The sequence below is a fragment of the Sphingomonas sp. ASV193 genome, assembly GCF_040203355.1.
GTDB lineage: Bacteria > Pseudomonadota > Alphaproteobacteria > Sphingomonadales > Sphingomonadaceae > Sphingomicrobium.
The window spans coordinates 55,278-110,585 of sequence record NZ_JBEHBW010000008.1; the positions used below are offsets into that span (position 1 = coordinate 55,278).

Here is a 55,308-nt window from a genome sequence, read left to right on the forward strand (position 1 = left end):
GTAGTCGCGCTCGAACCGCTCGCTCGGGGTCAGCTGGAAATCCTCGAAGCCCTGCGCGGCGGCGATCGCGCCCTTGAGCCACGCGATCTGCGCGGCGATCGACGCGGGCGAGACGTCGTCGACCTGCCCGTCATATTCGTGGCGGCCCTGCGCCACCGCGAAGGTCGGGCTGAACTTGAATGCCTGCTCGATATAGGCGGCGGTGAACGCCTTGAACTCGTCGTGACGCGGCGGCGGGGGCGGCGGGACGGTCGGCGGCGGCATCGCCTCGGCCATCGGCGGGGGCGGCGCGGGGGGCGGGACGGTGGCGCAGCCCGCGACGAGCGCGAGCAGGCTGGCGGCGGCGACGAATTTGGGCAGGACACGCATGGCCGAACTCCCTGACATTCCGGAGGCGTGACGATGGCCGCAGCGCGGGCGATGCGCAAGCGGTTGCGGATCGCAACCGGTGCCCCTACGCGAGGCGGCGATGGCGATCCTTCCCGAACCGCTGCGCATCCCCGCCTTCCGCCATTATTTCGTCGCCCGGCTGGCGGGCACGATCGGGCAGCTGGCGATGGTCATCGTCATCGGCTGGCAGGTCTATGACATCGCGCGGGCGAGCATGGGGATCGAGGCGGCGGCGCTCCGGCTCGGGCTGGTCGGGCTGGTCCAGTTCCTGCCGCTGTTCCTGCTCAGCCTCGTCGCCGGGTGGACCGCCGACCGGGTCGACCGGCGGTGGATCGCGCGCGCGGCGATCGCGCTCGACCTCGCCTGCGCGGCGGCGCTCGCGGTCCATGCCGGCGCGGGGGGCAAGAGCCTCGAGTTCCTCTACGTCATCGCCGCGCTGCTCGGCGTCGCGCGCGCCTTCGCCGGGCCGGCGCTGTCGGCGCTCGCCCCCAACCTCGTCCCGCGCGAGATATTGCCGCGCGCGATCGCGCTGTCGTCGATCGCGTGGCAGGTGGGCACGATCGTCGGGCCCGCGCTCGGCGGCTATGCCTATGCGGTTGGCGCCGCCCTGCCCTACTGGATCTCGACCGGGCTGTTCGGCCTGAGCCTCGCGATGCTGTTCGCGCTGCCGCGGATCGCCATGCCCGACGAGGGCGAGCGGTCGCACCCGTGGACGATGATGGTCGAGGGGCTGAAATATGTCCGCGCCAACCGGCTGGTGCTCGGTGCGATCAGCCTCGACCTGTTCGCGGTGCTGCTCGGTGGGGCGACGGCGATGCTGCCGGTCTATGCGCGCGACATCCTCCATGCCGGGCCCGAGGGGCTGGGCCACCTGCGCGCCGCGCCCGCGGCGGGGGCGACGCTGACCGCAATGTGGTTCGCGTTCCGGCCATTAAAGACCAATGTCGGGGTCAAGATGCTGGTCGCGGTCGCGGTATTCGGGGTGGCGACGGTGGTGTTCGGCCTGTCGCGCTCGATGCCGCTAAGCCTCGCCATGCTCGCGCTGCTCGGCGCGGCCGACATGCTGAGCGTCTACGTCCGCCAGTCGCTGATCCAGCTCTACACCCCCGACGCGATGCGCGGACGGGTGTCGGCGGTGTCGATGGTGTTCATTTCGGCCTCGAACGAGCTGGGCGAGGCCGAGAGCGGCTTCCTCGCCGCGGCGGTCGGCCCGGTGGTGGCGGTGGTCGGCGGCGGGATCGGGGCGGTGCTGGTGGTGCTGCTGTGGGCTCGGATTTTCCCCGAGCTGCGCCGCGCGCGGAGCTTCGAGCTGCCCGTAAACGCGAATTCAACGAGCGGTTAACGGGGGTTCTGCGACCGGTCGGAATCGGCGCGGAAGCGCTTCCATAAATCGCCGTTTTCTCCTGCTGGCACCGTCTTCGACGCGCGCGTGGTTAACATCGCGGTGAGCGTCGGGCGGAAGGCTTTCTTAATCCCGTTCATATAATCCGAAGTCGACCAGAAAATTGAGTGGACCAGGATGCGTAGAGGACGTTTCGCCGATTCCGTGACCCGCAGCGCGCCCTCGGACGAGAAGGGCGGGCTCGCGGAGGGCCTGTTCTTCGACATTCGCTCGCCCGACACCGAGGAGCATGAGGCGATCGCCGCGCAGCGCGTCGCGCAGCTCAACCATGTCCCGCTGCTGCTCGGCATCGCCCACCTGCTGTGCCTTGCCGCGGTGGTGGTGCTCAGCCGAGGCGAGTTCGGGTCGATCCACGCGATGTACGTGTTCGGCACGGTCGCGCTCGCGCTCGGCTGCGACGCGGCGGGCTTCGCGCTGCTCAGCCTCGCCCGGCGGCACCAGCTCAACCCGCGCACGGTGACTCTGGCGATCGGGTTGTTGGTCGGCCTGTCGGGGCTGATGATGAGCTTCTTCGCGCACCTGTCGTCGTGGATCCCGGCGATGAACGGCGGGCCGATGTTGCCGCTGCTGATCGGCACCAGCATCACCGCCGCGGCGATCGTGTCGATCGAATCGCCGCCGCTGGCGGTGGTCAGCGCGGTGGTCGGGACGATCGGCACCGCATTGTTCAGCGACAATCCGCTGTTCGCCGGATCGATCGCGGCGCTGTCGCTGCTGGTGGTCGGCTATTCGGTGGTCGGGGCGCGCACGATGATCGCCAATGCGCGCCAGCGGCTCGCGCTCGCCCACGAGGCGCGAAAAGCGCTCCATTTCGTGACCGAGTTCGAGAATTCGGGGCGCGGCTGGTTCTGGGAGACCAACAGCCGGGGGACGCTGAGCTACGTCTCGCAGCAGCTGGCCGACGATTTCCACACCCATCCCGACGCGCTGTTGGGGCGCCAGTTCACCGACCTGCTGTCGGTCGACCAGAACGGCGACGTGATGCGCGAGGAACGGACGCTCGGCTTCCACCTGTCGGCGCGATTCCCGTTCAGCGACGTGGTGGTGCGCGCGGCGACCAACGACGACGTCCACTGGTCGCTGTCGGGCAACCCGATCTTCGACCAGCGCGGGCGCTTCCTCGGCTTTCGCGGGATTGGCACCGACCTCACCGAACAGCGCCGCAACGAGCAGGAGATCAGCCGCCTCGCCCGGTTCGATTCGCTGACCGGGCTGCCCAACCGGGCGATGATGCGCCAGACGCTCGAGGAAGCGCTCCGCAACGCCGGCTTCCGCCGCAAGGGCTGCACCCTGTTCCTGATCGATCTCGACCGGTTCAAGAACGTCAACGACACGCTCGGCCACCCGATCGGCGACGCGCTGTTGCGCCAGGTCGCCGAGCGGCTGAAGCTGGCGATCGGCGATCACGGCCAGGTCGGGCGTCTGGGGGGCGACGAGTTCAAGGCGGTGCTCCCGGGCACGGTCGAGACCGGGCTGCTCGAATCGCTGGCGCGCACGCTGATCGACCAGGTCAGCCGCCCCTACCAGATCGAGGGTCACCGCGTGCAGATCGGCGCGTCGGTCGGGATCGCGATCGGCGACCCCGAGCGCAGCTGCGCCGACAGCCTGATCCGCAACGCCGACCTCGCGCTCTACGCGGCCAAGGCGGCGGGGCGCGGCAAGCACAAGTTCTACGAAGCCTCGATGCACTCCGAGGCGTCGGACCGGCAGGTGCTCGAGAACGATTTGCGCCAGGCGATCGACCGCGGCGAGCTGTGGGTCGCCTACCAGCCGATCGTCCGTTCGGCGAGCGAGGAAGTCGCCGGGTTCGAGGCGCTGGTCCGCTGGAACCACCCGACCCGCGGGCCGGTCAGCCCCGAGCGGTTCATCCCGCTGGCCGAGGAGTCGGGGCTGATCCCGCGGATTGGCGAGTTCGTGCTTCGCACCGCGCTGAGCGACGCGGCGAAATGGCCCGACGCGGTGCGGATCGCGGTCAACCTGTCGCCGATCCAGTTCAACGATCCGGGCATCGTCGACCTCGTGTCGAGCGCGCTCGACGCCTCGAAGGTCCGCGCCGAGCGGCTCGAACTCGAGATCACCGAGGGCGTGTTCCTGACCGACAGCGACGCCACCGACGACACCTTCGCGCGCCTGAAGGCGCTCGGAGTGCGGCTCGCGCTCGACGATTTCGGGACCGGCTATTCCTCGCTCGGCTACCTGCGCAAGGCGCCGTTCGACAAGATCAAGATCGACCAGAGCTTCGTTCGCGGGGCGGCGAGCTCGACCAACCGCAACTCGGCGATCATCCGCGCGATCGTGACGCTGGCCGAGACGCTGGGCATGGACACCACCGCCGAGGGGGTCGAGACCCACGACGACCTCGCGCTGATCCGCGAGCTGGGGGTCAGCCAGGTCCAGGGCTACATCTTCGGCAAGCCGATGCGCGCGGTCGATGCGTCCGAGGTCGCGACCAAGGCGCATGCCGAGGCCGACGGCTTCTCTTGCATCCGCGAGCCGCGCCAACGGCTGATGCGCCGGGCGATGGCGGCGATCGACGGCAAGCCGACCGAGATCCGCCTGCGCAACATCTCGGCGATGGGCGCGCTGGTCGAAAGCGACCGCCCGGTCAGCCCGGGCGGGATGCTGACGATCGATATCGTCGGGGTCGGCCCGGTGGTCGGCACGGTGCGCTGGGCGCAAGCGGGACGCTTCGGGGTCCAGTTCACCGAGGCGTTCGACCTGACGCGGCTTGCGCCCAAGGTCGAGAAGAGGGCGCCCTCGGCGATGCTGACCCCGTGGTACGTCAACCAGCAGCGCGACCTGGCGGCGGGCTGACCCGCCGCCTCACGCCCTGAGCGACTTCGCCAGCGCCGTCAGGCGACCTCAAACGCCTCGACCGGGAGCGCCATGACGGTTTCGGCCCCCGCCTCGACCCGGCGGCGATGCGCGCCCGCCAGCGGCAGTTCGCGCGTGGCGAAGAAGCGCGCGGTGGCGAGCTTGGTCGCGTGGAACGAATCGCCCTCGGCGAGCGGGGCCGAAGCGGTCGCCATCCGCGTCCACATCCAGCCGAGCGCGACCAGCCCCATCAGCTGCATGTAGGCGTAGGCGCCGGCCCCGGCATTGTCGGGATCGGCCATGCCGTTCTGCGCCAGCCACATCGTCGCGCCCTGGAGGTGCTGGAGCGCCTTTTCGAGCGGCTCGGCGATCCCCGCCGGATCGCCCGCCGCGCGCGCCTTGGCGATGTCGTCGGCCACCGCCTTGAACAGCGCCTGCACCCCGCGCCCGCCGTTCTGGCCGAGCTTGCGCCCGACGAGGTCCATCGCCTGGATGCCGTTGGTGCCTTCGTAGATCTGGGCGATGCGGGCGTCGCGGACGAACTGTTCCATCCCCCATTCGGCGATATAGCCGTGGCCGCCATAGACCTGCTGCATGTTGACCGCGGTCTCGAACCCGCGGTCGGTGAGGTAGCCCTTGATCACCGGGGTGAGCAGGCTGACGAGGTCGTCGGCCGCCTGGCGCGCCTCCTCGTCGGGGGCCTTGCGGGTGAGGTCGACCTGGAGCGCGCCCCACAGGATCAGCGCGCGCGCGCCCTCGTTGAACGCCTTGGCCTCCATCAGCATCCGCCGCACGTCGGGGTGGACGAACAGCGGGTCGGCCTTGGCGCTGGTGTCGCGCGCCTCGGGATGGAGTGCGCGGCCCTGCCGCCGGTCCTTCGCGTAGGTGACCGCGTTCTGGTAGGCGACCTCGCCCTGCGCGAGGCCCTGCAGGCCGACGCCGAGCCGCGCCGCGTTCATCATGATGAACATCGCCGCCAGCCCCTTTTCGGGCTCGCCGACCAGCCAGCCGGTCGCGCCGTCATAGTTCATCACGCAGGTCGCGTTGCCGTGGATGCCCATCTTGTGTTCGAGCGAGCCGCAGCTGACCGCGTTGCGCGCGCCGAGCGAGCCGTCCTCCTCGACGATGAACTTGGGCACCACGAACAGCGAGATGCCCTTCACCGTGTCGGGCGCGCCCTCGATCTTGGCGAGGACGAGGTGGATGATGTTCTCGGCCAGGTCATGGTCGCCCGACGAGATGAAGATCTTGGTCCCGGTGATGGCGTAGCTGCCGTCGTCGTTCGGCACCGCCTTGGTTTTCAAGAGGCCGAGGTCGGTACCGCAGTGCGGCTCGGTCAGGTTCATCGTCCCGGTCCATTTTCCCGCGACCATGTTGGGAACGTATTTCGCCTTCTGCTCGTCGCTGCCCTTGACCAGCAGCGAACTGATCGCCCCCTGGGTCAGGCCGTTGTACATTTCGAAGCTATGGTTGGCGCTGCCGAGATATTCGGCGACCGCGGTGGCGAGCGCCGACGGGAGCCCCTGCCCGCCATATTCGGTCGGGGCGTGGAGCGTGGTCCAGCCGCCAGCGGTGAACTGTTCCCACGCTTCCTTGAAGCCCGGCGGGGTGGTGACCGAGCCGTCGTCGGCGCGCTTGCAGCCGTGGCGGTCGCCGACCTGGTTCAGCGGCTGGAGCACTTCGGAGCAGAAGCGCCCCGCCTCGGTCAGGATCGCCTCGACCATGTCGGGGGTCGCGTCGGCGAAGCCGGGGAGGTTCGAATAATTCTGGAGCCCGACGACATGGTCGAGGACATATTGGGTATCGCGCACCGGGGCGGTGTAGGTCGGCATCTTATTCCTCTCCCTTGTCGCCCGCGATGAGGGCGATGAATTCGTTGAGTTCGGCGATGGTCGCGTCGATGTCGACGCGCTGGCGTTCGAGCCGCTCGACCTGCGAGCGGCAGCGCTCGATCGTCTTGAGGCGCTGGGTCTCGCGCCCGTCGCCGAGGTCGTAGAGGTCGAGCAGTTCCTTGATGTCGGTGAGGCTCAGCCCGACCCGTTTGCCGCGCAGGATCCACGCCAGCCGGGCGCGGTCGCGGTCGGTATAGAGTCGCTGGGTCCCCCGCCGTTCGGGATGGATCAGCGATTCGTCCTCGTAGAAGCGCAGCGCGCGGGCAGTGACCGAGAATTCGTCGCCCATCTCGCCGATTGAATAATGAGTCTTGTGCTGAAGCATGGGTCGGCCATGCCTTACGTTCACGTAAAGGTCAATTGCCCTGGTTCAGCGAGGCCGCGCCTTCAGCATCGCGATCGTCGCCTTCGGGTTGATCGTGTGGCGGCGGCCGTCGTCGCTCGGGCTCGCGCCGGCGCGGATCAGCGCGATCGCCTCGACCGGGGTCAGCGACGGGTCGAGCGCGAACAGCTTGGCGGCGAGGTTGGCGACGTTGGGCGCGGCCATCGACGTTCCCGACAGGGCGACGGTCTTGCCGCCGGGCAGGTACGACGGAACCTGGTAGCCGTTCGCGCTGACGACGACGTTGCGGCCGTTGCTGGTGAAGCTGGTCTCGTCCCCCGCCTGGTCGACCGCGTTGGCGATGATCAGGTTGGGCGCGACGATCGACGAGGGATAACCTTCCTCGAATGCGTTGTCCGAATTGCTGTTGCCCGCGGCGGATACGAACAGCGTGTCGGGATTGGCGGCGAGCACCGCCTCGAACGCGTTGCGCGCGCGCGTGAACATGCGCCGGGCGATCGCCTTCCGCTCGGCCGCATCCTTGCCGATATTGTGCGATTCGAGACCCGATTCGTAGCCGGCGGGCGTGCTGATCCAGCTCATGTTGACGACGCGGACATGGTTCGCCTTCAGCCAGCGCGCGATGGTCGCATATTTGGCAACGCGGCGCGCGACTTCGGCATCGGTCGGCGCGGGCTCGTTGATGCCGTAGTAAAAGGTCTCGCGAATGACGCCGAGCCGCACCGCCGGATTGCCCCGCGCGAGGATGCCGGCGACGTGGGTGCCGTGGACGTAGTCGCCGAAGAAGCCGAGGTCGTCCATCGTCCGGCTCGCGTCGGCGGGCTTGAGCGCGGCGAGGCGGGCGCGGGTCGCCTCGGCCGCCGGGCTGTCGATCGCCGCTTCCATGTCGGCCATCCCGGCGATGTCGCCGACCGCGTCGGGATAGGCCGCGCGGTGGCGCGCATCGAGCGGGCGAAGCGCGCCGGCGCCGGGCGACTGGTCCCAGTTGAAGGCGAGGCCGTAGGGATTGGGCCCGGTCGGCCCGATCGGGCGATACATCTGTCCCCGGTAAAGCGCGGGGTCGACGCCGGTGTCCCACACCGCCGCGACCACGGGGGTCAGGCTATCGGCGGACGAGAGGGTGACGTCGCGCGCCGCCCAGATGTCGGGCTTGGTCACGGTGTTCGCGGCGATGAGGTCGCGAAGCACGCCGATCGCCGCCGGGCGGACCGGCCAGTAGATTTTGCGGTACAGCCTTGCGCGGATCAGGAAGGTCGCGGCGTCGAACCCGATCGCGTGGCGTGCCTTGACCTCGGGCTCATAGTCGTTCTCGACGATGCCGAGGATGACGTTGGGCGCGTTGACCTCGAAATTGCGCTTCGATTCCCGAAGCGCGGTGCCGACCACGCCGAACGGCAGCGGCGCGAGCGACGCGCGATAGGCGGCGGCATAGGCGCGGTCGAACGCCGGGCCGGAAAATTGGCCGGTGGCGAGGTGCGCCCGGGCCAGCGCCTCTTCGCGCAGCCCAGAGACGAGCTTGCGATCGGGCTTCTGTTCGAGCGCGCGGACCGCCGCCGCGGTGTCGAGCGCGGCGCGGTCCTGCCCGGTCAGCAGTTGGCTATTGAGCCGGACCGACAGCAGCTGGCGCCGGGTTTCGGGGTCGTCGATCTGGTAGTCGGCGAGCATCGCGTCGGCGTCGGCGGCGACCTTGGCGGCAAAGGCGTTGAAGGTGGCGTCGTCGCCGGTAAGCAGGGCGCTGGCGGTGGTCGGGACCGGGTAGCTGTGGCGCGGCAGGTCGTTCTGGCTGCGGACCACAGGGCGGGCGGCAACCGGCGGCGACGGCGGCGGCGAGGCCTGCGCCAGCAGCGGGCTTGCACCCGCAAGCCACAGCCCGACCCACGCCAGATGGTTACGCCTACGCATCGACTCACCCCCGTTACTGCCCCAGTTGGCAGCCAAGGTGCCAAGACCGCGCCCGACTGGCAATCGGCCGGCAGATTTGCCGGGCCGATCGACCCTTGCGGGGACGCCGAACGAGACATTTCGATAACTCGCGCCTATATGCGCGGCCAGACAGGGCCGAACATGGAGTCGCCTCCCCCATGCTGACCACCAATCCATTCGATGACGACAAGCTGCACGAAGAGTGCGGGATCTTCGGGATCTGGGGTGCCGACCACGGCTCGGCGCACGTCGCGCTCGGGCTTCACGCGCTCCAGCACCGCGGGCAGGAAGCCTCGGGGATCGTCAGCTACGACGGGCAGCAGTTCCACGCGCACCGCGCGATGGGCCATGTCGCGGGCAATTTCGACAAGGACGAGGTGATCCGCCGCCTCGCCGGGCGGGTGGCGATCGGGCACAACCGCTATTCGACCACCGGCGAGACCGCGATGCGCAACGTCCAGCCGCTGTTCGCCGAGCTGGCGAGCGGCGGCTTCGCGGTGGCGCACAACGGCAATCTGTCGAACGCGATGCAGCTTCGCGCCGAGCTCAACCGGCGCGGCTCGATCTTCCAGTCGACCTCGGACACCGAGGTCATCATCCACCTCGTCGCGACCTCGCATTGCGACAGCCTGCTCGACCGGCTGACCGATGCGCTCAAGCGCGTCGAGGGGGCCTATTCGCTGCTCGTGCTGACCCCCGAGGGGCTGGTCGCCTGCCGCGACCCGCTCGGCATTCGCCCGCTGGTGATGGGCAAGCTCGGCGAAGCGACGATCTTCGCCTCGGAAACGGTCGCGCTCGACGTGATCGGCGCCAAATATCTGCGCGATCTCGAGCCGGGCGAGCTGGTGATGGTCAGCGACGCCGGGGTGCGCAGCTTCCGCCCGTTCGAGCCGCGCGCGCCGCGCCCGTGCATCTTCGAACATGTCTATTTCAGCCGCCCCGACAGCATCGTCGACGGCACCTCGGTCTACGAGGTGCGCAAGAACATCGGCGCCGAGCTGGCGCGCGAATCGCCGGTCGAGGCCGATTATGTCGTCCCCGTCCCCGACAGCGGCGTTCCCGCGGCGATCGGCTACAGCCAGGCGAGCGCGATCCCTTTCGAGCTCGGCATCATCCGCAGCCACTATGTCGGCCGCACTTTCATCCAGCCCAACCAGGACGTGCGCCGCGCCGGGGTGAAGATGAAGCACAACGCCAATTCGAAGCTGATCGAGGGCAAGCGGATCGTGCTGATCGACGATTCGATCGTGCGCGGCACGACCAGCGTGAAGATCGTCCAGATGATGCGCGATGCCGGCGCGAAGGAGGTCCACATGCGGATCGCCTCACCTCCTACCCGCCACAGCTGTTTCTACGGGGTCGACACGCCGGTCCGCTCGAAGCTGCTCGCGGCGCAGATGGGGACCGAAGAGATGGCGAAGTACATCAACGCCGACAGCCTCGCCTTCATCTCGCTCGACGGGCTGTATCGCGCGCTCGGCGACACGCGCGACGCCGCCAACCCGCAGCGCTGCGACGCCTGCTTCAGCGGGGCCTACCCGACCCGGCTGACCGATTATGACGAGGAGGGCCATGCCCGCCCGCTGCGGGTAGTGGCCAGCCGCTGATCGCTGCGCTAGGCGGCGGCGATGACTGATATGAAGCCCTTCGCCGACAAGCTCGCGCTCGTCACCGGTGCCAGCCGCGGGATCGGCGCGGCGATTGCCGAGGCGCTCGCCGCGAACGGCGCGCATGTCGTCCTCGTCGCCCGCACCGCGCAGGCGATGGAGGAGGTCGAGGAGCGGATCCACCAGGCCGGCGGAAGCGCGACCATCGCGCCCGTCGACCTGTCGGACATGGAGCAGATCGACAAGCTCGCCGCGGCGATCGGCGGGCGGTGGGAAGCGCTCGACCTCATCGTCCTCAACGCGGCGATGCTCGGCTCGCTCTCGCCGGTCGAGCATCTCGATCCCAAGGAGCTCGAGCGGGTGTTCCGGCTGAACCTGCTCGCCAACCAGAAGCTGCTGAGCGCGTTCGACCCGCTGCTGCGCCGCGCGGCCCGCGCCGAGGTGGTCGCGCTGACGAGCTCGGTCGGGCACCAGCCGCGCGCCTTCTGGGGCGGCTACGGCGCGTCGAAGGCGGCGCTCGAGGCGCTTATCGCCAGCTATGCCGCCGAGACCGCGCACACCGGCCGCATCCGGGTTCACACGATCGATCCGGGCGCGACCCGGACGCGGATGCGCGCGCTCGCCTTTCCCGGCGAGGCGGCCGAGGACGTCAAGCCGCCCGAACAGGTCGCCGACTGGCTGGTCGCGCGGCTGCGGGGCGATGCGCCGACTGGCGAGCGGGTGCGGGTCGAGGAATGACCGTGCCGGGGGGCGCGAAAAACTTCCTGTCGCGCCCCGCCCTGCCGGTGGTCGGGATAATGCTTGCGATCGCGCTGGCGATGCGGCTGCTGTGGCTCGACCGGCTGGTCGGGATCGACGGCGACGAGGCGTGGTATGGCGCGCTCGGCCAGCAGTGGATGAGCGGCCACTTCGTCTATTGGGCGACCCCGACCGGCAATTACCCGGGGCCGATCCACGCCGCGCTGGTCGGGATCGAACAGCTGGTGATGCCGCGCGAATTTGTCGCGCTGCGGCTGCCGAGCGTCGTCGCGTCGATCGGCGCGATCGCGCTGGCGGGCCTGATCGCGTGGCGCCACGCCGGCCCGGCGGCGGCGTGCTGGGCGGTGGTGCTGATGGCCGCGCTGCCGGGCAATATCATCTACGCGCGCTACGGCTGGGACCCGAGCTACAGCGGGCTGCTGCTGCTCGGCGGGGTCGCGGTCGCGCTCGAGGGCTGGGCGGTGGCGACGGTGGCGCTGTTCGCGCTGGCGGTGCTGACCCACCCGACCAACATCTTCGGCGCGCCGCTGCTGCTGCTCGCGCTGCTGGCGGGCGAGCGGCGGCGCGGGCGCGCCCTGGTGTCGGCGCGAAGCGGCGCGGCCGGGGTCGCGCTGCTGCTTGCCGGGGTCGCGGTGCTGTCGACCGCGGTCCAGGCGACGCGGGCGGTCACGCTTGGCGGGGCGCTCGAGCGGCTCGCCTCGCCCTCGCAATGGTTCGCCTACCTGTTCCAATATGTCCGGCTGCTCGCGGGCGACCCCTTTTTCGAACAGTTCGCCGGCAAGGGGTATGGCGCGCTGTTGTCGCTGGTCGATGTCGTCGGCGCGGCGGCGGTCGTCGGCGCGGCGGTAGCGGGGGTGATCGCCGTCCGGCGCGAGGGGCTGAGCCCGCGCGCGGCGATCCTGCTCGGCACCGCGGCGATGGTGGCGGCCTATGGGCTGGTCGCGGGCCCGGCGCCGCTGACCGCGCCGACCGAGCGCTACGGGTTCGTGCTGATCGCGCCCTCGGCGCTGGCGCTCGCGTTTGCGGTGCCGAGAATGTCGCGCTGGCCCGAGGCGACGGCGCTGGGAACGGCGGGGACGGCGCTGCTGGCGGCGACCGCGCTGCTGTACCTCGTCCCGCTCCACGACGGCGCGCGGCCGATGAGCTGGTTCCTGCGCACCGGGACGAGCGAGCCGCACGCGCGGGTCGCCGACCGGCTGCTCGCCGAGCGCGCCAAGGGGCCGGTGCGGGTGGTCGCCGAGGATTGGTTCTTGATGTGGCCGCTGCGCTATCGGCTGAACGGGATCGACGGGGTGCGGATCGACCTGGCCGATGCGTCGGCGACGGGCGCGAACTTCGCCTTCGCCTATGCGGACAGTCCGCTCGATCGCGCCCTCGCGGCGCAGAGCGGCGGACGGCCGCCGCTGCTCACCACCCATGACATGGCGGGGCGCCCGATCAGCCGGCTGTGGCGGCGACCGTAACGAGCGGTCACACTCTCGCGAGTGTGACCTGTGCGACGTCGATGCCGCGGCCGCGAAAGCCGCCTTCGCAATACATCAGGTAGTAGCGCCACAGCTGGTGGAAGCGCTCCGAAAAGCCGTCGAGCCGTCCGGCGGCGACCGCGGCGTCGTAGCGCACCCGCCACGCCTTCAGCGTCTCGGCATAGTCGAGGCCGAAGCCGTGGCGATCGTCCCACGACAGGCCGCGCGCGGCGGCGAGGGCCGCGAACGAGGGCTCGTCGAGCAGGCAGCCGCCGGGAAAGATATAGGCCTGGATGAAGTCGGCGCTGCGCGAATAGTCGGCGAACAGCCGGTGGTCGATGCTGATATATTGCAGCGCGGCGCGCCCGCCGGGGACGAGGTTGCGGGCGAGGCAATCGAGGTAGGCCGGCCACCAGCGCTGGCCGACCGCCTCGACCATCTCGACCGAGGCGATCGCGTCGAACCGCTCGGCGACGTCGCGATAATCCTGGAGGCGGATGGCGATGCGATCGGCGAGCCCCGCCTCGGCGATTTTTGCTTCGGCCCAATGTTTCTGTTCGGTCGACAGCGTCAGCCCGGTGACGATCGCCCCGCGCCGCGCCGCGGCGATCGCGAGGCTTCCCCAGCCGCAGCCGATCTCGAGCAGCCGGGTCCCCTCGCCGATGTCGAGCCGGTCGAGCAGCGCCTCGACCTTGCGCGCCTGCGCCGCTTCGAGCGTGTCGCCGCCTTCGAACAGCGCCGACGAGTAGGTCATCGAGGGATCGAGCCATTCGCGGTAGAAGTCGTTGCCGAGGTCGTAATGCGCGGCGATGTTCTCCCGCGCCTGCCCCGGCGCATTGTCGCGCAGCCGGTGGGCGAGCGCGCTCATCCAGCGCATCGGCCCCTTGGCCCGCGCGGTGCCGCGAAGGCTGGTCGCATTGGCCATGAACAGCGCGAACAGCGGGACCGGGTCGGGCGACGACCATTCGCCGCGTTCCCACGCCTTGTACCAGCCGACGCTGCCCGCGGTGGCGAGCCGGACCAGCGCCATCCAGCTGTGCAGCCGCACCACCGCGACATGGCCGGGGGCGTGGAAGCCGACCCGGCGCGGGCTTCCGTCGGGCAGCGTGCCCTCGATCCCGCCGGCCAACAGCCGCCGGTCGAGCTGGTCGACCAGCCGCGCGAAGGCCGGCGCCACCAGCCGGCCGAGCAGGCTGTCGCCGGTCGCGAAGCGGCGGTCCGCCGTCACCAGATGTTCGCCGCGCGTCGCCATCGCCGCGCCTATTCGCGCTAGCCGCGCGCCTTGGCAAGGGCGGCGAGATAGCGTTCGCGGCCCTCGCGATGTTCGACGATCTTCGTGGGGTAATCGCCGCGCGCCTCGTCGGGCGGATCGTGGATCAGCCTGTCGTCGAGATCGGCGAGTTCGGGCACCCAGCGGCGGATGTAATCGCCCGCGCCGAACTTCTCCGACTGGCCGATCGGGGTCATGATCCGGCTGGCGATCTGGCTGTCGCTGCCGGTCCCCGCGACCCACTGCCAGTTGAGCGAGTTGTTGCCATAGTCGGCGTCGACCAGCGTGTCCCAGAACCAGCGCTCGCCGCGCCGCCAGTCGAGCAGGAGATGCTTGGCGAGGAAGCTGGCGACGATCATCCGCACGCGGTTGTGCATCCAGCCGGTCGTCCACAGCTGGCGCATCCCGGCGTCGACGATCGGGTAGCCGGTGCGGCCCTTTGCCCATGCGCGGAAGTCGGCGTCGGCCGCCTTGCCGGTGCGGTGGCGGAGGCCGTTCATTTTCTCGCGCCCGTTGGTCCAGCCGATATCGGGCTGGACCAGCATCGCCGCGCGGGCGAAGTCGCGCCACGCGAGCTCCTTGAGGAAGCTGCCGCCCTTAAGGCGGTGAAGCGCGTACCACAGCTGCCGCGGCGACACCTCGCCCCAGTGGAGGTGCGGCGAGAGGCGGCTGGTGCCCTCCTCGCTCGGCAGGTTGCGGCGCGCGTCGTAGCGCGCGACCTCGGCCTCGAACGCTTCGAGGTGTCGCGCGGCGCCCTCCTCGCCCGGCGTCCAGTCCTCGTCGAACCCGGTCGACCAATCGGGCTTGGTCGGAAGCAGCTTCCAGCTGGCTAGCGTGTCGCCCTTGGGCGGGGTCGCCCATTTGACGCGCGCCTTGGGCAGCGGCTCGTCGGGCGGCAGGCGGTGGGTCAGCGCGCGCCAGAACGGGCCGTAGACCTTGAAATAGGCGCCGCCGCCGGTGCGCACCTCGCCCGGCGGGACGAGCGTGTCCTGTTCGTGAAAGGTGACGAGATCGGCGAGTGCCTCCTCGCTCTCGCGCTCCCACGGTTCCTCGAGCCGACCGGCGTGGACGCTGCTGGCGCCGATGTCCTTCGCCACCTCGCGCACCACCTTGTCGGCGCGGCCGTGGCGGAGGAGCAGCCTGCCGCCCATGTCTTTCGACAGCGCCTCGAGGCTGTGGTGGAGCCACCAGCGCTGCGCCCCGCCGACGCGATAGTCGTAGCCCTGGTAGTTCGGCGTCTCGTCGTCGAGGACGAACAGGCCGACGACCTCGCCCCCATCCGATCGAGAAGCGTCGGCGGCGGCGGTCAGCGCGGGGTTGTCGTGGAGGCGAAGGTCGCGGCGGAACCAGTGGAGGGCGGGCATCGCTGCCCCAGCGCATCACTGGGGCGGCGGTTCCAGCGGGACGAGGAACGGCGCGCGCCCGGCGAGCCCGCGAAGCCAGCCGGGAAGCGCACGCACCGCGGCAGGATCGTAATAGCGCTGGTCGGTGAGATAGGGCTTGCCGTCCTGGGCGATCACCACCGGCATCCGCGACCAGGCGAGGAAGGCGGCGACGCGGCGACTTTGCGCGCGGGCCTTGACCAGCACGGGGCTGTCGAGATCGAGCGGCTGGCGGGCGAGGTCGGTAATTAGCCCGCCGCCGAACGGGTCATAGTCGCCGCGGCCGTAGTCGCTCGCGCTGCGCCACGCGACGGTCCGCTTCCAGAACAGGATCGGTGGCGGGCTGGCGACGACCAGCGCGGGTTCGATGCCGTGGGCGCGCAATTGGTCGGCGGTGGTGCGTTCGACCCAGCGGCTCTCGGCGAGGTTGAGCCCGATGTAGAGCATCACCCCGGCGAAGGCGATCTGCGCCGGGCGACCGGGGTCGCTCGCCCCGCGCTTCCAGCGGCGGCCGCTGGCGACGATCCCGCCGACCATCAGCAGCAAGTAGACCCAGTCGACGATGAAGATCGCATCGCCACTGTCCCAGCGCCACGAGGCGGGAGCGAGCATGGCGATGGCGTAGGTCGTCAGCCAGTCGAGGACCGGGTGGGTCAGGACGCCAAGGAAGGCGACGACGAACAGCGGGCCGGGCAGGAACGGAAGCGTGTCGGCGCGGCGCGGCTTGATACGGTCGACCAGCCACAGGATCGCGACGATCCCGGCGGCGAGAATCGGCCAGGCGAATAGGCTGTGCACCGGGCCGCGGTGGAAGCTGATGCCCTGCACCCCCAGCAGCGCGGGGGCGAACACGTCGATGTCGGGGGCGTTCGCGCCGAGCAGGCAGGCGGCGAAGGCGAAGCGCGAGCGCTTGCGAAGACCCATCTCGGCGATCAGCCCGCCGGCCAGCGTATGGGTGATATTATCCACGGCGCGTCGCGAACCAGATGGTGTGCTGCGGCCCCTTGCCGTTCGCGCGGGCGCGGACCGCCTGCTCGTCGACCGAAAAGCCGGCGGCGGCGAGGCGGCGGGTGAAGGCGGGGTCCTTGCCCGCCGACCAGATCGCGGCGATCCCGCCGGGGCGAAGCGCGCGCTTCAGCACGGCAAGCCCGGCGGAGCTGTAGAGCCGGTCGTTGTCGGCGCGGACCAGCCCGTCGGGGCCGTTGTCGACGTCGAGCAGCACCGCGTCCCACTGCCCTTCCGCGATCGCGTCGGCGACGTCGCCGAGGCGGATCGTCACGCGCGGGTCGTCGAGGCTATCGCCGGTCATCGCCGCCATCGGCCCCTTCGCCCAGTCGAGGATCTCGGGCACCAGCTCGGCTACCGTGACGCGCGCGTCCTTGGCTAGGGCGGCGAGCGCGGCGCGAAGGGTGAAGCCCATGCCATAGCCGCCGACCAGCCAGCGCTGCGCCGCTCGGGGGCCGAGCCGCGCGGCGGTCATCGTCGCCAGCGCTTCCTCCGACCCGCTCATCCGCGAGGACATCAGCTCCTCGCGATCGACGAGGATCCTATGATCCTGCCCACGGCGATAGAGGATCATTTCGCCCCCGCCCGGGATGGTCGCCGAGGCGAGACGCTCGCGCGGGATCATCGGGCGATGCGAGTCCGGTACGCGAAGCGGCGGATCAGCGGCGCGGCGCCGGAGCCGGAGCGGCCCCGCTCAGTCCCTCGGTCGGACGGGGCACCCGGACGATCGCGAGCCCGAGCATCCGCGGGAGGACGCGTTCGCGGTCGGCTTCGGACAGCGAGGCGGCGAGGCTCATCACCTCGGCATTGGCCTCGTCGCGAAGCGTCGTGTTGAGCCGCTCGCGCGAGTCGAGCGCGGGCTTCAGCCGGGCGAGGTCGATCGGTCGGGCGGTGAGCGCCGCGGCGAGGTCCTTTTGCACCGCGATCGCCTCGGCATTGTGCGCGGCGCGCTTCGCCTTGATCGCCGCCAGCGTGTGCATGACCTTGGCGCGCCCGTCGGCCGAGACGCCGGCGAGCGGGTCGGGCCGCGTGCGCGCGGTCGGCGCGGGGGTCGCGGCGGGCGCGGGGGTCGGGGCGGCGGCGGCGGCCGCGATCATCAGTAACGGGATCATTCTGCGCGAGGCTCCTTGTCCACCATCCAGGTCTGGCCCTTGCCGACCAGCTTTTGAAGATCTGGCGCCTTGCCCTCGGCGGCGGCGCGGTTCTGCTCGAGCACCGCGCTGTCGAAGGTCGGGCGCGGGTCGTCATAGATCACGCCCAAAGCGACCGGGAAGCCCGACACCGGCATTTCGACCAGCATGTAGGCGACCGCGCGGTTGGCCGGGTCGTGAGTGATCACCGCCGGATCGTCGCCGTCGACGACCTTGAGCATCAGCCTGTCATGGTCGAGCGCGATGCCCTTGGCGCCGTTCGCGAACAGCATCTTTTCGCCGGGCTTGAGCCACAGCTGCTTGTCCGCCGCGACGCCCTTGTCGGTGAAGGGGGCGAAGACGTCGTCGTTGTAGACCACGCAATTCTGGTAGATTTCGACGAAGCTGGCGCCCTTGTGCGCGTGCGCGGCCTTGAGCACGTCGGGCAGCGCCTTGTGGACGTCGATCGCGCGGGCGACGAAGCGCGCCCCGCTGCCGAGCGCGAAGCTGCACGGATTGACCGGGCGGTCGACCGACCCGAACGGGGTCGACGGGCTGCGCGTCCCGATCCGCGAGGTCGGTGAATATTGGCCCTTAGTGAGGCCGTAGATCTCGTTGTTGAACAGCAGGACCTGGCAATCGAGGTTGCGGCGCAGGAGGTGCATCGTGTGGTTGCCGCCGATGCTGAGCGCGTCGCCGTCGCCGGTGACGATCCACACGTCGAGCTCGGGATTGGCGAGCTTGACCCCCGTCGCCACCGCGCAGGCGCGGCCGTGGATGGTGTGGAAGCCGTAGGAGGCCATGTAATAGGGAAAGCGGCTCGAACAGCCGATCCCCGAGATGAACACCGTCTTCTCGAGGCTTGCGCCAAGGTCGGGCATGGTCCGCTGCACCGCCTTCAGCACGGCATAGTCGCCACAGCCGGGGCACCAGCGCACTTCCTGGTCGCTCGCCCAGTCCTTGGCGGTGAGTTTGGTGACTTCGTTCATCAGACGTATCCGCCGAATTTCAGGATCAGGAAGACGATCACGACCAGCATCAGGATCATCGGGATAGGGTTGATCGGTTTCATGCAAGCATCTCGTCGATCGCCGCGTCGATCTCGGCGATGCGGAAGGGCTGCCCCGACACTTTATTGAGCGGTTTGGCGTCGACGAGAAACTGGTCGCGAAGCAGCGTCTTCAATTGCCCCATGTTCATCTCGGGCACGAGGATCCGCTCGTAGCCGCGCAGCAGCTCGCCGAGGTTGGCGGGGAACGGGGCGATGTGGCGCAGGTGGATGTGCGCGACAGACTTGCCGGCGGCGTTGGCGCGGCGGACGGCCTGGTGGATCGGGCCGAAGGTCGAGCCCCAGCCGACCACCGCCAGCCTGCCCGAGGTCGGCCCCGCGCACACCTCCTGCGCCGGGATGGTGTCGACCAGCCTGGCGACCTTCTCGGCCCGCTGCCTCGTCATCTCGGCATGTGCGGCGGGGCTGTAGTCGATGTTGCCGGTACCGGGGTTCTTCTCGATCCCGCCGATGCGGTGCATCAGCCCGGGGGTGCCGGGGCGAATCCAAGGGCGCGCGCCGTTGCCGTCGCGGGCATAGGGGGCGAGCGCGTCGCCTTCCTGCGCGAACTTGACCGGGAAGCGCGCGTAAGTGCCCATGTCGGGCACCTTCCACGGCTCGGCGGCATTGGCGATGTAGCCGTCGGTCAGCAGCATCACCGGGCCCATCGTCCGCACCGCGAGGCGGCACGCCTCGATCGCGCAGTCGAACGCGTCGGCGGGCGAGCGCGCGGCGATCACCGGCAGCGGCGCGTCGCCGTTGCGGCCATGGACCGCCTGGTAGAGGTCCGACTGCTCGGTCTTGGTCGGAAGGCCCGTGCTCGGCCCGCCGCGCTGCGAATTGACGATCACCAGCGGAAGCTCGGTCATCACCGCCAGCCCGATCGCCTCGGTCTTGAGCGCGATGCCCGGCCCCGACGAGGAGGTGACCCCCAGCTGCCCGGCATAGCTCGCCCCGATCGAGGCGCAGATCGCGGCGATCTCGTCCTCGGCCTGGAAGGTGGTGATGCCATATTCCTTGAGGCGCGACAGGTGGTGGAGCAGCGCGCTCGCGGGCGTGATCGGGTAGCCGCCAAAGAACATCTTGAGGCTCGCGAGCTCGGCCCCCGCGACGAGGCCCAGCGCGAGCGCCTCGGCCCCGGTGACGGTGCGGTAGAGCCCCGGCTCGGCGGGGGCGGCGGCGACGTGGTGCTGGCGCACCTGCCCGCCGATCTCGACCGTCTCGCCATAGGCATGGCCGGCGTTGAGGGCGGCGATGTTCGCCTCGGCCAGCTCGGGCGCCTTGGCGAACTTGGTCTTGAGCCAGTCGACGATCGGCGCGCGGTCGCGGTCGAACATCCACAGCGCGAGGCCGAGCGTCCACATGTTCTTGCAGCGCAGCGCTTCCTTGTTGCCGAGCCCGAACGGCTTGACCGCGTCGAGGGTCAGCTGGCTGATGTTGAACTTGACCAGCGTCCACTTGGCCAGGCTGTCGCCGTCGAGCGGGTTGCTGTCGTAGCCCGCCTTGGCGAGGTTGCGCGGCGTGAACTCGCCCTCGTCGGCGATGATCAGGCCGCCTTCGCGCAAGCTCGCCACGTTCACCTTGAGCGCCGCCGGGTTCATCGCCACCAGCACGTCTGGCTGGTCGCCCGCGGTCTCGATCGCGGTCGAGCCGAAGTTGATCTGGAACGCCGAGACGCCGAAGGTCGTGCCCTGCGGCGCGCGGATCTCGGCGGGAAAATCGGGAAAGGTGGCGAGGTCGTTGCCCGCGAGCGCGGTCGACAGGGTGAACTGCCCGCCGGTCAGCTGCATCCCGTCGCCCGAGTCCCCGGCGAAGCGGACGACCATCGCCTCGGCGGGCGGGTGCGAGCGGGATTCTTGTTCGGTGACGAGATGCGATGCGGAAGCCATGCCGCGCCCTCTAAACCCGCGCGCCCGCCTTCGCCACCCTTTTGCTCGTGTCGATCGCTGGCTAGACGAACGCCATGACCGACCTTTCCCACTATCGCCGCGGAGTCGGCATCATGCTGCTCAATGCCGACCGCCAGGTCTGGGTCGGGCGGCGGATCGATAACGCGGCCGAGGCGTGGCAGATGCCGCAAGGCGGGCTCGACGACGGCGAGAGCGAGTGGGAGGGCGCGCTTCGCGAGCTCGAGGAAGAGACGGGGATCGTCCCCAACCTCGTCGAGCAGCTGTCGCGCTATCCGCAGCAGCTGACCTACGACATTCCCGGCGAAATCGCCGGCAAGTTGTGGGGCGGCAAGTGGAAGGGGCAGATGCAGGACTGGTTCGTCGCGCGCTTCCTGGGGCGCGACGAGGACGTCAACATCGCCACCGCGCACCCCGAATTCTCGCACTGGCAATGGGTCGAGCCGCGGCGCCTGCCCGACCTCATCGTCCCGTTCAAGCGCGACCTTTACGCCGCGCTGGTCAAGGGGTTCGAGGAGTGGCTTTAGCCGCGCCGCCACGCTAGGGGTCGGCGCGATGGAGGGGATGACATCGATCGAGCGCGCCTGCGTCGAGCGGGCGATGGCGGCGCAGGACGAGATGCGCGGCCAGGTCGAGGCGTGGGCGGCGGTCAATTCGGGATCGCGCAACCTCGACGGGCTGGCGCGGGTCGCGGGCCTCCTCGGCGATGCGTTCGCCGCGCTTCCGGGCGCGGTGCGGCTGGTCGATCCGGCGCCGGTCGAGGCGGTCGACGCGAGCGGCAAAAGGTTCGAGCTTCCCCACGGCAAGCACCTGCGCGTGACCGTGCGGCCCGAGGCGGCGACGCAGCTGCTGTTCACCGGGCATATGGACACGGTGTTCGGGGTCGATCACCCGTTCCAGACGCTCACGATGCTCGGCGACGGGACGATCAACGGGCCGGGGGTCGCCGACATGAAGTCGGGAATCGCGGTGATGCTCGCGGCGCTGAAGGCGGTCGAGGACAGCCCGGTCGCCCCGGAAATCGGCTATGAGGTCGTCATCAACTCGGACGAGGAAGTCGGCTCGCTCGCCTCGGCCGCGCTGCTCGCCGAGGCGGCGCGGGGCAAGCGCGCGGCGCTGACCTACGAGCCGTCGGCGCTTCCCGACGGGACGCTGGCGGGCGCGCGGCCGGGGAGCGGCAATTTCAGCTTTACCATCCGCGGCAGGTCGGCCCACGCCGGGCGCAATCCCGAGGACGGGCGCAACGCGCTGGTCGCGGCGGCCGACCTCGCGCTCCGGCTGAAGGCGATGGTCGGCCAGCGACTGAGCGTGAACCCGGCGCGGATCGACGGCGGATCGCCCAACAACGTTGTTCCCGATCTCGCCATCCTGCGGGTCAACCTGCGCCCCGCGACGCCCGAGGACCAGGCGCGCGCGCAGGCGCTCATCGAAGGCGCGGTGGCGATGGTCGCCGCCGAGCACGAGGTCGGAATCGACAGCCACGGCCATTTCGCCCGCCCGCCCAAGCCGATGACGGCGGCGGCCGAGGCGCTGTTCGGGCTGGTCAAACGGGCGGGGGCCGACCTTGGCCAGCCGATCCGCTGGCAGCCGTCGGGCGGCGTGTGCGACGGCAACAACATCGCCGCGTGCGGAGTGCCGGTTGTCGACACGATGGGCGCGCGCGGGGGCAAGATTCATTCGGGGGAGGAATTTCTGATCATCGAGAGTCTGGGCGAGCGCGCGGCGCTGTCGGCGCTGACCATCCTTCGGCTGGCGCAGGGGGGCGCGGCATGAGCTTCCGCATCCGCGCGGCGCGCGAGGACGACCTCGGCGCGCTCTATGAACTCGCCAAGCTGACCGGCGGGGGCTTCACCAACCTGCCCGCCGAGAAGAAGACGCTCGAGGCCAAGCTGGCGCGCGCCGCGGCGGGGTTCGCGCGGCCCGGCGAGCATGTCGGCGACGACCTCTACCTGTTCATGCTCGAAAATGCCGGGACCGGGCAGATCCGCGGCACCTGCCAGGTGTTCGGCGCGGTCGGGCAGGACCGGCCGTTCTACAGCTACCTCATCTCGACGATGACCCAGAAGAGCGCCGAGCTCGACCGCATCTTCCGCAACCAGACGCTCAACCTGACCACCGATCTCGAGGGGTTCAGCGAGGTCGGCGGGCTGTTCCTCCACCCGCAGGAACGCGCCGGGGGGCTCGGCATGCTGCTCGCCCGATCGCGCTACCTGTTCATCAAGCAGCACCGCCCGCGGTTCGGCGAGAGCGTTCTGGCCGAGCTTCGCGGGGTGATGGACCAGGGCGGTCATTCGCCCTTCTGGGACGCGATCGGCGGGCGTTTCTTCGGCATGACCTTCCCCGAGGCCGACGAATTCAACGCGATCCACGGGACCCAGTTCATCGCCGACCTGTTCCCCAAGACGCCGATCTACCTGTCGATGCTCCCCGAAAGCGCCACCAGCGTGCTTGGCCAGCCGCACCCCACCGGCAAGGCCGCGCTCAAGATGCTCGAGAACGAGAATTTCGTGTGGGACGGCTATGTCGACATCTTCGACGGCGGACCGACCGTCACCTGCCGCACCGACCAGGTCCGTACCATCCAGCAGTCGCAGTGGCTGCGGGTCGCGGGCGACGGCACCGGCGGCAAGACGATGATGCTAGCGACCGGCACGCTGACCGATTTTACCGCCACCTACGGGCAGGCCGAGGTCACCGACAATGGCGAGCTGACGATCGACCGCGCCGCGCTCGACCGGCTGGGGATCGGGCCGGGCGACATCGTCCTCGCGGTGGGGCGCTGAGGATGAGCGGCATCGTCGAGATCAATTTCGACGGGCTGGTCGGGCCGAGCCACAATTATGCCGGGCTGAGCCTCGGCAATCTCGCCTCGGCCCGCAACGCGGGCGAAGTCAGCTATCCGCGCGCGGCGGCGCTCCAGGGGCTCGCCAAGATGCGCGCCAACCTCGCGCTCGGGCTGGCGCAGGGGCTGTTCGTGCCCCCGCCGCGCCCGGCGCGCGCCTGGCTCGCCGCGCTCGGCACGACGATCGAGCGGGCCGAGCCGGCGCTGGCGGCGAACGCGATGTCGGCCTCGACGATGTGGGCGGCGAACGCGGCGACCGTCTCCCCCGCCCCAGACACTGCCAATGGCAAGTGCCACCTAACCGTCGCCAACCTGAAGTCGATGCCGCACCGAAGCCTCGAATGGCCCGATACGCTCAAGCAGCTGCGGCTCGCCTTTTCGCGCGACGCCTTCGCGGTCCACGCGCCGGTGCCCCCCGCGTTCGGCGACGAGGGCGCGGCCAACCATATGCGGCTGGCGGGGGCGCACGGCGAGCCGGGGCTCGAGCTGTTCGTCTACGGCATCGCCGGGGGCGCCTTTCCCGCGCGCCAGCATCTCCAGGCGTCGAAGGCGGTGGCGCGGCTCCACCGGCTCGACCCCGAGCGGACGCTGTTCGTCGAGCAGTCGGAGGAGGCGATCGCCGCGGGCGCGTTCCACAACGACGTCGTCGCGGTCGCCAACGGGCGGGTGCTGTTCGCGCATGAAAAGGCGTTCGCCGACAAGGCGCCGATGCTCGACTGGTGCGGCGCGCGGCTGCCCGACTTCGCCTTCGTCGAGGTCGCCGAGGCCGAGGTGCCGCTGGCCGACGCGATCCGTTCCTATTTGTTCAATTCGCAGCTGGTGACCCTGCCCGACGGGACCAGCGCGCTGGTCGCGCCGACCGAGTGCCGTGACACGTCGAGCGTCAAGACGTGGATCGACGCGCACATCGCGGGCAACGGCGCGATCCGGCAGGTCCGCTATGTCGACGTGCGCCAGTCGATGGCCAACGGCGGCGGACCGGCGTGCCTTCGGCTGCGCGTCCAGTGCGACCCGGCCGACGTCGACCCGCGCTTCCTGCTCGACGAGGCAAAGATCGACGCGCTGTCGGCGGTGGTCGAGGCGCACTGGCCCGGCGAAATCGCGGTCGACGCGCTCCAGGATCCGGCACTGGTGGCCCACGTCGAGCGCGCGCGCGCGGCCCTGCTCGAGGCGCTCGATTTGTCCGACCTGTTGTAAGGTAAACTGACAGTTAACCGTCGACCTTAACGGAAAAAGCGCGGAACGCCGCTGTTGGCACGGCGTTTGCTTTACCATGACCATGCGCGCGCGCCTGTCTCGTCTGTTCACCATCAAGACCCGCTTCGAGGCGTTCATGGTGATTTACGCGATCGCGCTCGGCGCGATGGAGCGCGCCCGCCATTATATCGAGACCTATCCCGGCAAGCCCGGCTATATCCTCGCCGCGGCGTGCAGCGGGGTGGTGTTCATCGCCGGGGCGAAGATCCTCGACGCGGTCCGCCGCGACCGGCTCGACGAGGAAGCGGCGCTCGCGGCGAGCGGCGCCCCTGCCCCAAGCCTCGCGCGTCGGCTCGACCTCAGTCGTAATCGGCCCAGGCTGTCCCGCTCGCGTCGAGATGCAGCGTCACCGAGGTCGTTTCGCATAGATTGACCCCGTGCCACACGGTAACCGACCCACCGGCCGAGGCGCGCAGGTCGAACCCGCAGTCCGGATCCGAATAGGCGATTTTCGTGCTCGCCCCCGGCGACGCGCCGCCGCCGAGCATATGCCAGTCGCCGCCGCCGCTGCGCCGGATCGCGAAGGACGACAGCGGCTTTCCGGTCGCGTTGACGATGGCGAAGCCGTTGACGCCCGGTGCCGCAAATGAGGGCGCCGCGACACCGAGCATCGCCAAGCCGACCAGCAAGCACCTGATCATCGTCTCTCGTCCCTTTGCCTTCGAGTCGATCATGCGATCCTCCTCCCGGTAACTCTGCGCTAACACCGCTTAATTCACGCTGAATCGTTGGTTTGGACGGTCGAACCGATTCGATATTGTAACACAAGTTCGGCAGCTTTCGCTCTCGGGGAGGGTGATCGGGAACGGCTTCCGGCGACCCTGTGGATATTAACCATCGCTTCACCATTTTCGGGCGATAGTCGGCCGGGTGGACGAAAGCGGACGGGAGGGGCTGCAGATGGAGTCGAACCAGCGTTTCTACGAGCGCCGCGCGGCTGCCGAGCGAACCGCGGCGATGCGCGCCCTGACCCCGCAGGCCAAGGACTGGCACGCCAAGCTGGCGAGCGACTTCGCCGAACGCGCGCGGGCATGCGAACGAGTCCGCGCGACCGCCTGAACGGCGACACATGCGAAACGAAAAAAGGACGGCCTCGCGGGGCCGTTTTTTTTAATCTGGGCAGTTGCGACCGAGCGCCTCGGCACAGGCGATTCCGGGAGCGGCGCGCGGCCGCTCCCGGAAACCGGTCAGGCCCGGTCGCACACCGCGGTGCTGTCGGGCGCCGCGACGAACAAATGGGTCAGCAGGCCCTGCACCCAATGGCTGATGGTGCACCACTCCATCGAATTTCTGCCGGCCGCGGCGGCGGGCGAGGCGAGCCCGCCTCCGGCGAGCAGGGCGGCGGCGGCGAACAGGCGAAGCTTCTTCATGACATCCTCCACGATTAGGAGGCGTCGATGTGCGACGGCGCGGATAACCCGCGATTGGGATTCGATGCGTTTCGGAGCGGATTCGCTGGCGCTCGCGGCTTCGGCGAGAGAGGATTTAGCCGTATCGGACGAGATACTGGTAGCGTTGGAACGATTGTCCTCGCTTCGCTCGGACGTCTTCGCTTCGCTTCGACCCCGAAGGTTCGTCTCGTCCCATGACCCGCCAACGAAAAAGCCACCCGCTAGGGGTGGCTTTGTCGTTGGCGCGCCCGGAACGATTCGAACGTCCGACCCTCAGATTCGTAGTCTGATGCTCTATCCAGCTGAGCTACGGGCGCGTTGGCCGGGCAGATAGGGGGAAGCGCCAAAACGCGCAACCCCCCGCGCGCAACCCCTGAACGCACGGCGGCGGCGATGCACCCCCTTTGCGCGCGCGGCCGGCTCGCCTAGGCAGGGGCGATGCAACGCGCCGCCCCGATCCTCGCCCTCTTCGCGCTGGCCGGTTGCGCGGGCGATCCGACCGCGATCGAGCGGCTTCGGCCGCGCGCCGCCGAACGGATCGACCCGCGCGTCGCGGTGCCGGTCCCCCCGCCCGCCCCGCGGACGGCCGGGCTCGCCGCGCGACTGGACGCGCTGGTCGCCGCCGCGCGCGCCGGGGCCGCCCCGTTCGATGCCGCCCTCCCCGCCGCGCGCGCGGCCGCGAATGCCGCCGGGCCAGCGCAGAGCGAGAGCTGGATCGCCGCACAGGAGCAGGTGTCGGCGCTCGACCCGCTGCGCGCGCCGGTGGCGAAGGCGCTCGCCGACCTCGACGCGATGGCGGGCGGGACGATCGAGGCGAAGGGCTGGGTCGGTCAGCGCGACCTCGGCGCGATCCAGGCCGCGGCGGCCGAGGTGGCGGCCATCGATTCGCGCCAGCAGGCGGCGATCGCCGAGCTTCGCGCGCGCCTCGGACGTTAGCGCGGGGCGAGCGCCCGCGCCCGCGCCGCGGGCCAGTCGGCGGCGTCGATCGACCAGATGATTTGCGGATTGAGCTCGTCGCCGAAGCGGGTGTCGCGAAAGTCGAGGTCGGGGCGGCGGGTCATGCCGAGCCGCTCCATCAGCCCCCAGCTCGGTTCGTTCTCAATTACCGTCATGGCGATCACGTGCGGCGCACCCAGCGCGCCGAACGCATGGTCGAGGCTGGCGATCGCGGCTTCCTTGGCGATCCCCCGCCCCCACGCGTCGGGGTGGAAGCGCCAGCCGATCTCGTGCCGCCCGGTCATCTCGGTGCCGGGCGAATTGACGCGCTTGATCCCGCAAAAACCGAGGATTTCGCCGCTCGCCTTGTGCTCGATCACCCAGAAGGCATGGCCGTGGGTCGGCGCCATCGCCAGCAGCCGGTCGAACGGAACGTCCCATTGCGCGGGCGTCTGCGGCCCGCCGAGCCAGCGCATCACCTCGGGCCGGTTCATCCGCTCGTAGAAATCGACCCGGTCGCTTTCCCGCCAGTCGCGGAAGCCCAGGCGCGCGGTGTCGGCGGGGGGTTCAGCCATTCATCAGGCGCGCCGCGTCGGGCGCATGATAGGTCAGCACCCCGCTCGCCCCGGCGCGCTTGAAGCTCATCAGCGTCTCGAGGATCAGCGCGTCGCGCTCGCCCGCGCCCGCCGCCGCCGCGGCCTCGATCATCGCATATTCGCCGCTCACCTGGTAGGCGAAGGTCGGCACCCCGAACCGGTCGCGGACTCGCGCAACGACGTCGAGATAGGGCAGCCCGGGCTTGACCATCACCATGTCGGCGCCCTCGGCGAGGTCGAGCGCGACCTCGCGCAGCGCCTCCTGCCCGTTGGCGGGGTCCATCTGGTAGGTCTTCTTGTCGCCCTTCAGCAGCCCGCGCGAACCGACCGCGTCGCGGAACGGGCCGTAAAAGGCGCTGGCGTACTTGGCGGCATAGGCCATGATCGCGACGTTGACGTGGCCCTCGCGCTCGAGCGCGGCGCGGATCGTGCCGATGCGCCCGTCCATCATGTCCGACGGGGCGACGATGTCCGCCCCCGCCGCCGCCTGCACCAGCGCCTGGTGGGTCAACACCTCGCTGGTTTCGTCGTTGAGGACATAGCCCGACGCGTCGACCAGCCCGTCGTGCCCGTGCGCGGTATAGGGGTCGAGCGCGACGTCGGTCAGCACGCCGATCTCGGGACAGCTATCCTTGATCGCCTTGATCGCGCGGCACATCAGATTGTCGGGATTGAGCGCCTCGCGCGCGTCGTCGGTGCGCAGGTCGCTCGGCGTGTTGGGGAACAGCGCGAGGCACGGGATGCCGAGCGCGGCGGCCTCCTTCGCTTTCGCTCCGATCCGGTCGACCGACCAGCGCGAGACGCCGGGAAGCGAGGCGATCGGCTCTTCGCAGCCGCTGCCGGCGCACACGAACAAGGGCCAGATGAGGTCGCTGGGGTGGAGCCGCGCCTCGGCGAGCATCGCGCGGATCCAGGGGCTGGCGCGGCCGCGCCGCATCCGCATCGCGGGAAAATTGGGCTGGGACATGGCGTTTTCATATCCATGCGGAACCCTTTGTCCATGGGCGCACTGTGTCGGCAATGCCCGAGACCCTGCCGAAACAAGCCATCCTCATCATCAATGCCATGAGTCGCCGTGGGGCGGACGTGTTCGACGAGGTGCGCGAGCGGCTGCTCGCGGGCGGGCTCGAGCTGATCGCGGCGCACGCGATCACCGAGCCCGAGCAGATGGCGCCGACGGTGATCGACGCGGTCGCGAAGGCGCCGATGGTGATCGTCGGCGGGGGCGACGGGTCGCTATCGTCGACGGTCGACCATTTCGTCGGCACCGACACGGTGTTCGCCTTCCTTCCGCTCGGCACCGCCAACAGCTTCGCCAAGTCGCTCGGGCTCGGGGTCGATCTCGACGCCGCGATCGCCGCGATCCTCGGCGGAGTGCCGCGAAGGATCGACCTCGGGCTGATCGACGACGATTATTTCGTCAACGCCGCCGCGCTGGGGCTCAGCCCGCTGATCGCCGACACCGTCCCGCACAAGCTCAAGCGTCATCTCGGCATGGTCGGATACATGCTGTGGGCGATCCGCGTCGCGTTCGAATTCGGCCCGTTCCGCCTTCGCGTGACCAAGGAAGACGGGACGGTCGACGCCGCCTGGGCGACCGAGGTCCGGATCTTCAACGGCAGCCACCACGGCGGGGTCGAACTGGCCGAGGCGCAGACGCTCGACAGCGGTCGGATCGTGATCCAGGCGGTGACCGGCAAGAGCCTGCTCGGCCTCGCGTGGAGCTGGTTCGCAACGCTGTTCAAGCTGTCGGCGCGGCACCAGACCGTGACCGAGTGGTGGGGGCGCGAGCTTCGGCTGGAGACCCGCCCGTCGCAGAAGATCAGCATCGACGGCGAAATCGCGGCAAAGACCCCGGTGACGGTGTCGGTCGCGCGCGCGGCGGTGACGATCGCCGCCCCGACTCAGGCGGCCTGAGGCTCGGCCGACCCTGGGTTGGGGTCGCGGCCGCCGACGCTCATGTGTGCCTTGCGCCACGTCCCGCGCCGGTAATAGGCGATCGCCAGCACGAGATTGACGAAGGTGGCGACCGGAAGGCTCAGCCACAGCGCGTCGGTGCCCAGCCAGCGCTGCCCGAACGACGCGACGCTGAGGCGAACCACGAACAGCCCGATGGTCAGGATCACCAGCGGCGCGACCACCGCCCCGTTGGCGCGGACGGTGGCGAACAGCACCATCATCACCCCGAACAGGAGGTAGCCCCAGGTCCCGAGCAGCTGGATGTGGCGCGCGAGCGGCATCGCCGGGCTGCCCGAGCCGAGGAACAGCGCGAGCACGGTGCGGTCGGCGGCGGCCAGCGAGGCGACCATGATCGCGGTGATGGCAAGCACGATGACGATCCCCGAGCGCGTGACCTTGGCCACCCGTTCCCACTGGCCCGCGCCGATGTTCTGCGCGACCATCGTCGAGACCGCCGCGCCGACCGCCATCGCCGGCATCTGGACATAGGTCCACAGCTGAAGCGCGACCCCGAAGGCGGCGGTAAAGTCGACCCCGTGGACGTTGACCAGCCCGAGCATCGCCATCGCCGAGCCTGACACGACGATCATCTGCAGCCCCATCGGCAGCCCCTTGACGACGATCGTCTCGGTCAACTGGCGGCTTGGCTTGAGGTAGGCGAGCTCGGCCCCGCGCAGCCGCAGCGGCAGGTCCTTGAGGTAGGTCCAGCCGATCAGGCCGAGCAGCGCGACCCAGTTGGCGAGCGCGGTGGTGACGGCGCTGCCCGCGATCCCCATTTTCGGGAACGGCCCCCAGCCTTCGATGAAGAAGGGATTGAGCCCGCTGTCGAGGATCACCGACAGGATCATGAACCACAGCGGGGTGAGGCTGTCGCCGGTGCCGCGGATCGCCATCATCAGCATCCCGAGCATCAGCGCGGCGGGCATGCCGATGAAGATGACCCGGAGATAATCGACCGCGAGCGGCACCACGTCGGGCGGGGTGGCGAGCAGCGCGAGAATTTGCGGGGTGAAGACATAGCCGACCGTGCTGACCGCGACGAGCACGATCGCGAACAGGGTGAAGGCGGTCCCGGTAACCCGGCGCGCGGCGTCCATGTCGCGCCGCCCGAACGCCTGCCCGATCAGGATCGTCGCCGCCATGCCGAAGCCGAACACGAAGGCGAGCATCAGGAACAGGATGGCGTTGGCATTGCTGGTCGCGGCGAGCGCCCTTTCGCCGAGCAGCCGCCCGACCCAGATCGCGTTGATCGACCCGTTCAAGGACTGGAGGATCGAGCTGCCCAGCGTCGGCAACATGAACCACAGCAGGTTCGACGCGATCGGCCCCTCGGTCAGGTTGGGCCGCGCGCGGCCCTTCGCGCCGCGGGCGGCGGGGGTGGGTTGAGAAGAGTCGGGCATCGCTCGGAGGAGGTAATGCGCGAGGAGCGGGATTGCTCCCCTACCCCAGCCGCGCCAGCGCCGCGCTCAGCCGCTCGGCCTCGGCGGCGCGGGCGTCGTGGTCGGCGCGCGCCTTGGCTACCGCCTCGGGCTTGGCGCGCTCGGCGAACGCGGGATTGCCGAGCCGGGCGGCGAGCGAATCGCGTTCCTTTGCCGCCGCCTCGATGGCCTTGGTGAGCCGCGCGCGCTCGGCGTCGAGGTCGATCGCGCCTTCGAGCGGGAAAGCGACCGTCGCGCCGCCGACCAAGATCTGCGCGGCATTGGCGGGCGCGGCCGCGGCATCGACCGGGTCGGCGACCTTCGCCATCCGCGCCAGCGTCGGGCCGTTCGCGGCCAGCCGGCGCGACAGGCCCTCGTCGCCGATCACGTGCGGGACGAGAGTCGCGGTCCACGGGATGTTGAGCTCGGCGCGCATCGCCCGGACCGCGTCAATCGTCTCGACCAGAGCGCCGATCTCGCGCTTCGCCTCGGCATCGACGGTCGCATCGGGCGTGGGCCACTTGGCGACGATCAGGTCGTAGGGACGCGGGTGGGCGGGAACCGCCATGCTGTGCCACAGCTCCTCGGTGACGAACGGCATGAACGGGTGAAGCATGACGAGGATCTGGTCGAACGCCCACGCGGCGACCGCCTTGGTCTCTTCATCCCACGCGCCCTTGATCAGTTCGACGTACCAGTCGCAGAAGGTGCCCCAGGTGAAGTGGTAGATGGCGTCGGCCATCGCGTCGAAGCGGAAGGTCGCGATCGCGGCGTCGAGCTTCGCCAGCGTCTCGACCACCTCGCCGATGATCCAGCGGTTGACCGGCAGGCTCGCCGCGGGCGCCTCGATCGAGCCGCTCGCGCCGACCCCGTTGCCCTGCAGGAAGCGCGCGGCGTTCCACAACTTGGTCGCGAAGTTGCGATAGCCCTCGACCCGTTTCTCATCGAGCTTGATGTCGCGGCCCTGGCTTTCCATCGCCGCCAGCGTGAAGCGCAGCGCGTCGGCACCGTACTTGTCGATCAGCCCGAGCGGGTCGACGACATTGCCCTTCGACTTGGACATTTTCGCGCCCTTGTCGTCGCGCACAAGGCCGTGGAGGTAGAGCGTCTTCCACGGGCGTTCGCCCATGAATTCGAACCCCTGCATCGCCATCCGCGCGTCCCAGAAGAACAGGATGTCGAAGCCCGAGATCAGCACGTCGTTGGGATAATGGCGGGCGAGGTCGGCGGTCGGTTCGGGCCAGCCGAGCGTCGCGAACGGCCACAGCGCGGAGGAAAACCAGGTGTCGAGCACGTCCTCGTCGCGCCAGATTGAATAAATAGGTCGATGAACATTCTGCCATTGATCCGACGCATCAGCCGCATCCGCCGACTCGATCACTTCGGCCGGCGGATGACCGATTTCAGCGAGAAATTGCCGGGCCTGCGCGGATGCTTCCTCGAATGTTTCGGCTACGAAAACGCGACGGTCGTTCGATCCGGCCGAAAAGCCGCCACTGCCGTCGTCACGATGCGTCTTCTTGAGATCGAAACCGTACCAAGCCGGGATGCGATGCCCCCACCACAATTGCCGCGAGACGCACCACGGCTGGATATTCTCGAGCCAGTTGAACCAGGTCTTTTTCCATGTCTCGGGCACCACCGCGATGTCGCCCTCGGCCACCGCCTCGAGCGGCTTTTTCGCCAGCGCGGCGGCGTCGACATACCATTGGTCGGTCAGCCACGGCTCGATCACCACGCCGCTGCGGTCGCCGAACGGGGTCGGGATCGTGCGGTCCTCGACCTTGACCAGCGCGCCCTCCGCCTCGAGCCGGGCGAGCACTTCGCGCCGCGCCTCGTCGCGGGTCAGGCCGATCAGCTCGGCCGGGATCAGCCCGTCGGCGGTCTGCGCGACATGCGCCGAGGCGTCGAACATGTTGAGCATCTCGCCGGGCTTGAACCCCGCGCGCTTGCCGACCTCATAATCGTTGAAGTCGTGCCCCGGCGTGATCTTGACCGCGCCGCTGCCCAGCTCGGGATCGGCATGCTCATCGGCGACGATCGGGATCAGCCGCCCGGTGATCGGGTGCTTGAGCGTCTGCCCGATCCGCGCCGCGTAGCGCGCGTCGTCGGGATGCACCGCGACCGCCATGTCGGCGAGCATCGTCTCGGGCCGGGTGGTCGCCACCTCGATGAAGCCGCTGCCGTCGGCGAACGGGAAGCGGAGCGTGTAGAACTTGCCGGCGACGTCCTTGGCCTCGACCTCGAGATCCGAGATCGCGGTCTGGAAACGCGGGTCCCAGTTGACCAGCCGCTTGTCGCGATAGAGCAGACCGCGCTCGTGCAGTGCGACGAACACCTTCGTCACCGCGCGCGAAAAGCCCTCGTCCATCGTGAATCGCTCGTTCGACCAGTCGCAGCTGGCGCCGAGACGGCGAAGCTGGCGGGTGATGTGGCCCCCGCTCTCGGCCTTCCACGCCCACACCTTGTCGACGAACGCCTCGCGCCCGAGGTCGGTGCGCTTGACCTGCTGCTCGTCGAGCTGGCGTTCGACCACCATCTGGGTCGCGATCCCGGCATGGTCGGTGCCGACCACCCACAGTGCGTCCTTGCCGCGCATCCGCTCGATCCGGATCAGCACGTCCTGCAGCGTATTGTCGAGCGCATGGCCGATGTGAAGACTGCCGGTGACGTTGGGCGGCGGCATGACGATGGTGAACGGCTCGGCCTCGTCGCGCGCCGGGCGAAACAGGCCGCCCTCTTCCCAATGGGCGTACCATTTGGCCTCGATCGGGCCGGGTTCGAAGGTCTTGGCGAGCGGTTCGGTCATGCGGCGCGGTTAAGGGAAGGCGCGCCGCGCCGCAACATCAGCGGTTAAGCCACTGGGCCTCCCAAGCAAAGACATTGTCGTACCACTGCACCGAGTTCTTCGGCTTGAGCACCCAGTGGTTCTCGTCGGGGAAGATCAGCAGCTTCGACGGGATCCCCCGCCGCTGGAGCGCGGTGAAGGCGGCGAGGCCTTGCGTGTAGGGAATGCGGAAGTCCTTTTCGCTGGTGATCACCAGCTGCGGGGTGCGCCAGGCGCTGACGTAATTGACCGGGTTCCACCGCTCGAACGCCGCCGGGTCCTCGTAATAGGTCTTGCCGCCATGCTCCCACTCGTCGAACCACAGCTCCTCGGTTTCGTAGGCCATCGCCCGCGCGTCGAACACGCCGTCGTGCTGGACGATGCAGCGGAACCGGTCGGGCCAGCGGCCTTCGATCCAGTTCATCATGTAGCCGCCGTAGCTGCCGCCGAGCGCGCAGGCGCGGCTGCCGTCGAGCTGCGGGTCGCGCGACACCGCGAACGCCAGCCCCTTCTGCAAATCCTCGAGCGGCCAGCCGCCCCAATTGTTGTGGATCGCGTCGGTGAAGGCCTGGCCGTAGCCGGTTGAGCCGTGGAAATCGACACTGACCGCGGCATAGCCCGGCGCGGTGAACAGCCGCGGGTTCCAGCGGTACGACCATGAGTTGGAGAAGCTGCCCTGCGGCCCGCCGTGGACGAGGAAGCTGATCGGCAGCTTCGCGGCAGCGTATTGCGGGCCGGCCGGCTTCATCACGAAGCCCCACACCGTGTCGTTGTTCGCGCCCTTGAAGTTGAACTTGGTGAAGCTGACCGGGTCGAGCTGGGCGAGCAGCGCCTTGTTGACCGCGGTAAGCTGCACCGGCTGCCCGCCCGGCGCGATCCGGTAGAGGTCGTCGGGCACACTCGCGCTGTTCATCGTCGCGACGATGCTGCCGTCGCGGAGCGGCGTGACCGCGCCGAAATGGCCGTCGCCGGTCAGCCGGGTGACCGCGCCGGTCGCGACGTCGACGCGGAAGATCGGCTCCTCGAGCGTATCGCCCGCGGTGACGACCAGCGCCCGCCCGTCGGGAGTCCACGCCAGCGAATCGGGCGATCGGTCCCACGTCCCGGTCAACGCGCGGGTCCGCCCGCTAGCGAGGTCCATCAGCTTGATGACGTTGCGGTCGGCCTCGTAGCCCGCGCGCGCCATCGACAGCCACGCCAGCGTCCGCCCGTCGGGCGAGACGGTCGGGATATTGTCGGTGCCCCTGTTGTCGGCGGTGAGGTTGCGCGGGGCGGCCGAGCCGTCCGCCGGGACCGCGAAAATGTCGAGGTTGGTCGAGGTCGGCTCGATCCGCCCCGCCTCGCGCATCGCGAAATAGACGGTCTTGCCGTCGGGCGAGAGGTCGATTTCCTCGCTCCCGCCGAACGGCTTCGAGGGCGTGTCGCCGACCAAAGGGGCGCTCACGGGCACCCCCTTGCCGACCACCTTGCCCCCCGCGATCGGGAAGGCGAACAGCCGCGATTTCACTCCCGGGGTCGACCATGCATCCCAATGGCGGACGAACAGCTGGTCGTAGACCCGGCCCGACCCGCCGAGGCCGGCGGCCTTGACGCCCTGGCAGGCGAAGTCGGGGCAGCGCAGGTCGCGGTCGGCGAAGAGGACGACGCGGCTGCCATCCTTCGCGATCTTGAACCCCGAAATGTCGCCTTCGAGCGTCGACAGCTGGACTGGCGCGCCGGTCAGCGTCTTGCGGAACAGCTGGTCCTGCCCCTTGACCGGGGCGAGGTACCAGATCGCCCCGTCGGCGCCGAACACCGCGTCGTGGCCTTCGCCGATCCCGGCGAGCGGCACCGGCTCAGCGCCGGGCCGGGCGAGGTCGAGCAGGTAGAGCCGGTTCTTGCGCTTGTTCGCCTTCCAGTCGGTCTCGCTCAGCGTGAAGATGGCGTGGCGACCGTCGGGCGCGACGCTCGGCCCGCCGAGGCGGTGGAGCGATTGCAGGTCGGTGATCGTCATCGGGCGCGACAGCGCGGGGGTGGCGGAAAGGGCGGCGGCCGCGGCGGCGGCGAGAAGGGAGGGGCGGATCATGCCGGGGGCGTAGCAAGCCCCGGTCGGCCTTGGAAGATGGCTAGATCCGGCGCCCGGTGATCCGGGTAATCTCGCGCTTCACATGCTCGTCGACGATCCGCGGCAGATGGTCGTCGAGCCATTGCTTGAGCAGCGGGCGAAGCATTTCGCGAACCAGCTCCTCGAGCGGGTTGGCCGGCGGTGCCGCCGGCGGCGGCGCGGCGGCGGCGAGCGAGGCGAGCTGTTCGAGCTGCGAGCGGCTGGCGGCGGCGATCGAGGTATCGACCAGCGTCTCGCCGATGTCGCCGGCATCGGGCGCAGCCTCCGACGGCGCGGGTCGCCGCGTTTCCTCGGCCAGCGGGAACGGCTCGACCGTCGGCTGGGCGTCGCCTTCTTCCGCGTGCGCCTGCCTTGCCTCGCTCGGTCCCTCGTCGGCCTGCTCGTCGAGTTCGAGCACGTCGTCCTCCTCGACGCCGTGCTCCGCGCCCTGCCCGGCGCTCGCGGGCTCGGGGAGCGGCGGCGGGGCGGCGGCGCGGATCTCCTTTTCCTCGGCGATCACGCGCTTGATCGAGGCGAGGATGTCTTCCATCGACGGTTCACGGGGCCCTGACATGGCACGAGCTATTGCCGATTGCGGGTCGGCTGTCACGCCCCTCTACGGCTGCGGCCGCTCGGCGTCGGTGACCGTGCTGGTCGCGACCGGCTGGTGCCGCGGGTCGCTCGACCAGTCGTTGAGGTTGCCCGCGACCCGGCGATAGTTGCCGAGCGGATCGTAGAGCGGCCCGCCGTCGAGCCCGAGCACCTTGGCCTCGGCCTGCCCCATCGCGTTCAAAAGCTGGAAGCCCGCGACATAGGCGTTGCGCTTGGCGGTAACGAGGTTGACCTGCGAATTGAGCAGCTCCTGCTCGGCGTTGAGCACGTCGAGCACGGTGCGGGTGCCGACCGTGCGCTCGGCGCGCGCGCCCTGGAGCGCGAGTTCGTTGGCCTTGACCGCTTCCTCGTTGGCGCTAATCGCCAGCTGCGCCGCCTGGTAGCTGGCGAACGCCGAGCGCGCCGCCGCGACGACCGCGCGCTCGGTGCCGATGCGGGTCTCGATGAGGTTGCCCTCGGCGGCCTGCGCCTGCCGGATCCGCGCGGCGGGAAGCCCGCCCTGGTAGAGCGGGATTCGCGCCTGGACCCCGACCGAGGTCGAGGTGCCCGAGTTGGGCGGATTGATCGTCACCCCGCCGCTCGAATAGCTGTTGTCGCCGAGCGTGTTGACATAGTTGCCCGATCCCACCGCGCTGAGCTGCGGCAGGCGGCTGGCGCGCGCCGAGCTGACGTCGTAGCCCGCGGCCTTGGCCTGCGCGGTGACCGAGACGAGGTCGGGGTTGCTGACCAGCGCGATCCGCACCGCCTCGTCGGCGCTCGCGGGGAGCGGCGGCAGCGGCGGCGGCGGGGCGAGCTCGCCCGGCGCCTTGCCGATCACCCGGCGATAGCTTTCCTCGCTGGTCTTGAGCTGCCCTTCGGCCGAGGCGAGCTGCGCCTGCCCGCCCTCGAGCCGCGCCTGCGACTGGGCGACGTCGGTGCGGGTCAGCTCGCCGATCTTGTACTGGTCGCTGGTGGCGCGCAGGTTGGTCTGCAGGACCTTCACGTTGTTCTGGTTCAACTCGACGATCGCGCGGTCGCGGATCACGTCCATGTAGGCGCCGACCGCGTCGGTGAACACGTCGCCCTCGACCGCGCGAAGCGTCGCGCGCCCGGCATCGACCCGGGTCTTGGCGGCGTTGATCCCGTTGCGGATCGCCCCGCCGTCGAACAGCGGGTAGGACACGTCGAGCCCGCCCGACACGTTGATGTTCTTGGTCGACCCGTTCGACAGCAGGATGATCCCGCTGCGGGTGAGGTCGCGGTTGACCCCGACGCTGGCGCTGACCTGCGGCCGCCCGGCGGCGCGGGCGATCGCGACGGCGGCGTCGGTGCCCTTCAGCGTCTCGCGCTGCGCGGTGAGCGTCGGGTTCGACTGGTAGGCCATCACCAGCGCCTCGCGCAGCGTGTCGGCGGAAGCGCTTGCGGCGCTGAGGGCGATGGCGGCGACGCCGATCATCCAGTGGCGGGTCACGATGCGAAGTCTCCCGCGGTTCAGAAGGTGAAGGCCGGCGCGCGGCGGAAGCGGGCGATCGGGGCGACCCCCGCGTCGGCGATGGTGCGGAAGGCGATCCCCGCCCCCGCGCGCGTGCCGACTGCAAGCCGGGTGACGTCGCGATCGAGCAGCGCGGTCCCGACCCGGCCGTGCTCGGCGAGCAGCGCGGTCAGCGACGCGGGCCATTCCTCGACCGCGCCGTCGACCAGCACGAGATCGTAGGGCCCCTGCCCTTCGCCTTCGTCGACGGTGAGCCCGATGTGACGGAGCAGTGCGGCGGGGTAGCCGCTCGCCGGTTCGACCACCAGCGCCCGCTCGCCCGCGCGCGGGGCGAGCTCGCTCAGCAGCCGCCCGAGCGCGGCCGGCGGCATGATCGAACGCCCGTTATCGAGCGGGATCGGGCGGTCGAAATAAGCGAAGGCGCGCGCATTGTCGGGCACATGGTCCTCGCGCGCGACCGCGCCCATCGCCTCGAGCACGCCCGCGTCGGTCACCGCTTCGGGACGAAGCTGGCTGTCGATCATCGCGCGGCGCGCAAGCTGGAAATCCTGCATTGAAGGTCCTCGAATTGGCGAAGCTGTATTGTGGGGGTAAGACAGCCGTCTTGCAACCGCTCTTATCGCGGCTTTGCGCCCCGGCCAAGCAAGTCGCGCCCCCATTCGTCGAAAGTCCGGCGGTTGACTCGGCCCGCCGCCTCGGCGAAACGCGCCGCTCACTCATCCGGCCCGATGGCGGAGTGGTTACGCAGAGGACTGCAAATCCTTGCACGCCGGTTCGATTCCGGCTCGGGCCTCCATTCCCCCGACGGAGACGATGGTGAAGCGCCTTTCGCTAGCCCTGCTCGGACTCGCGCTCGCCGGCTGCCAGCCGCGCCCGGTCAACACGATCCACGACGCGCGGGTGGTGGTCACCGGCACCGGCGCGGCGGTTTATGCGACGATCGACGACAAGGGCGGCGGCGACCGGCTGGTCGAGGTCGAGCTCGACGGCATCGGCCGCGCCCCGCTCCACGACATGCGGATCGAGAATGGGGTGATGAAGATGCGCGAGGTGCCGGGCGGCTTCGCGGTCCCGGCGGGCGGCCAGCTGCGGCTCGCGCCGATGGGCAAGCACGCGATGATCGAGTCGATGGCGAACCCGCCCAGGCCCGGCACCACCATCCCGCTGACCTTCAGCTTCACCCGTCAGCTTCGCGTCCACACCACCGCGAAGGTCGAGAGCGGCACCGCGATGGCGATGTGAGCATGCGCGAGGCGAGGATCATCCTGTGGGGGCTGGTGGCGGTCGCGCTCGGCGTGATCGGCTGGCTGATGCTCGCCCCGGCGGCGCGCCCGCCCGAAAGCGCGCCGGGCCTCGCGATCGCACAAGTCGGCGGCCCGTTCGTGCTGACCGGCGGCGACGGCAAGCCCTTCGATTCGGCGAGCGCGCTCAAGGGTCGCCCCTATGCGCTGTTCTTCGGCTTCACTCATTGCCCCGACGTCTGCCCGACCACGCTCGCGCGGCTGGTCAAGCTGCGCAAGGCGATCGGCCCGGGCGACCAGCCGTTCGCGATCGTCTTCGTCACCGTCGATCCCGAGCGCGACACCCCGGCGGCGATGGCCCGATATGCCGCGCTGTTCGGCACCCCGGTGGTCGCGCTGACCGGATCGGCGGCCGAGATCGCCAGGGTCGAGAAGCAGTGGGGCGTCTACGCCGCCAAGGTCGCGCAGCCGAGCGGCGGCTACACGATGGACCATACCGCGACGGTGTTCCTGGTCGGCAGGGACGGCAAGTTCCGATCGACCATCGACGCGCAGGAGCCCGACGACACCGCGCTCGCCAAGCTCAGGAAACTGGCGAACTAGACTCTCTCACGCGCGTGAGAAGGCGGTCGAGCGCGGCGATGCTCTCGGGCTCGTCGAGCGTCGGGGCGTGGCCGACGTTCGGCACCTCGACCAGCTCGACATCGGGGATCTCGCGCACCATCCGCTCGGCGGTCGCGGTCGAGAACAGGTCGCTCAGCGTCCCGCGAAGCAGCGTCACCGGCCGCCCGGCGAGCGCGCGATAATAGGGCCAGGCGTCGACCGGCGGCGCATCGAGCGCGACGGCGAAATTGTCGGCGATCTTGAGGTCGTAGTCGGGGCGCACCGCGCCGTCGCGCTCGGCGAAGGTGCGGCGGGTGAAGCGCGCCCAGTCGTCCTCGCCGAAGCCGGGGAAGCGGCTCTCCTGCGCCTCGGCCACCGCGCGCGTCGCCGACGCCCAGTCGGGGTAATGCCGCTCCTTGCCGACATATTGCGCGATGAACTCGAGGCCGTCGCGGTCGATATCGGGGCCGATGTCGTTGAGCAGAGCCCCCGCGATCCGCTCCTCGTCGCCCCCCGCCGCGACCGCCATGGTGATCAGCCCGCCCAATGAGGTGCCGACGAACACCGCCTCGGCGATGCCGAGCTGGTCGAGCAGCTTCATCAAATCGGCGACATAGGCAGGCAGCGCGTAGCGGCGCGGGTCGGGGTCGTATTCGCTCATCCCCCGTCCGCGCAGGTCGACGCAGATCACCCGCCAGTCGCCCGCCAGCCGCTCGGCCACCCCCTCGAAGTCGCGCGCGTTGCGGGTCAGGCCGGGAATGCACAGCAGCGGCGGCTGGTCGGCGGGCCCCGCATAGTCGCGGTAATGGAGCCGAAGCCCTTCCGCGCTGTTCCAGAAACGATCCTGCCTGGCGGGCGACTTGGACTTGGTCATCGCCTCCCCTATCGCGGGGGCGTGAGCGAACCGCAAGCCACCCGACCCGACCCGGCGATCCTCGAGCTTGGAGACGGCTTTTACGACCCGGTCGAGGCGGCGCATTTCGCGCAGGCGATCCCGCGCTTCCTCAACCGGCGCTGGGCCAGGCGGCTCGGGCTCGGCGATGTCGACTGGGAAGCGCATTTCGCGCGGTTCGCGCCGCTGCCGGGCAATTTGCCCCGCCCGCTCGCGCTGCGCTACCACGGCCACCAGTTCCGCCATTACAATCCCGACATCGGCGACGGGCGCGGCTTCCTGTTCGCGCAGCTTCGCGATGATCGGAACCGCCTGCTCGACCTTGGCACCAAGGGGAGCGGTCAGACGCCCTATTCGCGCTTCGGCGACGGGCGGCTGACGCTCAAGGGCGGGGTGCGCGAGGTGCTGGCGACCGAGATGCTCGAGGCGCTTGGGGTCGACACCTCGAAGAGCTTCGCGCTGTTCGAGACCGGCGAATCGCTCGAGCGCAACGACGAGCCCTCCCCCACCCGCGGCGCGGTGCTGACCCGGCTAAGCCACGGCCACATCCGCATCGGCAGCTTCCAGCGGCTCGCCTATTTCGAGGACGCCGAGGGGATCGACCGCCTGGCGACCTACTGCCTCGCGCGGCTCTACGACGAGGAACCCGACGCCGCGCCCGCCGACCGCGCCGCGCACCTGCTTGACCGCGTCGTCAGCCGTACCGCCACGCTCGCCGCCTCCTACCTCGCCGCGGGCTTCGTCCACGGGGTGCTCAACAGCGACAACATCAACGTCACCGGCGAGAGCTTCGACTATGGCCCGTGGCGCTTCGCCCCCGAGTGGGACGAGGGGTTCACCGCCGCCTATTTCGACCATGGCGGGCTCTACGCCTTCGGCCGCCAGCCCGAGGCGATCCACTGGGACGTCGCGCAGCTCGCCGGCTGCCTCGCGCTGGTCGGCGACGAGGCGGTGCTGGGCGACCTGCTGTCCGACTTCGCCCCGCGCTTCCAGCGCGCGCTGGTCGAAAAGCTGTTGTGGCGGCTCGGCATCGCCCCGGCGGGCGAGGCCGATGACCGGACGCTCGCCCGCGCGATGCTCGCCGCGCTCAAGACCCGCGCGGTCGGGATCGACGATTTCTTCTTCCATTGGCGCGGCGGGCGCGACGGCGGACAGCAGGGCGAGGCGTTCGACGCGCTCCGCGCCGCGCTCGACGGCCGCCAGCGCCCGCAATCGCATCCCTATTGGAGCGATCCGCACCCGTGCGCGATGCTGATCGACGAGGTCGAGGCGCTCTGGGCGCCGATCGCCGGGCATGACGACTGGGCGCCGTTCGAGGCCAAGATCGCCGCCATTCGCCGCCTTGCCGACGCCATGACGTCGGACGCCCCGGCTTGACCTGCCGCGCCCGGCGTGGGAGCGGGCACGAATGGCCGAAATCCTAGTCTCATACGAACCCGCCACCGGGGCCGAGCTGTGGTCGGGCGAGGTCGGCGACGCCGCGAGCGAGGTCTCCGCCGCGCGCACCGCGCTGGCCGACTGGTCGGGCCGCTCGGTCAGCTACCGGATGGAAGCGCTGCGCCGCTTCGCGAACGAGGTGCGCGGCCGCGCCGACGCGTTCGCCGACCTGATCGCGCGCGAAACCGGCAAGCCGCTGTGGGAAGCGAAAACCGAGGTCGCCTCGGTGATCGGCAAGGTCGACATCTCGATCGAGGCCTATGCCGAGCGCACCCCGATGCGCCGCAGCGAAGGCGCGATGGGCAGCAAGGTCACCATTCGCCACAAGCCGCACGGCGTGCTGGCGGTGCTCGGCCCCTACAACTTCCCCGCGCACCTGCCCAACGGCCACATCGTCCCCGCGCTGCTGGCGGGCAATACGGTCGTGTTCAAGCCGAGCGAGAAGACCCCCGCGTCGGGCGCGATGCTGGTCGACTGCTTCCACGCCGCGGGCATTCCCGAGGGCGCGGTCCGGCTGCTCACCGGCGGGATCGAACAGGGCAAGGCGCTCGCCGCCGATCCGGGCATCGACGGGCTGCTGTTCACCGGCTCGGCCGGGGCGGGCGCCGCGCTGGCGCGCCAGTTCGCCGAGGTGCCGCACAAGATCCTCGCGCTCGAGCTTGGCGGCAACAACCCGATCGTGGTGTGGGGCGCGACCGACCTTGCCGCCACCGCGGCGATGGTGGTCCAGTCGGCGTTCCTGTCGGCCGGGCAGCGCTGCACCTGCGCGCGGCGGCTGATCGTCGAGGACGGGCAGCACCAGCCGCTGGTCGACGAGATCGTCAAGCTGATCGACCGGATCATCGTCGACCATCCGCACGCCGACCCGCAGCCGTTCATTGGCCCGGTGATCGACCAGATGACCGCCGAGATCCTCGTCGACCGCTTCGTCGGGCTGATGATGAAGGGCGGTCACCCGATCCGCCGGCTGGTCATGCCCTACGATGACCGGCCCTACCTCACCCCCGCGCTGATCGACATGACCGAGGCGAAGGACCGGCTCGACGAGGAGCTGTTCGGGCCGATCCTGCAGATGGTCCGGGTGCCCGACTTCGACGCCGCGATCGCCGAGGCGAACAATAGCCGCTTCGGGCTCGCCGCGAGCATCGTCACCCGGCAACCCGCGCTCTACGAACGGTTCTTTGCCGAGGTGCGCGCGGGCGTGATCAACTGGAACCGGCCGACCAACGGCGCCCCGTCGAGCGCGCCGTTCGGCGGGGTCGGGCGGAGCGGCAACCACCGCCCGAGCGCCTTCTACGCCGCCGACTATTGCGCCTACCCGGTGACCAGCGTCGAAAGCGACGTCGCCCGCGCCAGCATCGCCGAGGGCCTGCGCGACGCCTACGTCCCCGAGGATGACCGGGTTTAGCGCTTAACGCCGAAACGAGGGGGGCGAGCGTCCGGGCGAGCTTCGCCGGTTCTCGCGGCTGGCCTATCCTGTGCGCTTCTCAAGTCGGGAGTGCATTGATGGGTTGGGCGATTGGACGGGCGGCGGTGACGGGGAATCCGGAAGGCGCGCGGCGCAAGGCGCTGGAAAAGCTGCGGGGCCTCGCCGGGCTCGACGATCCCGAGAGCCTGGTGGTGCCGATCCTGATCGACGCGATCCTGATGGTCGAGGCGCATCGCGGGGCGCGGCACCCGTTCACCCAGCTGCCCGAGCTGACCGAGGGGGTCGACGCGCTGCTGCGCGAGCTGACGCTGACCGAAAAGGCGATGGCCTGGGCAGCGGAGTAGCCGGCGGCTTAAGGTCGCAAAAGCCAGCGTCCCCCCGGACATTTTCGTGACCTTAAGCGAAGGGGCGGCTGGCGGGTCTTTCCCGGACGGGGCCTGCCGGACGGGGCTTGGACGTCGCCGGCGAATCCTATCGGCGGGAAACGCCGAGCCGCCACGATGACAGGCGCGGCGGCGATAGGACAGCGAAAAGCGCTGCCCGCTTCATGGTTAGCGAAACCTTACCGCGCTGTGCCGAATCGGGAAGGCGCGCGGGGCGGCGCATCCCCCTGGCGGTCCCGGCGGTTTGGCCGGGCGAGCGAAGGCAATGCGCCTTGGCAACGACAGGGGAATGACAATGACCGAATCGGGTTCGAGCATGATGGCGCTGCTGTTCGCGGCCGGGGTGTTCCTGGTGATCGTCGCGGTGGGCTGGCGCAGCGTCCAGAACCGCCGGATCGTGCGGATGCAGGGCGCCGACGGGCAGGAAACGGTGATCGTCGCGGGCGAGGACGACCAAGTGTCGAGCGTGGAGACGACGGTGGGGTAAGCGGGCGGCTAGACTCTCTCGGACGAGCCGACCGTGACGTAAGACATGACCTCATTACAAAATGTCGCGACCTCTTTACATTCTTGGTAAGTTCTTGGTAGGACGTTGCCGGAAGATTGAAGGAGTCGCGTCATGGCCGGGTTGATGAGGAAATTTTATTCGCCTCTGTCGTGCGACCTGCTGTTCGCCGGCGCGGGGCTGGCGGGCGCGGTGGGGTTGGTCGTGGACGTGACCCGGTCCTATCCGGCGATCGCGCCGTCGGCGGGCATCGCCAAGGGCGCCGCGCTGGTCGGGGCGGTGGTGGCGGCTGCGGTGCTGGCGATGCTGACGACGCGGTTCGACCGGCGCCATGCCGACGATTTCGTCTTTCACACGCTGACCCGGTCGGCCTTTACCGCGATGTTCACGACGCTGTTCGCGCTCGCCATCTGGCAGGTCGCGTTCGTCACCCGGCTGGGGGGCGTGTCGTCCTATGCGACGATCGGGGTGATGGTCGTGTCCTGGTCGCTCGCCTATTTTGCGACCCGGCTTCGCGGCACGGGCGCGTGAAGAACCGGCTGAAGGTGCTGAGAGCCGAGCGGAACTGGACCCAGGCCGACCTCGCCGCCCGGCTCGACGTGTCGCGCCAGGCGATCAACGCGATCGAGACCGGCAAGCACGACCCGCTGCTGCCCTTCGCCCTGCGCATCGCGCGCCAGTTCGGGTTGCCGGTCGAGGCGATTTTCGGGGAGGATTAGGGGGTGCGGGGATTGGAGAAGGTCGGCTTTGGGTGGAAAGCGGACGTAGAAGGTAATTCATCAGTCTGAATGGACGCTGCGATTTCTTGCGCCGAAAACCCTACGCAAGAGTGTACCCAACAAGATTCCGCCTAGACTCACGCCGCCGAACGCTAACCCGGTCTGCAGAGGCGTCACGTCTCTTTCTCCCACTTTCCATCCAATTCATGTTTTGCCGGTGGCGATGCCTTCGCGTCAATCTCGTCGCACAATGCCTTCCCCACGCTGAGCATTTCTGAGAAAAGCGGCCGCTTTGGGTCGAAAGCGGACATTCGAGCGAGGGCCGTCACGGGAGTGAATCCCGTGACGTCGATCCTGTCCGCTCACGCGGCAGGTCGGCCGGCGCTCGCCGTCTCTCGACGTAACGACGCTCGCTTCGCTCCGCTTACGTTACGCTCGGCGGCTCGGCGGCTCGGCGGCTTACCCCCTCATTTCCGGCAAATAATCGCTCTCCGCCGCGTCGCTGAATCGCGTGATGTGGCTGTCGAAGCGCATGCGGACGACGCCGGTGGAGCCGTGGCGCTGCTTGGCGACGATGAGGTCGGCGCGGCCGTGGATGCGGTTCATCTCCTCGAACCATGCCGGGAAGTCGGGGTGGTCGTCGTCGGGCTTCTTCGCCATCAGGTAATAGTCGCCGCGGAACACGAACCAGACCATGTCGGCGTCCTGTTCGATCGAGCCCGATTCGCGAAGGTCGGAGAGCTGGGGCTTCTTGTCCTCCCGCTGTTCGACCGCGCGGCTGAGCTGCGACAGGGCGAGCACGGGGACGTTGAGTTCCTTGGCGAGCTGCTTGAGCCCGCGGCTGATCTCCGAGATTTCCTGGACGCGGTTGTCGTTGCCGCCGCGCCCGGTGCCCTGGAGCAGCTGGAGATAATCGACGACGACGAAGCCGATCCCCTTCTGCCGCTTCAGCCGCCGCGCGCGGGTGCGCAGCGCGGCGATGGTGAGGCCGGGGGTGTCGTCGATGTAGAGCGGCAGGCTGTTCAGCTCGGCGGCGGCGCGGGCGAGCGACTTGAACTCGGCGGCGCTGATCTTGCCCATGCGCAAATTCTCGCTGCTGATCCCCGACTGTTCGGCGAGGATACGCGTGGCGAGCTGGTCGGCCGACATTTCGAGGCTGAAAAAGGCGGTCGGGGCGCCGGCCGAGCGGGCCATGTCGATCCCGTCCTCCTGGTCGCGGACCCAGCGGCGCGCGGCGGCGAAGGCGATGTTGGTGGCGAGCGAGGTCTTGCCCATGCCCGGGCGCCCGGCGAGGATGACGAGGTCGCTATGGTGGAGGCCGCCGACCTTGGCGTTGATCCCGTCGAGCCCGGTGGTGATGCCCGACAGCGAGCCGCCGTTGTTGAGCGCCTTTTCGACCTGGCGGAGCGCCTCGGTGCTGGCGTCGCCGAAGCTCTTGACCTTGTTGTCGCCGCCGCCTTCCTCGGCGACGCGGTAGAGCTCGCTCTCGGCGCGCTCGATTTGGGTCAGCGGGGCGACGTCCTCCGAGGTGTCGAGCGCCGAATCGACGAGGTCGCGGCCCACCCCGACGAGCGCGCGGAGCAGCGCGAGGTCGTAGACCTGGGTGGCGAAGTCGCGCGCGCCGATCACCGCCGCGCCGCTGCCGGTCAGCTGGGCGAGATAGGCGGGGCCGCCGACCGCGCGCATCGCCTCGTCAGCCTCGAACAGGGGCTTCAGCGTGACGGGCGAGGCGACCATGTTCTTGTCGGTCATCCGCAGGATCGCGTCGTAGATGCGGCCGTGGAGCGGCTCGAAGAAATGGTGCGGCTTCAGCTTGAGCTGCACGTCCTCGACGATGCGGTTGTCGATCATCAGCGCGCCGAGCAGCGCGGCCTCAGCCTCGATGTTGTGCGGGAGGGTCTGACCCTCGGGCGCGGGGGGATCGGATTCGGTGAAGCGGATGATTTCGGCCATGCCGCCGCTCTACGCCGATGCGGCGATGGGGCCAATGCGTCGCGGGCTGTGGATTATGTGGAAATCGGGCACGCGGGCGGCTAGCCCTCACCCATGTCCATCCTTTCCGACCGCTGGATTCGCGAGCAGGCCCAGAATCACGGCATGATCGAGCCGTTCGTCGAGGCGCAGCGGCGCGAGGGGTGCATCAGCTACGGCCTGTCGTCCTACGGCTACGACGCGCGGGTGGCGGACGAGTTCAAGATCTTCACCAACATCGATTCGGCGGTGGTCGACCCGAAGGATTTCGCGGGCAACAGCTTCGTCGACCGGCAGACCGAGGTGTGCATCATCCCGCCGAACAGCTTCGCGCTGGCGCGGACGGTCGAATATTTCCGGGTGCCCGAGGACGTGCTGGTGATCTGCCTGGGCAAATCGACCTATGCGCGGTGCGGGATCATCGTCAACGTCACCCCGCTCGAGCCCGGGTGGGAGGGGCATGTGACGCTCGAATTCTCGAACACCACCCCGCTGCCCGCGAAGATCTACGCCAACGAGGGGGCGTGCCAGTTCCTGTTCCTCAAGGGCAACGAGCGGTGCGAGACGAGCTATCGCGACCGCGCGGGCAAATATATGGGCCAGCGCGGGGTGACGCTGCCGAAGCTATGATCCGGGGGATCATGGCGAGGGCGCTCGACGCGGCCGACCCGCTGGGGTTCGCGCGCGGGCGGTTCGCAGTGCCCGACGGCGTCTATCTCGACGGGAACAGCCTGGGGATGCGGCCGCGCGCGGCGGCGGCGCGGGTCGCGGCGACGGTCGAGCGCGAATGGGGCGAGGACCTCATCACCAGCTGGACGAAGCATGGCTGGATCGACTGGCCGACCGCGCTGGCCGAGCCGCTGGCGCGGCTGGTCGGGGCGTCGGCGGACGAGCTGGCCTGGGCCGATTCGACCAGCATCAACCTCACCAAGCTGGCGGTCGCGGCATTGCAGTCGAGTGGGGGGCGCGCGAGCGGGCGGCGGGTAATCGTGACCGAGGCGCGCAATTTCCCGACCGACCTCTACGTCGCGCAGGGGATCTCGACGCTGGTCCCCGGGGTCGAGGTGCGGCACGTGGCGCGCGAGGCGCTCGCCGAGGCGATGTCCGACGAGGTCGCGCTGCTGATGCTGACCCATGTCGATTACCGGAGCGGCGAGCGGCACGACGTCGCGGCGCTGTCGGCGGCGGCGCGGACGGTCGGCGCGCTGAGCCTGTGGGACCTGTCGCACAGCGCGGGGGCTCTCGATTGTCGGCTGGAGGAATGGGGCGCGGACCTCGCGGTGGGGTGCGGCTATAAATATCTGAATGGCGGGCCGGGGGCCCCGGCGTGGCTCTACGTCCGGCGCGCGCACCAGCCGCGGCTCGACAATCCGCTGCCCGGCTGGATGGGGCACGCGGCGCCGTTCGCGTTCGACGGGACCTATCGGCCGGCGGACGGGATGCGGCGCTGGCTGACAGGGACGCCGCCGGTAATCGCGCTGGCGGCGGTGGCGGCGGGGCTGGCGACATTCGAGGGGGTCGAGCCGGGCGCGCTCGAGGCGAAGGCGGGGGCGCTCACCGAGCTGTTCATCGCCGAGGTCGCGGCGCGCTGCCCGGTGCTGGCGCTCGCCGCACCCCGCGAGGCGTCAGCGCGAGGAGCGCAGGTCAGTTTCGCGCACCCGGACGCCTACGCGATCGTGCAGGCGCTGATCGCGCGCGGCGTGGTCGGCGATTTTCGCGCACCCGACCTGATGCGGTTCGGCTTCGCGCCGCTGGCGACACGGTTCGAAGACGCGGTCATCGCCGCCGAGGCGCTGGCCGGGGTGCTTTCGTCGGGGGCGTGGCGCGATCCCGCCTATGCGGCGCGCAAGGCGGTGACCTGAGTCCCGCCCCTCGACGTCAGCCGTTCTTCATCTGCTGTTCGCTGTCCGACAGCAGCTTGTCGCGGCCTGCGCGGATGATGTCGATCCAGTCGGCAAACCCGCCGGCGAGCGTGGTCACCAGCTTCTTGAGGTCGCCGTCCTTGAGCAGTCCGTCCTCGCCGAACTTGTCGTCGGTGACCTGCCCCAGATAGGCCTCGGGCTGCTGCATCACGGGCATGTCGAGGAACACGCAGCACTGGCGAAGCGCGTGGTTGGCGAGCGCGCCGCCGAGCGCGCCGGGCGAGGCGGTGACGATGGCGGCGGGTTTCTTGGCCCAGACGCTCTTGCCGTAGGGGCGCGAACCGACGTCGATCGCGTTCTTGAGCGCGCCGGGAAGCGAGCGGTTGTATTCGGGATAGACGAACAGGACGCCGTGGACGTCGCGGATCGCGTCGCGGAAGCGGGCCCACGGCTCGGGCGGCGTGCCTTCGTCGAGGTCGGGATTGTAGAGCGGCAGGTCGCCGATCTCGACGATCGAGCAGTCGAGCCGGTCGTGGAGCGAACAGATCGATCGGGCGATCCTGCGGTTGACGGAGTCCTTGCGGAGCGAGCCGCAAACGATGGCGATCTTGTGGGTTCGGGTGTCGGGCATGACGGCAGAATGCCGCGCGGCAGCGTCGGTTCCGTTGCCTAGCGCCCGGCGAGCGCCGCGCTGAGCCCGATCGCGATTCCCGCAACGATCAGCACGACGAGGAGCGCGATCCGCCCGCGCTTCAACCGCTCCTGAAGCATGCGATCATATTGCGGGATGTCGAGCCAGTAGCGGCCGGGCGCGGCCTCGTGGACGATGCCGCGCGTGCGCATCTCGTCGAACCAGCGCCCCTCGAACCGGTTGGCGGGCTCGAAGCCGGTGGCGCGGTCGGCGCGGACCGCGTCGGCGGCGAAAAAATGATGCTGGATCATCCGGCGGGCGCGCGCCTGCTGCGCGGCGACGGCGGAGGCGGCGGTGGCCATGATTCGACTCTCCCCTGCTAAGCGGGAGCGAGACTAACGCTTGCGGCGGCCGTCGTGGCGAATATTCGACGGACGGCCGCGCTTGTTCGGGCGGTGGACGCGGTCGCGGCGCTCGCGCCGGGGCGCGGCGAACTTGCCCTCGGGCAGCTCGAAGCGGAGCGCGCCCGAAGCGGGGATCGCCTCGGCGAGGCGAAGGTCGAGCTGCTGGCCCATCGCGAACGTCTCGCCGCTCTCTTCGCCGACCAGCGCCTGCGCCTTTTCGTCGTAGCGAAAATATTCGTTGCCGAGGATCGAGGCGGGGACCAGCCCGTCGCCGCCGAGGTCGAGCACGGTGGCGAAGAAGCCGAACGGCTGGACCCCGGTGATCCGGCAGCGGACGACCTGCCCGACGCGGTCGGCGAGGAAGGCGGCGACGTAGCGGTCGATCGTCTCGCGCTCGGCCTCCATCGCGCGGCGTTCGAGGCCCGAGATGAGCTCGCCGATCTCGTCGAACCGCTCGGCGTCCTCGGGGGGCAGTCCGCCCTCCCCCAGCCGGTAGGCGGCGACCAGCGCGCGGTGGACGAGCAGGTCGGCGTAGCGGCGGATCGGCGAGGTGAAATGGGCGTAGGCGCCGAGCGCGAGCCCGAAATGGCCGAGCGTGTCGGGCGAGTAGCGCGCCTGCATCTGGGTCCGCAGCACCTGCTCCATGATCTCGGGCCGCGCCGGGTGGTCGGCGCCGACGCGCTCGATAATGCGGTTGAAGGTCGCGGGCCTGACCACCTGGCCGAGCGCGAATTCGAGGTCGAAGGTAGCGAGATAGTCCTTGAGCGTGACCAGCTTCTCGCGGCCCGGGCCTTCGTGGACGCGGTACATCACCGGGGCTTTCTTGCGTTCGAGCGCCCTGGCCGCGGCGACGTTGGCGGCGATCATATAGTCCTCGACCAGCTTGTGCGCGTCGAGCCGCTCGCGCGGGGCGACCGAGGCGATGCGGCCCTTTTCGTCGAGCACGACCCGGCGTTCGGGCAGGTCGAGCTCGAGCGGCTCGCGCTTGTTTCGCGCGGCGAGGAGCGCGGCCCAGCAGGCCCAGAGCGGCCTCAGCGCGGATTCGACCAGATCCGGGTCGACGCGGCCGGGCACGCCGTCGATCGCGGCCTGTGCATCTTCATAGGCAATGTTTGCGGCGACGCAAATCTTGGCGCGGGCAAAGCGCCAACTCTTGAGCGCGCCGTCCTTGCCGACGTGGAGGTGGCAGGCGAGCGCGGCGCGGGGCTCGCCCGCCTTGAGCGAGCAGATCCCCGACGAAAGTTCGTGCGGGAGCATCGGCACGACCCGGTCGGGGAAATAGACGCTGTTGCCGCGGGCGCGCGCCTCCTTGTCGAGCGCGCTGCCGGGGCGGACGTAGAAGCTGACGTCGGCGATCGCGACGATCGCGTCCCAGCCGTCGCCGTCATCGCGCGGGCTCGCCCAGATCGCGTCGTCATGGTCGCGCGCGTCCTCGGGGTCGATCGCGACGATGGGGAGGCGGGTGAGGTCCTCGCGCTCGCCGAGGGGCAGCGTCGCGACCTTCGCCGCCTCGGCCAGCGCGTCCTCGCGGAAGCCGTCGCGAAGCCCGTGCTTGTGAATCGCGATCAGGCTGAAGCTGCGCGGGGCGAACGGGTCGCCGAGGATCGCGTCGACCCGCGCGGTGACCCGAGGCGGGCGACCCGACGGCTCGGCGAGGACGAGGTCGCCGACCCTGGCGTCCTTGAGGTCGGAGATTTGGAGCTCGCGCCGCTCGCGCTTGTCGACCGGGGTGAGGAAGTAGCGCTCGTCCTCCTTGCGCACCACGCCGAGCAGCAAGTCGGCCGAGCGCTGGAGCTTTTTCATGACGTGGGCGACATGGCCCTGCCCCGCTTCCTCGGTGCGGGCGAGGATGCGGTCGCCCAGCGCGAGCGCCGAGCGGCGGCCGCGTTCGATCACGCGGATTTTCGGCGGCGGCGAGTCGGCGTGCCAGCTTTCGGGCATCGCCCATAGCTGTCCGTCGTCGACCGAGGTGACCCGGAGCACGGTCACGCGCGGGACGCCACCCATCTTGTGGAAGGCGCGGCCCGGCGCGCTGTCGATCAGCCCCTCGTCGGCCATGTCCTTGAGCAGCGCCTTGAGCGCGATCTTTTCGTTGCCCTTGAGACCGAAGGCGCGCGCGATTTCGCGCTTGCCCGCCGGCTGGTCGGAGGCAGCGATGAAATCGAGGACCTGCTGGCGGGTGGGAAGGCCGGGTAAGGGTCGGGGCATCGCGGAACGATGTGGCGGTTGTCGGCGCGCGGGGCAACCTTGCCGCAGGTTAAAGTGGCGATATAGTCGCGCGCACAACAACCGGGGGGGTTCACATCATGCGTCATCTCGTCATCGGCCTGCTGGCCGCGTCGGTCCTTGCCACGCCGGTCTTCGCCGCCGCGCCGAAGCGCCAGCAGAGCGCGGAGGCGTTCATCGGGCCGGTCGACGGCCGGCCGCAGACCGCCGCGCAGATCATGGCGCGGTGCGACCGGGTCATCGCCGAGGCCGACCGGCGGCGAATCGCGCTGGAGCAGGACAAGCGCCCGGTCAGCCTCGACACCTATAGCCGCTACAACGACCTGTGGATTCTGCTCAACGGGACCGACGCGGGGCTGTACCAAGAAGTGTCGCTGACCGATGCGGCGCGCAAGGCGGCGGGCGCGTGCAACGACAAGGTCACCGCGGCGCAGGCCAAGATCACCCTGTCGCGGCCGCTGTACGACAAGCTGAAGGCGCTTTCGGCGACGTCGGTCGACCCGGTCACCGCCTTCGGGCTGAAGCGCGACCTGCTGGCGTTCGAGATGAGCGGGGTCCAGCTCGACGCCGCCGGGCGCGCCAAGGCGCAGGCCCTGACCGAGGCGATCGGCAAGGCGGGGACCAGGTTCGACGCGGCGATCGCCGACGACAAGACGACGATCGCGGTGACCCCGGCCGAGCTCGAGGGCCTGCCGGCCGATTTTATCGCCGGGCACAAGGTCGGCGCGGACGGGAAGATCGTGCTGACGATGGCCTATCCCGACGCCATCCCCGTGCTGACCTACGCCAGGCGCGAGGACACGCGGAAGGCGATGTTCACCGCCTTTTTCCGCCGCGCCTATCCGGCGAACGAGCAGAATTTGCGCGACCTGATCAACCTTCGCGACCAGCTCGCCAAGCTGATCGGCAAGCCCAGCTATGCCGCGCTGTCGCTCCAGGACCGGATGCTCGACACGCCCGAAAAGGTGCACGCATTCCTCGACGAGGTGACGACCATCGCGCTTCCGGCGGCGCAGCGCGACCTGGCGAAGAAACAGGCGGTGGTCGGCGGGAGCGGTCCGTTCGCGATGTGGAACAATTCCTACGCCAGCGACCAGGTCAAGAAGTCCCAATACGGCTACGACACGCAGGAAGCGCGCAAATATTTCGCCTTCGAAAAAGTGCAGGCGGGAATCCTCAAGCTGAGCGAGGACCTGTTCGGGGTGAAAATCCGCAAGTGGAACACCCCGGTCTGGACCAAGGGCGTCGACGCGTTCGAGATGGTCGAGAACGGCAAGGTGATCGGCCGCTTTTACTTCGACCTGCACCCGCGCCCGGGCAAGTACAGCCACGCCAACGCGATGGGGCTGCGGTCGGGGCTTGCCGGGCGCAGCATCCCGGTCGGGGCGCTGGTCACCAACTTCCCCGGCGGCGACGGGAGCGAGGGGCTGATGACCCACAACGACGTCGTCACCTTCCTCCACGAATATGGCCACCTGCTGCACGGGATCTTCGGCGGGCAGGAGCAGCGCTGGGCCTCGCGCAGCGGGATTTCGACCGAGTGGGACTTCGTCGAGGCGCCCTCGCAGATGCTCGAGAACTGGGTGTTCGACTATGACACGCTGGCCCGCTTCGCGACCGATTCGAAGGGGCGGACGATCCCGCGCGAGCTGGTCGCGGCGATGAACCGGTCGCGCTATTTCAACATGGGCGGGTTCGATCGCACCCAGTCGGGCTATGCCAACATGTCGCTCGGCTTTTACGAGGGGCCGGCGCCGGCGAACCTCGGCGCGTTCCAGCGCGCGGCGTGGGGCAAGTACGACCTCGTCCCGGTCCCCGATTTCGTCGAGAGCCAGGACAGCTTCGGCCATCTCAACGGCTATGGCGCGGCTTATTACACCTATGTCTGGTCGAAGGTGATCGCCGACGATCTGTTCAGCCGGTTCGAAAAGGAAGGGCTGCGCAACCGCAAGACCGCGGCGGACTATCGCCGGTTCGTGATCGGGCCGGGCGGGGACAAGCCGGCGGCCGAGCTGATCGCCGACTTCCTCGGGCGGCCGCTGAGCCTCGACGCGCACAAGGCCGAGCTCGACAAGGATCGGTGAGGAGAGCGGTCAGCGGAGCTGGCTGTCCTTCGAGCCGCGACGGTTGATCGCCGAGTGGCGGACCGCCTTGTCGCGTTCGGCCTGGCAGGCGATGCAGGTGCGCACCCCGGCGAGCGCGGCACGGCGTTTCGGCGGGATCGGCTCGCCGCAATCGTCGCAGTCCTCGGCGCTCGGCCCGTGGGGCGTGAGCGCGCGGGCGAGCGCGACCGCGTCCTTGACCGTGTCGTCGATCTGGTCCTGCACCGCGCCATCGCGGGTCCAGCCGCCTGCCATCGCTACTTTCCGTCGCTTGCCTTCACATAAGGGCCGAACGCACCACCGGGCACCGCGGACGCAACCGGGCTCTCGAAGCCGTCGGCGCTGAGCGAGGAAACGCCGAACACCCAGTCGTCGACGCGGATATGGGGGAGGACTTGCTCGCACATGGGTTCGAACGTCTCACTTATCCCTTTGCCGGTCGCCGGGGCGTGCAAGCTGCTGTTCGTGAAACAAGCCCATTTCGCCGCGACCGGCTTTTCGCGCGTAAAGGCGGAGCCATCCGTTCGGCGCCAACGGACGACGTAACCGGTCGCGCCGCGCACCGGTTTCCACGATAGCTTCGTGTCCGTACTGACCGCGCCTTCGACCGTCGGAGCGGGCGGCGGCGGGGCGCTAGCGAGGGCGGCGAGCGCGGCGACGTTGAGGCGGGTGATCTTCGCGAGGTAGGCGAAGTCCATGCCCCTGACGGTGTCGCCATAGTCGATGCCCTTTTCGACCCGGACGTCCTGGTGCTGGCGCCGGTAATTCTCGACCGCGACGCTGAGGCGGACGGCGGGGAAGCCCGCGTCCAGCATCTCGATATGGTCGCCGCCGCGCCCGAAGCGGTCGGTGCGCCACACCTGACGGACGGTGAGGCCGATCGAGGGCACCCGCGTCGCGAGGCCGGCGAGGAAACGCGAGAGGTTGCGCGACGGGCTGTCGTTCTCCCCGCCGAGCGCGCGCTGCGCGGCGGCGAGCGCCTCGTGCCCCTGCCAGCGCGGGCCTTCGGAAAAGACCCGCACCGTCTTCGCGTCGCACACCCCGTCGCTGCCGCAGCTGTTGCCGATGATGTCGTTGTTGAGCGTGGCGACGACGTTCCAGCGCTGCCTGGTCGCATGGTCGGCGAGGATCTTTCCGCCGTAGAGCCCCTGCTCTTCCCCGGTCAGCACCGCGAAG

The 55,308-nt window shown here is 69.6% G+C and carries 52 protein-coding genes and 2 tRNA genes (2 of these 54 running past the window's edge); 25 read left to right on the forward strand and 29 right to left on the reverse strand.

Annotation, left to right across the window (positions count from 1 at the left end):
• On the reverse strand, positions 1–369 hold the beginning of the coding sequence (locus ABDK56_RS12755) for a DUF885 domain-containing protein (RefSeq protein WP_349808664.1). The gene continues 1,410 nt to the left of window position 1, outside the view; only the first 369 of its 1,779 coding nucleotides appear in the window; its start codon is at positions 367–369; the stop codon falls past the left edge of the window.
• A gap of 100 nt (positions 370–469) precedes the next feature.
• Between ABDK56_RS12755 and ABDK56_RS12760 the strand changes: the two genes are divergently transcribed.
• Both ABDK56_RS12760 and ABDK56_RS12765 read left to right on the forward strand, forming a co-directional pair.
• Positions 470–1,732, forward strand: coding sequence for an MFS transporter (locus tag ABDK56_RS12760; RefSeq protein ID WP_349808719.1), 1,263 nt, complete (start codon positions 470–472; stop codon positions 1,730–1,732).
• Between the two features lie 204 nt (positions 1,733–1,936).
• The gene (locus ABDK56_RS12765) at positions 1,937–4,606 is read left to right on the forward strand and encodes a putative bifunctional diguanylate cyclase/phosphodiesterase (protein WP_349808665.1); all 2,670 of its coding nucleotides are present in this window, start codon (positions 1,937–1,939) and stop codon (positions 4,604–4,606) included.
• Positions 4,607–4,644: 38 nt separating this feature from the next.
• On the opposite strand, the gene ABDK56_RS12770 is transcribed toward ABDK56_RS12765, so the two are convergent.
• Genes ABDK56_RS12770 through ABDK56_RS12780 form a run of 3 tightly spaced genes read right to left on the reverse strand, consistent with a single transcriptional unit; the run spans position 4,645 to position 8,743 of the window.
• A complete protein-coding gene (locus ABDK56_RS12770; RefSeq protein ID WP_349808666.1) occupies positions 4,645–6,438 on the reverse strand; it encodes an acyl-CoA dehydrogenase C-terminal domain-containing protein in 1,794 nt (597 codons plus the stop codon).
• 1 nt (position 6,439) lies between these two features.
• Positions 6,440–6,823: a MerR family transcriptional regulator gene (locus ABDK56_RS12775; protein ID WP_349808667.1), complete on the reverse strand. Its 384-nt coding sequence runs from the start codon at positions 6,821–6,823 to the stop codon at positions 6,440–6,442.
• Positions 6,824–6,868: 45 nt separating this feature from the next.
• Positions 6,869–8,743, reverse strand: coding sequence for a S8 family serine peptidase (locus ABDK56_RS12780; protein ID WP_349808668.1), 1,875 nt, complete (start codon positions 8,741–8,743; stop codon positions 6,869–6,871).
• Between the two features lie 179 nt (positions 8,744–8,922).
• Between ABDK56_RS12780 and purF the strand changes: the two genes are divergently transcribed.
• From purF to ABDK56_RS12795, 3 genes are read left to right on the forward strand one after another with little or no spacing between them, the layout of a single operon-like run.
• The gene (gene purF, locus ABDK56_RS12785) at positions 8,923–10,371 is read left to right on the forward strand and encodes an amidophosphoribosyltransferase (protein WP_349808669.1); all 1,449 of its coding nucleotides are present in this window, start codon (positions 8,923–8,925) and stop codon (positions 10,369–10,371) included.
• 21 nt (positions 10,372–10,392) lie between these two features.
• A complete protein-coding gene (locus ABDK56_RS12790; RefSeq protein ID WP_349808670.1) occupies positions 10,393–11,109 on the forward strand; it encodes an SDR family NAD(P)-dependent oxidoreductase in 717 nt (238 codons plus the stop codon).
• Positions 11,106–12,593 (forward strand): hypothetical protein, encoded by a 1,488-nt coding sequence (locus ABDK56_RS12795; RefSeq protein WP_349808671.1) that lies wholly within the window; start codon positions 11,106–11,108, stop codon positions 12,591–12,593. Before ABDK56_RS12790 ends, ABDK56_RS12795 begins: the two co-directional genes overlap by 4 nt.
• Positions 12,594–12,600: 7 nt before the next feature.
• Here ABDK56_RS12795 and ABDK56_RS12800 read toward each other — a convergent pair whose 3' ends face one another.
• From ABDK56_RS12800 to ABDK56_RS12830, 7 genes are all read right to left on the reverse strand, one after another.
• Complete coding sequence (locus tag ABDK56_RS12800) at positions 12,601–13,845, reverse strand: class I SAM-dependent methyltransferase (protein WP_349808672.1); 1,245 nt, start codon at positions 13,843–13,845, stop codon at positions 12,601–12,603.
• 17 nt (positions 13,846–13,862) lie between these two features.
• Positions 13,863–15,227 (reverse strand): cryptochrome/photolyase family protein, encoded by a 1,365-nt coding sequence (locus ABDK56_RS12805; RefSeq protein WP_349808673.1) that lies wholly within the window; start codon positions 15,225–15,227, stop codon positions 13,863–13,865.
• A 15-nt stretch (positions 15,228–15,242) separates the two neighbouring features.
• Positions 15,243–16,214 carry a metal-dependent hydrolase gene (locus ABDK56_RS12810; RefSeq protein WP_349808674.1) on the reverse strand — a complete coding sequence of 324 codons (972 nt, stop codon included), beginning with the start codon at positions 16,212–16,214 and terminating at the stop codon, positions 15,243–15,245.
• A complete protein-coding gene (locus ABDK56_RS12815) occupies positions 16,207–16,875 on the reverse strand; it encodes a spermidine synthase family protein (protein WP_349808675.1) in 669 nt (222 codons plus the stop codon). Before ABDK56_RS12815 ends, ABDK56_RS12810 begins: the two co-directional genes overlap by 8 nt.
• Positions 16,876–16,909: 34 nt before the next feature.
• The gene (locus ABDK56_RS12820) at positions 16,910–17,362 is read right to left on the reverse strand and encodes a hypothetical protein (protein ID WP_349808676.1); all 453 of its coding nucleotides are present in this window, start codon (positions 17,360–17,362) and stop codon (positions 16,910–16,912) included.
• Entirely contained in the window at positions 17,359–18,369 is a 1,011-nt protein-coding gene (locus ABDK56_RS12825) for a 2-oxoacid:ferredoxin oxidoreductase subunit beta (protein WP_349808677.1), read from the reverse strand. Before ABDK56_RS12825 ends, ABDK56_RS12820 begins: the two co-directional genes overlap by 4 nt.
• A 79-nt stretch (positions 18,370–18,448) precedes the next feature.
• A complete protein-coding gene (locus tag ABDK56_RS12830; RefSeq protein ID WP_349808678.1) occupies positions 18,449–20,317 on the reverse strand; it encodes a 2-oxoacid:acceptor oxidoreductase subunit alpha in 1,869 nt (622 codons plus the stop codon).
• Positions 20,318–20,391: 74 nt separating this feature from the next.
• On the opposite strand from ABDK56_RS12830, the gene ABDK56_RS12835 reads away from it, so the two are divergent.
• The 5 genes from ABDK56_RS12835 to ABDK56_RS12855 all read left to right on the forward strand — a co-directional run bounded on the left by ABDK56_RS12835 (position 20,392) and on the right by ABDK56_RS12855 (position 24,807).
• Positions 20,392–20,862: an RNA pyrophosphohydrolase gene (locus tag ABDK56_RS12835; protein WP_349808679.1), complete on the forward strand. Its 471-nt coding sequence runs from the start codon at positions 20,392–20,394 to the stop codon at positions 20,860–20,862.
• 28 nt (positions 20,863–20,890) lie between these two features.
• Positions 20,891–22,108 (forward strand): hydrolase, encoded by a 1,218-nt coding sequence (locus ABDK56_RS12840; RefSeq protein WP_349808680.1) that lies wholly within the window; start codon positions 20,891–20,893, stop codon positions 22,106–22,108.
• Positions 22,105–23,118, forward strand: a complete 1,014-nt coding sequence (locus ABDK56_RS12845; protein WP_349808681.1) for an arginine N-succinyltransferase — start codon at positions 22,105–22,107, stop codon at positions 23,116–23,118. Before ABDK56_RS12840 ends, ABDK56_RS12845 begins: the two co-directional genes overlap by 4 nt.
• Before the next feature lie 2 nt (positions 23,119–23,120).
• A complete protein-coding gene (locus ABDK56_RS12850; protein WP_349808682.1) occupies positions 23,121–24,374 on the forward strand; it encodes an N-succinylarginine dihydrolase in 1,254 nt (417 codons plus the stop codon).
• Positions 24,375–24,450: 76 nt separating this feature from the next.
• Positions 24,451–24,807 carry a hypothetical protein gene (locus ABDK56_RS12855; RefSeq protein WP_349808683.1) on the forward strand — a complete coding sequence of 119 codons (357 nt, stop codon included), beginning with the start codon at positions 24,451–24,453 and terminating at the stop codon, positions 24,805–24,807.
• On the opposite strand, the gene ABDK56_RS12860 is transcribed toward ABDK56_RS12855, so the two are convergent.
• Entirely contained in the window at positions 24,734–25,108 is a 375-nt protein-coding gene (locus ABDK56_RS12860; protein ID WP_349808684.1) for a hypothetical protein, read from the reverse strand. The genes ABDK56_RS12855 and ABDK56_RS12860 overlap by 74 nt on opposite strands.
• A gap of 226 nt (positions 25,109–25,334) precedes the next feature.
• Between ABDK56_RS12860 and ABDK56_RS12865 the strand changes: the two genes are divergently transcribed.
• Positions 25,335–25,493, forward strand: coding sequence for a hypothetical protein (locus tag ABDK56_RS12865; protein WP_349808685.1), 159 nt, complete (start codon positions 25,335–25,337; stop codon positions 25,491–25,493).
• A 128-nt stretch (positions 25,494–25,621) separates the two neighbouring features.
• On the opposite strand, the gene ABDK56_RS12870 is transcribed toward ABDK56_RS12865, so the two are convergent.
• Together ABDK56_RS12870 and ABDK56_RS12875 are read right to left on the reverse strand one after the other, a co-directional pair.
• Positions 25,622–25,804 carry a hypothetical protein gene (locus ABDK56_RS12870; RefSeq protein WP_349808686.1) on the reverse strand — a complete coding sequence of 61 codons (183 nt, stop codon included), beginning with the start codon at positions 25,802–25,804 and terminating at the stop codon, positions 25,622–25,624.
• Between the two features lie 261 nt (positions 25,805–26,065).
• Positions 26,066–26,142 (reverse strand) — tRNA-Arg (locus tag ABDK56_RS12875).
• A gap of 121 nt (positions 26,143–26,263) precedes the next feature.
• Between ABDK56_RS12875 and ABDK56_RS12880 the strand changes: the two genes are divergently transcribed.
• Complete coding sequence (locus ABDK56_RS12880) at positions 26,264–26,761, forward strand: hypothetical protein (protein ID WP_349808687.1); 498 nt, start codon at positions 26,264–26,266, stop codon at positions 26,759–26,761.
• On the opposite strand, the gene ABDK56_RS12885 is transcribed toward ABDK56_RS12880, so the two are convergent.
• Both ABDK56_RS12885 and hemB read right to left on the reverse strand, forming a co-directional pair.
• Positions 26,758–27,336: a GNAT family N-acetyltransferase gene (locus ABDK56_RS12885; protein WP_349808688.1), complete on the reverse strand. Its 579-nt coding sequence runs from the start codon at positions 27,334–27,336 to the stop codon at positions 26,758–26,760. The two genes, ABDK56_RS12880 and ABDK56_RS12885, sit on opposite strands and share 4 nt — an antisense overlap.
• On the reverse strand, positions 27,329–28,324 hold the full coding sequence (hemB, locus tag ABDK56_RS12890; protein WP_349808689.1) for a porphobilinogen synthase: 996 nt from the start codon (positions 28,322–28,324) through the stop codon (positions 27,329–27,331). Before hemB ends, ABDK56_RS12885 begins: the two co-directional genes overlap by 8 nt.
• 53 nt (positions 28,325–28,377) lie before the next feature.
• Here hemB and ABDK56_RS12895 point away from each other — a divergent pair, with 53 nt between their 5' ends.
• Positions 28,378–29,274: a diacylglycerol/lipid kinase family protein gene (locus ABDK56_RS12895; RefSeq protein WP_349808690.1), complete on the forward strand. Its 897-nt coding sequence runs from the start codon at positions 28,378–28,380 to the stop codon at positions 29,272–29,274.
• Here the strand turns inward: ABDK56_RS12895 and ABDK56_RS12900 are convergent.
• Genes ABDK56_RS12900 through ABDK56_RS12925 form a run of 6 tightly spaced genes read right to left on the reverse strand, consistent with a single transcriptional unit; the run spans position 29,262 to position 38,281 of the window.
• The gene (locus ABDK56_RS12900; protein ID WP_349808691.1) at positions 29,262–30,716 is read right to left on the reverse strand and encodes an MATE family efflux transporter; all 1,455 of its coding nucleotides are present in this window, start codon (positions 30,714–30,716) and stop codon (positions 29,262–29,264) included. The genes ABDK56_RS12895 and ABDK56_RS12900 overlap by 13 nt on opposite strands.
• A gap of 40 nt (positions 30,717–30,756) precedes the next feature.
• Entirely contained in the window at positions 30,757–33,543 is a 2,787-nt protein-coding gene (locus ABDK56_RS12905) for a valine--tRNA ligase (protein WP_349808692.1), read from the reverse strand.
• A gap of 37 nt (positions 33,544–33,580) precedes the next feature.
• Positions 33,581–35,626, reverse strand: coding sequence for a prolyl oligopeptidase family serine peptidase (locus ABDK56_RS12910; protein ID WP_349808693.1), 2,046 nt, complete (start codon positions 35,624–35,626; stop codon positions 33,581–33,583).
• A 40-nt stretch (positions 35,627–35,666) separates the two neighbouring features.
• On the reverse strand, positions 35,667–36,218 hold the full coding sequence (locus ABDK56_RS12915; protein WP_349808694.1) for a DUF2497 domain-containing protein: 552 nt from the start codon (positions 36,216–36,218) through the stop codon (positions 35,667–35,669).
• 42 nt (positions 36,219–36,260) lie between these two features.
• Entirely contained in the window at positions 36,261–37,706 is a 1,446-nt protein-coding gene (locus tag ABDK56_RS12920) for a TolC family outer membrane protein (protein ID WP_349808695.1), read from the reverse strand.
• A 20-nt stretch (positions 37,707–37,726) separates the two neighbouring features.
• Complete coding sequence (locus ABDK56_RS12925) at positions 37,727–38,281, reverse strand: protein-L-isoaspartate O-methyltransferase family protein (RefSeq protein WP_349808696.1); 555 nt, start codon at positions 38,279–38,281, stop codon at positions 37,727–37,729.
• Positions 38,282–38,449: 168 nt separating this feature from the next.
• On the opposite strand from ABDK56_RS12925, the gene ABDK56_RS12930 reads away from it, so the two are divergent.
• The 3 genes from ABDK56_RS12930 to ABDK56_RS12940 all read left to right on the forward strand — a co-directional run bounded on the left by ABDK56_RS12930 (position 38,450) and on the right by ABDK56_RS12940 (position 39,571).
• Positions 38,450–38,523 (forward strand) — tRNA-Cys (locus ABDK56_RS12930).
• A gap of 20 nt (positions 38,524–38,543) precedes the next feature.
• Complete coding sequence (locus ABDK56_RS12935) at positions 38,544–38,969, forward strand: copper chaperone PCu(A)C (protein WP_349808697.1); 426 nt, start codon at positions 38,544–38,546, stop codon at positions 38,967–38,969.
• A gap of 2 nt (positions 38,970–38,971) precedes the next feature.
• The gene (locus ABDK56_RS12940) at positions 38,972–39,571 is read left to right on the forward strand and encodes an SCO family protein (protein WP_349808698.1); all 600 of its coding nucleotides are present in this window, start codon (positions 38,972–38,974) and stop codon (positions 39,569–39,571) included.
• Here the strand turns inward: ABDK56_RS12940 and ABDK56_RS12945 are convergent.
• On the reverse strand, positions 39,552–40,445 hold the full coding sequence (locus tag ABDK56_RS12945) for an alpha/beta fold hydrolase (RefSeq protein WP_349808699.1): 894 nt from the start codon (positions 40,443–40,445) through the stop codon (positions 39,552–39,554). The genes ABDK56_RS12940 and ABDK56_RS12945 overlap by 20 nt on opposite strands.
• A gap of 21 nt (positions 40,446–40,466) precedes the next feature.
• On the opposite strand from ABDK56_RS12945, the gene ABDK56_RS12950 reads away from it, so the two are divergent.
• The 6 genes from ABDK56_RS12950 (at position 40,467) to ABDK56_RS12975 (ending at position 44,936) form a co-directional block, all read left to right on the forward strand.
• Positions 40,467–41,840 (forward strand): protein adenylyltransferase SelO family protein, encoded by a 1,374-nt coding sequence (locus tag ABDK56_RS12950; RefSeq protein ID WP_349808700.1) that lies wholly within the window; start codon positions 40,467–40,469, stop codon positions 41,838–41,840.
• A gap of 31 nt (positions 41,841–41,871) precedes the next feature.
• Entirely contained in the window at positions 41,872–43,308 is a 1,437-nt protein-coding gene (gene astD, locus ABDK56_RS12955) for a succinylglutamate-semialdehyde dehydrogenase (protein WP_349808701.1), read from the forward strand.
• A 125-nt stretch (positions 43,309–43,433) separates the two neighbouring features.
• Positions 43,434–43,673 carry a hypothetical protein gene (locus ABDK56_RS12960; protein ID WP_349808702.1) on the forward strand — a complete coding sequence of 80 codons (240 nt, stop codon included), beginning with the start codon at positions 43,434–43,436 and terminating at the stop codon, positions 43,671–43,673.
• 334 nt (positions 43,674–44,007) lie between these two features.
• Positions 44,008–44,199 carry a hypothetical protein gene (locus ABDK56_RS12965; protein WP_349808703.1) on the forward strand — a complete coding sequence of 64 codons (192 nt, stop codon included), beginning with the start codon at positions 44,008–44,010 and terminating at the stop codon, positions 44,197–44,199.
• Positions 44,200–44,331: 132 nt separating this feature from the next.
• Positions 44,332–44,748 carry a hypothetical protein gene (locus tag ABDK56_RS12970; RefSeq protein WP_349808704.1) on the forward strand — a complete coding sequence of 139 codons (417 nt, stop codon included), beginning with the start codon at positions 44,332–44,334 and terminating at the stop codon, positions 44,746–44,748.
• Positions 44,745–44,936 carry a helix-turn-helix transcriptional regulator gene (locus ABDK56_RS12975; protein ID WP_349808705.1) on the forward strand — a complete coding sequence of 64 codons (192 nt, stop codon included), beginning with the start codon at positions 44,745–44,747 and terminating at the stop codon, positions 44,934–44,936. The genes ABDK56_RS12970 and ABDK56_RS12975 overlap by 4 nt, the downstream gene beginning before the upstream one ends.
• 459 nt (positions 44,937–45,395) lie before the next feature.
• Here the strand turns inward: ABDK56_RS12975 and ABDK56_RS12980 are convergent, their stop codons facing one another.
• Positions 45,396–46,889: a replicative DNA helicase gene (locus ABDK56_RS12980; protein WP_349808706.1), complete on the reverse strand. Its 1,494-nt coding sequence runs from the start codon at positions 46,887–46,889 to the stop codon at positions 45,396–45,398.
• 93 nt (positions 46,890–46,982) lie between these two features.
• On the opposite strand from ABDK56_RS12980, the gene dcd reads away from it, so the two are divergent.
• Together dcd and kynU are read left to right on the forward strand one after the other, a co-directional pair.
• The gene (gene dcd / locus ABDK56_RS12985) at positions 46,983–47,537 is read left to right on the forward strand and encodes a dCTP deaminase (RefSeq protein ID WP_349808707.1); all 555 of its coding nucleotides are present in this window, start codon (positions 46,983–46,985) and stop codon (positions 47,535–47,537) included.
• A gap of 11 nt (positions 47,538–47,548) precedes the next feature.
• Complete coding sequence (gene kynU, locus ABDK56_RS12990; RefSeq protein WP_349808708.1) at positions 47,549–48,769, forward strand: kynureninase; 1,221 nt, start codon at positions 47,549–47,551, stop codon at positions 48,767–48,769.
• Between the two features lie 16 nt (positions 48,770–48,785).
• On the opposite strand, the gene ABDK56_RS12995 is transcribed toward kynU, so the two are convergent.
• Genes ABDK56_RS12995 through ABDK56_RS13005 form a run of 3 tightly spaced genes read right to left on the reverse strand, consistent with a single transcriptional unit; the run spans position 48,786 to position 52,012 of the window.
• Positions 48,786–49,400 (reverse strand): NADPH-dependent FMN reductase, encoded by a 615-nt coding sequence (locus ABDK56_RS12995; protein ID WP_349808709.1) that lies wholly within the window; start codon positions 49,398–49,400, stop codon positions 48,786–48,788.
• Between the two features lie 38 nt (positions 49,401–49,438).
• Complete coding sequence (locus ABDK56_RS13000; protein WP_349808710.1) at positions 49,439–49,762, reverse strand: hypothetical protein; 324 nt, start codon at positions 49,760–49,762, stop codon at positions 49,439–49,441.
• 33 nt (positions 49,763–49,795) lie between these two features.
• Positions 49,796–52,012: a ribonuclease R family protein gene (locus ABDK56_RS13005; RefSeq protein WP_349808711.1), complete on the reverse strand. Its 2,217-nt coding sequence runs from the start codon at positions 52,010–52,012 to the stop codon at positions 49,796–49,798.
• Between the two features lie 98 nt (positions 52,013–52,110).
• Between ABDK56_RS13005 and ABDK56_RS13010 the strand changes: the two genes are divergently transcribed.
• Complete coding sequence (locus tag ABDK56_RS13010) at positions 52,111–54,114, forward strand: M3 family metallopeptidase (RefSeq protein WP_349808712.1); 2,004 nt, start codon at positions 52,111–52,113, stop codon at positions 54,112–54,114.
• A gap of 9 nt (positions 54,115–54,123) precedes the next feature.
• Here ABDK56_RS13010 and ABDK56_RS13015 read toward each other — a convergent pair whose 3' ends face one another.
• Together ABDK56_RS13015 and ABDK56_RS13020 are read right to left on the reverse strand one after the other, a co-directional pair.
• On the reverse strand, positions 54,124–54,387 hold the full coding sequence (locus ABDK56_RS13015) for a DksA/TraR family C4-type zinc finger protein (protein ID WP_349808713.1): 264 nt from the start codon (positions 54,385–54,387) through the stop codon (positions 54,124–54,126).
• A gap of 2 nt (positions 54,388–54,389) precedes the next feature.
• Positions 54,390–55,308 carry the 3' portion of a M20/M25/M40 family metallo-hydrolase gene (locus ABDK56_RS13020; protein ID WP_349808714.1) on the reverse strand. Its footprint extends 491 nt past the window's final position, so 919 of the gene's 1,410 nt are visible here — the last part of the coding sequence; the start codon falls outside the window, past its right edge; its stop codon occupies positions 54,390–54,392.

Coding starts and splice junctions, on each gene's coding strand:
- ABDK56_RS12760 (WP_349808719.1), top strand. CDS start 470: ATGGCGATCCTTCCCGAACCGCTGCGCATCCCCGCCTTCCGCCATTAT.
- ABDK56_RS12770 (WP_349808666.1), bottom strand. CDS start 6,438: ATGCCGACCTACACCGCCCCGGTGCGCGATACCCAATATGTCCTCGAC.
- ABDK56_RS12775 (WP_349808667.1), bottom strand. CDS start 6,823: ATGCTTCAGCACAAGACTCATTATTCAATCGGCGAGATGGGCGACGAA.
- ABDK56_RS12780 (WP_349808668.1), bottom strand. CDS start 8,743: ATGCGTAGGCGTAACCATCTGGCGTGGGTCGGGCTGTGGCTTGCGGGT.
- purF (WP_349808669.1), top strand. CDS start 8,923: ATGCTGACCACCAATCCATTCGATGACGACAAGCTGCACGAAGAGTGC.
- ABDK56_RS12790 (WP_349808670.1), top strand. CDS start 10,393: ATGACTGATATGAAGCCCTTCGCCGACAAGCTCGCGCTCGTCACCGGT.
- ABDK56_RS12795 (WP_349808671.1), top strand. CDS start 11,106: ATGACCGTGCCGGGGGGCGCGAAAAACTTCCTGTCGCGCCCCGCCCTG.
- ABDK56_RS12800 (WP_349808672.1), bottom strand. CDS start 13,845: ATGGCGACGCGCGGCGAACATCTGGTGACGGCGGACCGCCGCTTCGCG.
- ABDK56_RS12805 (WP_349808673.1), bottom strand. CDS start 15,227: ATGCCCGCCCTCCACTGGTTCCGCCGCGACCTTCGCCTCCACGACAAC.
- ABDK56_RS12815 (WP_349808675.1), bottom strand. CDS start 16,875: ATGATCCCGCGCGAGCGTCTCGCCTCGGCGACCATCCCGGGCGGGGGC.
- ABDK56_RS12820 (WP_349808676.1), bottom strand. CDS start 17,362: ATGATCCCGTTACTGATGATCGCGGCCGCCGCCGCCGCCCCGACCCCC.
- ABDK56_RS12825 (WP_349808677.1), bottom strand. CDS start 18,369: ATGAACGAAGTCACCAAACTCACCGCCAAGGACTGGGCGAGCGACCAG.
- ABDK56_RS12830 (WP_349808678.1), bottom strand. CDS start 20,317: ATGGCTTCCGCATCGCATCTCGTCACCGAACAAGAATCCCGCTCGCAC.
- ABDK56_RS12835 (WP_349808679.1), top strand. CDS start 20,392: ATGACCGACCTTTCCCACTATCGCCGCGGAGTCGGCATCATGCTGCTC.
- ABDK56_RS12840 (WP_349808680.1), top strand. CDS start 20,891: ATGGAGGGGATGACATCGATCGAGCGCGCCTGCGTCGAGCGGGCGATG.
- ABDK56_RS12845 (WP_349808681.1), top strand. CDS start 22,105: ATGAGCTTCCGCATCCGCGCGGCGCGCGAGGACGACCTCGGCGCGCTC.
- ABDK56_RS12850 (WP_349808682.1), top strand. CDS start 23,121: ATGAGCGGCATCGTCGAGATCAATTTCGACGGGCTGGTCGGGCCGAGC.
- ABDK56_RS12855 (WP_349808683.1), top strand. CDS start 24,451: ATGACCATGCGCGCGCGCCTGTCTCGTCTGTTCACCATCAAGACCCGC.
- ABDK56_RS12860 (WP_349808684.1), bottom strand. CDS start 25,108: ATGATCGACTCGAAGGCAAAGGGACGAGAGACGATGATCAGGTGCTTG.
- ABDK56_RS12865 (WP_349808685.1), top strand. CDS start 25,335: ATGGAGTCGAACCAGCGTTTCTACGAGCGCCGCGCGGCTGCCGAGCGA.
- ABDK56_RS12870 (WP_349808686.1), bottom strand. CDS start 25,804: ATGAAGAAGCTTCGCCTGTTCGCCGCCGCCGCCCTGCTCGCCGGAGGC.
- ABDK56_RS12880 (WP_349808687.1), top strand. CDS start 26,264: ATGCAACGCGCCGCCCCGATCCTCGCCCTCTTCGCGCTGGCCGGTTGC.
- ABDK56_RS12885 (WP_349808688.1), bottom strand. CDS start 27,336: ATGGCTGAACCCCCCGCCGACACCGCGCGCCTGGGCTTCCGCGACTGG.
- hemB (WP_349808689.1), bottom strand. CDS start 28,324: ATGTCCCAGCCCAATTTTCCCGCGATGCGGATGCGGCGCGGCCGCGCC.
- ABDK56_RS12895 (WP_349808690.1), top strand. CDS start 28,378: ATGCCCGAGACCCTGCCGAAACAAGCCATCCTCATCATCAATGCCATG.
- ABDK56_RS12900 (WP_349808691.1), bottom strand. CDS start 30,716: ATGCCCGACTCTTCTCAACCCACCCCCGCCGCCCGCGGCGCGAAGGGC.
- ABDK56_RS12905 (WP_349808692.1), bottom strand. CDS start 33,543: ATGACCGAACCGCTCGCCAAGACCTTCGAACCCGGCCCGATCGAGGCC.
- ABDK56_RS12910 (WP_349808693.1), bottom strand. CDS start 35,626: ATGATCCGCCCCTCCCTTCTCGCCGCCGCCGCGGCCGCCGCCCTTTCC.
- ABDK56_RS12915 (WP_349808694.1), bottom strand. CDS start 36,218: ATGTCAGGGCCCCGTGAACCGTCGATGGAAGACATCCTCGCCTCGATC.
- ABDK56_RS12925 (WP_349808696.1), bottom strand. CDS start 38,281: ATGCAGGATTTCCAGCTTGCGCGCCGCGCGATGATCGACAGCCAGCTT.
- ABDK56_RS12940 (WP_349808698.1), top strand. CDS start 38,972: ATGCGCGAGGCGAGGATCATCCTGTGGGGGCTGGTGGCGGTCGCGCTC.
- ABDK56_RS12945 (WP_349808699.1), bottom strand. CDS start 40,445: ATGACCAAGTCCAAGTCGCCCGCCAGGCAGGATCGTTTCTGGAACAGC.
- astD (WP_349808701.1), top strand. CDS start 41,872: ATGGCCGAAATCCTAGTCTCATACGAACCCGCCACCGGGGCCGAGCTG.
- ABDK56_RS12965 (WP_349808703.1), top strand. CDS start 44,008: ATGACCGAATCGGGTTCGAGCATGATGGCGCTGCTGTTCGCGGCCGGG.
- ABDK56_RS12970 (WP_349808704.1), top strand. CDS start 44,332: ATGGCCGGGTTGATGAGGAAATTTTATTCGCCTCTGTCGTGCGACCTG.
- ABDK56_RS12980 (WP_349808706.1), bottom strand. CDS start 46,889: ATGGCCGAAATCATCCGCTTCACCGAATCCGATCCCCCCGCGCCCGAG.
- dcd (WP_349808707.1), top strand. CDS start 46,983: ATGTCCATCCTTTCCGACCGCTGGATTCGCGAGCAGGCCCAGAATCAC.
- kynU (WP_349808708.1), top strand. CDS start 47,549: ATGGCGAGGGCGCTCGACGCGGCCGACCCGCTGGGGTTCGCGCGCGGG.
- ABDK56_RS12995 (WP_349808709.1), bottom strand. CDS start 49,400: ATGCCCGACACCCGAACCCACAAGATCGCCATCGTTTGCGGCTCGCTC.
- ABDK56_RS13000 (WP_349808710.1), bottom strand. CDS start 49,762: ATGGCCACCGCCGCCTCCGCCGTCGCCGCGCAGCAGGCGCGCGCCCGC.
- ABDK56_RS13005 (WP_349808711.1), bottom strand. CDS start 52,012: ATGCCCCGACCCTTACCCGGCCTTCCCACCCGCCAGCAGGTCCTCGAT.
- ABDK56_RS13010 (WP_349808712.1), top strand. CDS start 52,111: ATGCGTCATCTCGTCATCGGCCTGCTGGCCGCGTCGGTCCTTGCCACG.
- ABDK56_RS13015 (WP_349808713.1), bottom strand. CDS start 54,387: ATGGCAGGCGGCTGGACCCGCGATGGCGCGGTGCAGGACCAGATCGAC.